At 72.3% G+C, this 57671-nt stretch carries 47 protein-coding genes (1 of these 47 running past the window's edge); 39 read left to right on the top strand and 8 right to left on the bottom strand.

What is annotated here, in order from left to right; all coding sequences use genetic code 11:
• The 9 genes from ACIQGQ_RS34160 to ACIQGQ_RS34120 all read left to right on the top strand — a co-directional run.
• Positions 1 to 59, top strand: the end of a protein-coding gene (locus tag ACIQGQ_RS34160) for an enhanced serine sensitivity protein SseB (protein WP_366299241.1). 712 nt of this gene lie to the left of the window's left edge; the window shows 59 of its 771 coding nt (coding positions 713-771); the start codon falls outside the window, past its left edge; it ends in the stop codon at positions 57 to 59.
• A gap of 167 nt (positions 60 to 226) precedes the next feature.
• Positions 227 to 1006: an enhanced serine sensitivity protein SseB C-terminal domain-containing protein gene (locus tag ACIQGQ_RS34155; RefSeq protein WP_366299240.1), complete on the top strand. Its 780-nt coding sequence runs from the start codon at positions 227 to 229 to the stop codon at positions 1004 to 1006.
• A gap of 516 nt (positions 1007 to 1522) precedes the next feature.
• Entirely contained in the window at positions 1523 to 2536 is a 1014-nt protein-coding gene (locus ACIQGQ_RS34150; protein ID WP_352280720.1) for an ABC transporter permease, read from the top strand.
• Between the two features lie 95 nt (positions 2537 to 2631).
• The gene (locus ACIQGQ_RS34145; protein ID WP_402403578.1) at positions 2632 to 4401 is read left to right on the top strand and encodes an ABC transporter substrate-binding protein; all 1770 of its coding nucleotides are present in this window, start codon (positions 2632 to 2634) and stop codon (positions 4399 to 4401) included.
• Between the two features lie 144 nt (positions 4402 to 4545).
• The gene (locus ACIQGQ_RS34140; RefSeq protein WP_402403612.1) at positions 4546 to 5547 is read left to right on the top strand and encodes an ABC transporter permease; all 1002 of its coding nucleotides are present in this window, start codon (positions 4546 to 4548) and stop codon (positions 5545 to 5547) included.
• Positions 5544 to 6644 carry an ABC transporter ATP-binding protein gene (locus tag ACIQGQ_RS34135; RefSeq protein ID WP_402403575.1) on the top strand — a complete coding sequence of 367 codons (1101 nt, stop codon included), beginning with the start codon at positions 5544 to 5546 and terminating at the stop codon, positions 6642 to 6644. The genes ACIQGQ_RS34140 and ACIQGQ_RS34135 overlap by 4 nt, the downstream gene beginning before the upstream one ends.
• 41 nt (positions 6645 to 6685) lie before the next feature.
• Positions 6686 to 7783, top strand: coding sequence for an ABC transporter ATP-binding protein (locus ACIQGQ_RS34130; RefSeq protein ID WP_402403609.1), 1098 nt, complete (start codon positions 6686 to 6688; stop codon positions 7781 to 7783).
• Between the two features lie 18 nt (positions 7784 to 7801).
• Positions 7802 to 8473, top strand: a complete 672-nt coding sequence (locus tag ACIQGQ_RS34125; RefSeq protein WP_402403572.1) for a trimeric intracellular cation channel family protein — start codon at positions 7802 to 7804, stop codon at positions 8471 to 8473.
• Between the two features lie 78 nt (positions 8474 to 8551).
• Positions 8552 to 9436 (top strand): thioesterase family protein, encoded by an 885-nt coding sequence (locus ACIQGQ_RS34120; protein WP_402403569.1) that lies wholly within the window; start codon positions 8552 to 8554, stop codon positions 9434 to 9436.
• Positions 9437 to 9735: 299 nt separating this feature from the next.
• Here the strand turns inward: ACIQGQ_RS34120 and ACIQGQ_RS34115 are convergent, their stop codons facing one another.
• A complete protein-coding gene (locus tag ACIQGQ_RS34115; protein ID WP_402403567.1) occupies positions 9736 to 10365 on the bottom strand; it encodes a TetR family transcriptional regulator in 630 nt (209 codons plus the stop codon).
• Positions 10366 to 10481: 116 nt separating this feature from the next.
• Here ACIQGQ_RS34115 and ACIQGQ_RS34110 point away from each other — a divergent pair, with 116 nt between their 5' ends.
• The 3 genes from ACIQGQ_RS34110 (at position 10482) to ACIQGQ_RS34100 (ending at position 12135) form a co-directional block, all read left to right on the top strand.
• A complete protein-coding gene (locus ACIQGQ_RS34110; RefSeq protein WP_402403565.1) occupies positions 10482 to 10643 on the top strand; it encodes a hypothetical protein in 162 nt (53 codons plus the stop codon).
• 43 nt (positions 10644 to 10686) lie between these two features.
• Positions 10687 to 10983, top strand: a complete 297-nt coding sequence (locus ACIQGQ_RS34105) for a DUF4190 domain-containing protein (protein WP_402403562.1) — start codon at positions 10687 to 10689, stop codon at positions 10981 to 10983.
• Between the two features lie 141 nt (positions 10984 to 11124).
• A complete protein-coding gene (locus ACIQGQ_RS34100; protein ID WP_402403560.1) occupies positions 11125 to 12135 on the top strand; it encodes a helix-turn-helix domain-containing protein in 1011 nt (336 codons plus the stop codon).
• A 58-nt stretch (positions 12136 to 12193) separates the two neighbouring features.
• On the opposite strand, the gene ACIQGQ_RS34095 is transcribed toward ACIQGQ_RS34100, so the two are convergent.
• Positions 12194 to 16018 (bottom strand): S8 family peptidase, encoded by a 3825-nt coding sequence (locus tag ACIQGQ_RS34095; RefSeq protein WP_402403557.1) that lies wholly within the window; start codon positions 16016 to 16018, stop codon positions 12194 to 12196.
• A 358-nt stretch (positions 16019 to 16376) separates the two neighbouring features.
• On the opposite strand from ACIQGQ_RS34095, the gene ACIQGQ_RS34090 reads away from it, so the two are divergent.
• The gene (locus ACIQGQ_RS34090) at positions 16377 to 17546 is read left to right on the top strand and encodes a cysteine desulfurase family protein (RefSeq protein ID WP_402403554.1); all 1170 of its coding nucleotides are present in this window, start codon (positions 16377 to 16379) and stop codon (positions 17544 to 17546) included.
• A gap of 3 nt (positions 17547 to 17549) precedes the next feature.
• On the opposite strand, the gene ACIQGQ_RS34085 is transcribed toward ACIQGQ_RS34090, so the two are convergent.
• Positions 17550 to 18215, bottom strand: coding sequence for an N-acetylmuramoyl-L-alanine amidase (locus tag ACIQGQ_RS34085; RefSeq protein WP_402403551.1), 666 nt, complete (start codon positions 18213 to 18215; stop codon positions 17550 to 17552).
• 61 nt (positions 18216 to 18276) lie between these two features.
• Here ACIQGQ_RS34085 and mnmA point away from each other — a divergent pair, with 61 nt between their 5' ends.
• Entirely contained in the window at positions 18277 to 19401 is a 1125-nt protein-coding gene (gene mnmA / locus ACIQGQ_RS34080; protein WP_402403549.1) for a tRNA 2-thiouridine(34) synthase MnmA, read from the top strand.
• A gap of 236 nt (positions 19402 to 19637) precedes the next feature.
• Here the strand turns inward: mnmA and ACIQGQ_RS34075 are convergent, their stop codons facing one another.
• Positions 19638 to 20441, bottom strand: coding sequence for an alpha/beta fold hydrolase (locus tag ACIQGQ_RS34075; RefSeq protein WP_402403546.1), 804 nt, complete (start codon positions 20439 to 20441; stop codon positions 19638 to 19640).
• Positions 20442 to 20599: 158 nt separating this feature from the next.
• Between ACIQGQ_RS34075 and ACIQGQ_RS34070 the strand changes: the two genes are divergently transcribed.
• From ACIQGQ_RS34070 to ACIQGQ_RS34005, 14 genes are all read left to right on the top strand, one after another.
• A complete protein-coding gene (locus tag ACIQGQ_RS34070; RefSeq protein WP_402403543.1) occupies positions 20600 to 21139 on the top strand; it encodes a TIGR00730 family Rossman fold protein in 540 nt (179 codons plus the stop codon).
• 29 nt (positions 21140 to 21168) lie between these two features.
• Complete coding sequence (locus ACIQGQ_RS34065) at positions 21169 to 21858, top strand: SDR family oxidoreductase (RefSeq protein ID WP_402403541.1); 690 nt, start codon at positions 21169 to 21171, stop codon at positions 21856 to 21858.
• A 119-nt stretch (positions 21859 to 21977) separates the two neighbouring features.
• Positions 21978 to 23003: a methionine synthase gene (locus ACIQGQ_RS34060; protein ID WP_402403538.1), complete on the top strand. Its 1026-nt coding sequence runs from the start codon at positions 21978 to 21980 to the stop codon at positions 23001 to 23003.
• 30 nt (positions 23004 to 23033) lie between these two features.
• Positions 23034 to 25235, top strand: coding sequence for an NAD-dependent DNA ligase LigA (gene ligA / locus ACIQGQ_RS34055; protein WP_402403535.1), 2202 nt, complete (start codon positions 23034 to 23036; stop codon positions 25233 to 25235).
• A 398-nt stretch (positions 25236 to 25633) separates the two neighbouring features.
• Positions 25634 to 27817 carry a putative bifunctional diguanylate cyclase/phosphodiesterase gene (locus ACIQGQ_RS34050; protein WP_402403532.1) on the top strand — a complete coding sequence of 728 codons (2184 nt, stop codon included), beginning with the start codon at positions 25634 to 25636 and terminating at the stop codon, positions 27815 to 27817.
• 210 nt (positions 27818 to 28027) lie between these two features.
• Entirely contained in the window at positions 28028 to 28324 is a 297-nt protein-coding gene (gene gatC / locus ACIQGQ_RS34045) for an Asp-tRNA(Asn)/Glu-tRNA(Gln) amidotransferase subunit GatC (RefSeq protein WP_007266718.1), read from the top strand.
• Between the two features lie 6 nt (positions 28325 to 28330).
• Positions 28331 to 29833, top strand: coding sequence for an Asp-tRNA(Asn)/Glu-tRNA(Gln) amidotransferase subunit GatA (gene gatA / locus ACIQGQ_RS34040; RefSeq protein ID WP_402403529.1), 1503 nt, complete (start codon positions 28331 to 28333; stop codon positions 29831 to 29833).
• Positions 29830 to 30069: a hypothetical protein gene (locus tag ACIQGQ_RS34035; RefSeq protein WP_402403526.1), complete on the top strand. Its 240-nt coding sequence runs from the start codon at positions 29830 to 29832 to the stop codon at positions 30067 to 30069. The genes gatA and ACIQGQ_RS34035 overlap by 4 nt, the downstream gene beginning before the upstream one ends.
• Before the next feature lie 15 nt (positions 30070 to 30084).
• Complete coding sequence (gene gatB / locus ACIQGQ_RS34030; RefSeq protein ID WP_402403523.1) at positions 30085 to 31593, top strand: Asp-tRNA(Asn)/Glu-tRNA(Gln) amidotransferase subunit GatB; 1509 nt, start codon at positions 30085 to 30087, stop codon at positions 31591 to 31593.
• 36 nt (positions 31594 to 31629) lie between these two features.
• Positions 31630 to 32922 (top strand): SLC13 family permease, encoded by a 1293-nt coding sequence (locus ACIQGQ_RS34025; protein WP_402403520.1) that lies wholly within the window; start codon positions 31630 to 31632, stop codon positions 32920 to 32922.
• Positions 32923 to 33055: 133 nt separating this feature from the next.
• A complete protein-coding gene (locus ACIQGQ_RS34020; RefSeq protein ID WP_402403517.1) occupies positions 33056 to 35173 on the top strand; it encodes a phosphocholine-specific phospholipase C in 2118 nt (705 codons plus the stop codon).
• Positions 35174 to 35252: 79 nt separating this feature from the next.
• Positions 35253 to 36728 carry a hypothetical protein gene (locus tag ACIQGQ_RS34015; RefSeq protein WP_402403514.1) on the top strand — a complete coding sequence of 492 codons (1476 nt, stop codon included), beginning with the start codon at positions 35253 to 35255 and terminating at the stop codon, positions 36726 to 36728.
• A gap of 186 nt (positions 36729 to 36914) precedes the next feature.
• Entirely contained in the window at positions 36915 to 39119 is a 2205-nt protein-coding gene (locus tag ACIQGQ_RS34010; RefSeq protein WP_402403512.1) for an MMPL family transporter, read from the top strand.
• Complete coding sequence (locus ACIQGQ_RS34005; RefSeq protein ID WP_402403606.1) at positions 39119 to 39673, top strand: GNAT family N-acetyltransferase; 555 nt, start codon at positions 39119 to 39121, stop codon at positions 39671 to 39673. The genes ACIQGQ_RS34010 and ACIQGQ_RS34005 overlap by 1 nt, the downstream gene beginning before the upstream one ends.
• Here ACIQGQ_RS34005 and ACIQGQ_RS34000 read toward each other — a convergent pair.
• Entirely contained in the window at positions 39664 to 42105 is a 2442-nt protein-coding gene (locus ACIQGQ_RS34000; RefSeq protein ID WP_402403509.1) for a helix-turn-helix domain-containing protein, read from the bottom strand. The genes ACIQGQ_RS34005 and ACIQGQ_RS34000 overlap by 10 nt on opposite strands.
• A 260-nt stretch (positions 42106 to 42365) precedes the next feature.
• Here ACIQGQ_RS34000 and ACIQGQ_RS33995 point away from each other — a divergent pair, with 260 nt between their 5' ends.
• The 6 genes from ACIQGQ_RS33995 (at position 42366) to ACIQGQ_RS33970 (ending at position 48034) form a co-directional block, all read left to right on the top strand.
• A complete protein-coding gene (locus tag ACIQGQ_RS33995) occupies positions 42366 to 42593 on the top strand; it encodes a hypothetical protein (RefSeq protein ID WP_402403506.1) in 228 nt (75 codons plus the stop codon).
• Positions 42594 to 42658: 65 nt separating this feature from the next.
• Positions 42659 to 43828 (top strand): serine hydrolase domain-containing protein, encoded by a 1170-nt coding sequence (locus tag ACIQGQ_RS33990; protein ID WP_402403503.1) that lies wholly within the window; start codon positions 42659 to 42661, stop codon positions 43826 to 43828.
• 61 nt (positions 43829 to 43889) lie between these two features.
• Positions 43890 to 44978, top strand: a complete 1089-nt coding sequence (locus tag ACIQGQ_RS33985; RefSeq protein ID WP_402403500.1) for an alpha/beta hydrolase — start codon at positions 43890 to 43892, stop codon at positions 44976 to 44978.
• Positions 44979 to 45067: 89 nt separating this feature from the next.
• Positions 45068 to 46798: a hypothetical protein gene (locus ACIQGQ_RS33980; protein ID WP_402403497.1), complete on the top strand. Its 1731-nt coding sequence runs from the start codon at positions 45068 to 45070 to the stop codon at positions 46796 to 46798.
• Positions 46795 to 47379, top strand: a complete 585-nt coding sequence (locus ACIQGQ_RS33975) for a hypothetical protein (protein WP_402403494.1) — start codon at positions 46795 to 46797, stop codon at positions 47377 to 47379. Before ACIQGQ_RS33980 ends, ACIQGQ_RS33975 begins: the two co-directional genes overlap by 4 nt.
• Before the next feature lie 13 nt (positions 47380 to 47392).
• Positions 47393 to 48034, top strand: coding sequence for a hypothetical protein (locus ACIQGQ_RS33970; RefSeq protein ID WP_402403492.1), 642 nt, complete (start codon positions 47393 to 47395; stop codon positions 48032 to 48034).
• Between the two features lie 27 nt (positions 48035 to 48061).
• Here the strand turns inward: ACIQGQ_RS33970 and ACIQGQ_RS33965 are convergent, their stop codons facing one another.
• The 3 genes from ACIQGQ_RS33965 to ACIQGQ_RS33955 all read right to left on the bottom strand — a co-directional run bounded on the left by ACIQGQ_RS33965 (position 48062) and on the right by ACIQGQ_RS33955 (position 50578).
• The gene (locus ACIQGQ_RS33965) at positions 48062 to 48277 is read right to left on the bottom strand and encodes a DUF6191 domain-containing protein (RefSeq protein WP_402403490.1); all 216 of its coding nucleotides are present in this window, start codon (positions 48275 to 48277) and stop codon (positions 48062 to 48064) included.
• A 32-nt stretch (positions 48278 to 48309) separates the two neighbouring features.
• Positions 48310 to 49527: a PQQ-dependent sugar dehydrogenase gene (locus ACIQGQ_RS33960; protein ID WP_402403487.1), complete on the bottom strand. Its 1218-nt coding sequence runs from the start codon at positions 49525 to 49527 to the stop codon at positions 48310 to 48312.
• 94 nt (positions 49528 to 49621) lie between these two features.
• Positions 49622 to 50578 (bottom strand): aldo/keto reductase, encoded by a 957-nt coding sequence (locus ACIQGQ_RS33955; RefSeq protein ID WP_402403603.1) that lies wholly within the window; start codon positions 50576 to 50578, stop codon positions 49622 to 49624.
• Positions 50579 to 50765: 187 nt separating this feature from the next.
• Here ACIQGQ_RS33955 and ACIQGQ_RS33950 point away from each other — a divergent pair, with 187 nt between their 5' ends.
• The 5 genes from ACIQGQ_RS33950 to ACIQGQ_RS33930 form a co-directional block, all read left to right on the top strand.
• Positions 50766 to 51743 (top strand): 2-hydroxyacid dehydrogenase, encoded by a 978-nt coding sequence (locus ACIQGQ_RS33950; RefSeq protein ID WP_402403484.1) that lies wholly within the window; start codon positions 50766 to 50768, stop codon positions 51741 to 51743.
• Positions 51744 to 52005: 262 nt separating this feature from the next.
• A complete protein-coding gene (locus ACIQGQ_RS33945) occupies positions 52006 to 54843 on the top strand; it encodes a putative bifunctional diguanylate cyclase/phosphodiesterase (protein ID WP_402403600.1) in 2838 nt (945 codons plus the stop codon).
• 217 nt (positions 54844 to 55060) lie between these two features.
• The gene (locus ACIQGQ_RS33940) at positions 55061 to 56914 is read left to right on the top strand and encodes an acetolactate synthase large subunit (protein ID WP_402403482.1); all 1854 of its coding nucleotides are present in this window, start codon (positions 55061 to 55063) and stop codon (positions 56912 to 56914) included.
• 22 nt (positions 56915 to 56936) lie between these two features.
• Positions 56937 to 57464, top strand: a complete 528-nt coding sequence (ilvN, locus tag ACIQGQ_RS33935) for an acetolactate synthase small subunit (protein ID WP_352280798.1) — start codon at positions 56937 to 56939, stop codon at positions 57462 to 57464.
• A 109-nt stretch (positions 57465 to 57573) separates the two neighbouring features.
• Positions 57574 to 57671: hypothetical protein (locus ACIQGQ_RS33930; RefSeq protein ID WP_318273256.1), on the top strand; the 98-nt coding region annotated here is incomplete at its 3' end.

The following is a 57671-nucleotide window of genomic DNA, read 5'->3' as shown; positions in this document are numbered from 1 at the left end:
CGGTCGGCGACTGGATGCGGGAGAAGGTCCGGCCGTTCTACCAGCGCGCGGGCCAGTAGTACCTTTCCGGCCGCGCCGGACCCGGACACCGGCGCGCCCCCTGGCGTCAAGTCGGTGTCATGACCGGCGCATAAGCTGGTTTCATGGCGGGTGCCTCGGCACCGGCCGCGCCCGTGTGCCCGGGAGCGGCCGGGCGGCACAGTGGATCGAAGAGGGGCGGGACCAGGTGAGTGCGTCAGGCACCGCGGCGGCCGGGCAGGTCGAGCACATGCTGCGCCAAGTGACGCCCGGGCGCTACGACGCGTACGAGGCGCTGCTCCAGGCACTCGCCCACGGCCGGATCTGGATGCTCCTGTGGCAGGGCCAGGCCGGATCGCCCGACGCCCAGTACGGGAACATGGAGGTGGACGGCCTCGGCTACGCCCCCTGTGTGACCTCCGCGCAGGAGCTCTCCGCCAGCGGCTGGAACCGCGCCCACGAGCTGGTCGACGGCGTGGACATCGCCCGCGCCCTCTTCCCCGACCGCTGGGGCATCTGGCTCAACCCGCACGCCCCCGGCGGCGGCGTCGGCATCCCCTGGCTGGACCTGCGCCGGATCGCCACCGGCCTCGACCGGATGCCCGCCGGCCCGCTCCGGCTCACCGAGCCCGCCATCGAGATCCCGCAGTTCTACGCCCTGCTCACGCAGACCGCCCACCGCACCCCCGCGGTCCGCTCGCTGCGCCGCGCCTGGGTGCAGCCCGCGCTCGGCGCCCCGTACCTCACCATCGGGCTCGACCTCTACGACACCTCCCCGTCCTCGGTGGACGCGGCGCGCACGATGATGCAGCAGTCGATCTCCGCCGTCCCGGACGGGCTGCCCGTCTCCACCGTCGCGATGTCCGACGAGTACGACCCGGTCGCGATGTGGCTGCGCGCCAACGCCCGCCCGTTCTACGACCGCGAGGCGCACGCCCCGGCGGCCCCCGCCACGGGATACGGCTACCCGCCGCAGTCCGCGTACTGATACCGGCCTGCCCCCGCCCAGGGAGCGGTGGGGCCCGTCCCCGCGTCGGCCGGCGCCGGTCCACGTACCGGCGGCAAAGCCCCGAAGCGCACCGGAAGCCCCGAAAAGCGGAATGTGACATTACGCTTCCACTCCTTCGTAACGTGCGCATATGCCACCAACCCCTCCCGTCCCGGAGGGTGTTCACCCCGTTCCGGACCCATCACGCCTTCAATGTCCGGGATTTGAGTGCCGCGCACCCCTGGTGGTGATTGCGCGCCGATTCTGCGGGACTGCCCCCTTGTTCCTCAACTGACCCGCGTTCGACGGTCGTTAGGCGGCGTCCGGATAACGGAACACCCAGGACCGCATCACGGTTAGGCATCCATTCGCCTGCCGGTATGGCTACCTGTAGTGACGGCAATGAAGACTCCCGCAGCAAGGGCGTCTTGCCGCTCGCGTACGACTGACTGATCCGCGCCGCCACTGCGGCCAGTTCGGCCCGGCCACCGCCGGTTGAGAGGGGTCCTTGCCACGATGACGGCACCACTGCACGAGCCGACCAGGGAAGCGGATCCGGACGCGGTCGGCGGCCCCGCGGTCGACTCCGTCGACTCCGGGGCGAAGAAGGTAGAGGGGCGGTCGCTCAAGCAGATCGCCTGGAGCCGTCTGAAGCAGGACAAGGTCGCACTGGCCGGCGGCATCACCGTTCTCGTCCTCGTTCTGGTGGCGGTCTTCGCGCCGCTGATCGTCAGCCTGCTGGGGCACCCGCCGAACGACTTCCACCAGGACAAGCTCGACCCGCTGACCAACCTCCCCCAGGGCAGCCTGGGCGGGATGAGCGGCGACTTCCTCTTCGGCGTCGAACCCAACAAGGGCCGCGACATCTTCAGCCGCATCGTCTACGGCGCCCGGATCTCCCTGCTGGTGGCGTTCCTGGCGGCCCTGGTCGCCGTCGCGCTCGGCACCCTGTTCGGGATCATCGCCGGGTACTTCGGCGGCTGGATCGACTCGGTGATCAGCCGGATCATGGACGTGCTGCTCTCCTTCCCGCAGCTGCTCTTCATCATCTCCCTGGTGTCGGTCCTCCCCGACGACCTGCTCGGCCTCACCGGCAGCGGCGTGCGCATCGCCGTTCTCGTGGCCGTCATCGGCTTCTTCGGCTGGCCCTACGTGGGCCGCATCGTCCGGGGCCAGACGCTCTCGCTGCGGGAACGCGAGTACGTGGAGGCGGCCCGCAGCCTCGGCGGCGGACGGACCCACATCCTCTTCCGCGAGCTCCTGCCGAACCTGGTGGCGCCGATCACCGTCTACGCGACGCTGATGATCCCCACCAACATCCTCACCGAGGCCGCGCTCAGCTTCCTCGGCGCCGGTGTCCGCCCGCCCACCGCCTCCTGGGGCGGCATGCTCCGGGACGCGCTGGAAACGTACGAGCACGACCCGATGTTCATGGTCTTCCCCGGCGTGACGATCTTCATCACCGTGCTGGCCTTCAACCTCTTCGGGGACGGGCTGCGCGATGCTCTGGACCCCAAGGGAACCCGATAGCCCACGACCTGCCCCTGCCGCATCGTCAGGTGGCTCTTTCCATGGTTCTTTGGCAAGCAACTGCCTGGGACCGCGATCTCGGAGGTTGCGAGAAAATGTCCACAGTCACCTCGAAACGACGGCTCACCGCGGGTGCGGCCCTCGTGGTCGCGGCGCTGATGACCACCACGGCGTGCGGCGGCGGCGACGGCGAGGACGGCGGCAGTGCGAAGGGCGCCGGATACAACGCGGCGTTCAACAAGGTCGCCAACCCGTCCACCAAGAAGGGCGGGACGCTGAAGTTCGTCGGCAAGCAGGACCTCGACTCCGCCGACCCCCAGCGCGCCTACTACGGCATGGCCTGGGACTTCATGCGCTTCTACACCCGCCAGCTGGTGACCTACGACACCAAGCCGGGTCAGGCCTCCACCAAGCTGGTCGGCGACCTCGCCACCGGCCCCGGTGAGATCACGGACGGCGGCAAGACCTACACGTACAAGCTGCGTGACGGTCTGACCTGGGAGGACGGCTCGAAGCTGACCTCCAAGGACGTCAAGTACGGCATCGAGCGCATCTGGGCGACGGACACCATCACCGGTGGCCCGCAGTACCTCATGCAGACGCTGGACCCCAAGGGCGAGTACAAGGGCCCCTACAAGGACAAGGCCGCGGACAAGCTCGGCCTGAAGGCGATCGAGACGCCGGACGACAACACCATCGTCTTCAAGCTGCCCAAGCCCAACGGTGACTTCGAGCAGTTCCTCGCCATGCCGTCCGGCTCGCCCGTGAAGGCCGACAAGGACACCGGGACGAAGTACACCCAGCGCCCGTTCTCCAACGGCCCGTACAAGTTCGAGTCGTACAAGCCGGGCAAGAGCATCGTGCTCGTCCGCAACGACAAGTGGCAGAAGTCCTCGGACCCGGTGCGCGCCGCCCTCCCGGACAAGATCACGGTGACGATCTCCGCCAACCTGGAGGAGAACGACAAGAAGCTGATGGCGGGCGACTACGACGTCGACCTCAACGGCACCGGCATGACCCAGTCCGGCCGCGTCACCGCCGTCCAGAAGCACAAGGACAGCGTCGACAACATGCAGACGTCCTTCGTCCGCTACGTCGCCCTGGTCCACACGGCGAAGCCGTTCGACAACGTCCACTGCCGCAAGGCCGTCTTCTACGCGACGGACTTCGCCGGTCTCCAGCAGACCCGCGGTGGCGAGCTCGCCGGCGGTGCGATCGCCAACAGCACGCTGCCGGCCTCCATCAAGGGCCACAGCGACTACGACCCGTACGGCGTCCTCGCCCGCAAGGGCAAGCCGGACCTGGCCAAGGCCAAGGACGAGCTGAAGCAGTGCAACCAGCCGAGCGGCTTCTCCACCAAGCTCAGCGCCCGTAACAACAACCCGGGCGAGGTCGACACCGCCGAGGCGCTCCAGGAGCAGCTCGGCAAGGTCGGCATCAAGGTCGAGGTGGACCCGATCGACGGCGCCGAGGCGTCCAGCATCACCGGCTCGCCGTCCGTCGTGAAGAAGCGCGGCTACGGCATGACCATGAGCGGCTGGGGCCCGGACTTCCCGTCCGGCCAGGGCTTCGGCCAGCCGCTGTGGGACAGCCGCTTCCTCTCGGAGACCGGCAACTACAACGAGTCGCAGCTGAACGACCCGAAGATCGACGGCCTCTTCGACAAGGCGATCGCGGAGACCGACCCGGTCAAGGCCGGTGAGGTCTACGCGGAGCTCGACAAGCGGATCCTCGACCAGGCCGACTGGATGCCCTTCATCTACGAGAAGAACATCACCTGGCGCGGCAGCCGTCTGACCAACGCCTACATGTCCGACGCCTACAACGGCCGCTACGACTACGCCTCGCTCGGCGTCGTCAAGTAGTCGCTCCGGTCGACAGCATTCGCAGTCAACCCCGTTGACTGCCCCTCCGCCGCCGAAACCCGCCAGTCCGAAGGGCAGGTGATGGCCGGGGCGGTGGCCGGGAACCCCGCGCAGGGGTTCCCGGCCACCGCCGGGCCGCGCACAGTGCTTGCTTATCTCATCCGGCGCCTGTTCGCCGTAGTCATCATGGTGCTCGTCGTACTGCTCGCGACGTTCACCATCTTCTTCATGCTGCCCAAGTGGGCGGGTCAGGACGTCGCAGTCCTCTTCGCCGGCAAGGCCTCCGGTGCCGAGCAGCTCCAGGGCATCCGGATCAAACTGGGTCTCGACGACCCCCTCCTCGTCCAGTTCTGGGATTTCGTCAAGGGCATCCCGATGGGGCGCGACTACGCGAACGGTGCCGACGTCACCCACTGCGCCGCGCCCTGCTTCGGGTACTCCTTCCGTACCGAGGTCCCGGTGTGGACCACCCTGAAGGACGCGCTGCCCGTCACCGGCGCGCTCGCCGCGGGCGCCTGCGTCCTGTGGCTCCTCGGCGGTGTCGCCACCGGTGTGGTCTCGGCGCTGCGCCGCGGCACCATCTGGGACCGGGCCGCGATGACCACGGCCCTCGCCGGTGTCTCGCTGCCGATCTTCTTCACCGGCATGGTCGCCATGGGCCTGTTCGTGCACACCCTCGGCTGGGTGCGGATCGCCGACAACCTCTCCACCGACGACAACATCGGCGTCTGGTTCCAGTCGCTGATCCTGCCGTGGATCGTGCTCGCCTTCCTCAACGCCGCGATGTACGCCCGGCTCACCCGGGCCACCATGCTCGAAGTGCTCGGCGAGGACTACATCCGTACCGCCCGCGCCAAGGGCCTCGGCGAGAGCACCGTCATCACCCGGCACGCCCTGCGTTCCGCGATGACGCCGATCCTCACCGTCTTCGGCCTCGACATCGGCGTGCTCCTCGGGGGCGCCGTGCTCACCGAGTCCACGTTCAACCTGCCCGGTCTCGGGCTCGCCGCGGTCCAGGCGATCAGCAGCAAGGACCTTCCGGTGATTCTCGGCGTCACCCTGTTCGCAGCACTCGCGATCGCGGTCGCCAACCTCGTCGTCGACATCATGTACGCCGTCATCGACCCGCGAGTGAGGCTGGGATGACCGAACCGAACAAGACCGGTGCCGCGCTGGGCGAGCCCACGAGCTCCGGCTCGCCCGCCCCCACCGCCTTCCTGGAGGTCCGCGACCTCAGGGTGCACTTCCCGACCGACGACGGCCTGGTCAAGTCCGTCGACGGGCTCAGCTTCCAGCTGGAGAAGGGCAAGACCCTCGGCGTCGTCGGCGAGTCCGGCTCCGGCAAGTCCGTCACCTCGCTCGGCATCATGGGCCTGCACACCACCGGCCAGTACGGCAAGCGCAAGCCCCGCGTCTCCGGCGAGATCTGGCTGGACGGCAAGGAACTGCTCTCTGCCGACCCGGACGAGGTGCGCAGGCTGCGCGGCCGCGACATGGCCATGATCTTCCAGGACCCGCTGTCCGCGCTGCACCCGTACTACACGATCGGCAAGCAGATCGTGGAGGCGTACCGGGTCCACCACGACGTCGACAAGAAGACCGCCCGCAAGCGGGCGATCGAGATGCTCGACCGGGTCGGCATCCCGCAGCCCGACAAGCGCGTCGACAGCTACCCGCACGAGTTCTCCGGCGGTATGCGCCAGCGCGCGATGATCGCCATGTCGCTGGTCAACAACCCCGAACTGCTGATCGCCGACGAGCCGACGACCGCGCTCGACGTGACCGTCCAGGCGCAGATCCTCGACCTGATCCGGGACCTGCAGAAGGAGTTCGGCTCCGCGGTCATCATCATCACCCACGACCTGGGCGTCGTCGCCGAGCTGGCCGACGACCTCCTGGTGATGTACGGCGGACGCTGCGTCGAGCGCGGCCCGGCCGAGAAGGTGTTCTACGAGCCCCGCCACCCCTACACCTGGGGTCTGCTGGGCTCCATGCCGCGCCTCGACCGCGAGCAGACCGACCGGCTCATCCCGGTCAAGGGTTCCCCGCCGTCACTCATCAACATCCCGTCCGGCTGCGCCTTCAACCCGCGCTGCCCGTACGCGGACGTGCCCAAGGACGACGTCACCCGCACCGTACGGCCCGAGCTCCAGGAGGTCGGCAGCCGGCACTGGGCGGCCTGCCACATGTCGCAGGAGCAGCGGGAGCGTATCTGGACCGAAGAGATTGCGCCCAAGCTGTGAGCGAGGACAAGGCCGTGACGAGCGAGGACAAGGGCGCGGACGTGCCCGAGCAGAGGTCGGCCGCGCCCGAAGCCCCGGCCGGCGGCACCCCTTCCGGCGAGGTGCTGCTCCGGGTGACCGGGCTGCAGAAGCACTTCCCGATCAAGAAGGGGCTGCTCCAGCGCACCACCGGCGCCGTGAAGGCGGTCGACGGGATCGACTTCGAGGTGCGCTCGGGCGAGACCCTGGGCGTCGTCGGGGAGTCCGGCTGCGGCAAGTCGACGATGGGCCGCCTGATCACCCGGCTGCTCGAACCCACTGCGGGGAGCGTCGAGTTCGAGGGCAGGGACATCACGCACCTCGGCGTGGGCGGCATGCGCCCGATGCGCCGGGACATGCAGATGATCTTCCAGGACCCGTACTCCTCGCTGAACCCGCGGCACACGATCGGCACGATCGTCGGCGCCCCCTTCAAGCTCCAGGGCGTCACGCCCGAGGGCGGCGTCAAGAAGGAGGTGCAGCGGCTGCTGGAGGTCGTGGGCCTCAACCCCGAGCACTACAACCGCTACCCGCACGAGTTCTCCGGCGGCCAGCGCCAGCGCATCGGGATCGCCCGCGCGCTCGCGCTCAAGCCCAAGCTGGTCGTGGCGGACGAGCCGGTCTCCGCGCTCGACGTGTCGATCCAGGCGCAGGTGGTCAACCTGCTCGACGACCTCCAGGCCGAGCTGGGCCTCACCTACGTGATCATCGCCCACGACCTGTCGGTGGTCCGGCACGTCTCGGACCGGATCGCGGTGATGTACCTCGGCAAGATCGTGGAGATGGCCGACCGCGAGTCGCTCTACCGGGCGCCGATGCACCCGTACACCAAGGCGCTGCTCTCGGCGGTCCCGATCCCGGACCCGAAGCGCCGCTCGGCCAAGAGCGAGCGCATCCTGCTCAAGGGCGACGTCCCCTCGCCGATCTCGCCGCCCAGCGGCTGCCGTTTCCACACCCGGTGCTGGAAGGCCACGGAGGTCTGCAAGACGCAGGAACCGCCGATGGTCGCGCTGCGGACCGGCCATCAGGTGGCCTGCCACCATCCGGAGAACCAGCAGGCGGACGGTCCGGCCGTCCCGGCCGCGACCTCCGATACGCCGAAGGACAGCGCAGAGGGGTAGTACCGGCACAATTGCCCGGTGCTCACCGAACTGTTCACGCCCTCCGTCCAGCATGCGCTCGACATCGTCGGAATCTTCGTCTTCGCGATCTCCGGCGCTCTGCTCGCCGTACGCAAGAACTTCGATGTCTTCGGCATCGCGGTGCTCGCCGAGGTGACCGCGCTGGGCGGGGGGCTGTTCCGTGACATCGTCATCGGAGCGGTCCCGCCCGCCGCCTTCACCGACCTCGGCTACTTCACCACCCCGCTGCTCGCCGCCGTGCTGGTGTTCTTCCTCCACCCCCAGGTCGAGCGCATCCAGGTGGCCGTCAACGTCTTCGACGCGGCGGGCCTCGGGCTGTTCTGCGTCACGGGCACGGTCAAGGCGTACGACTACGGGCTCGGCCTCACCGCCTCGGCGGCGCTCGGGCTCGCCACCGCGGCCGGCGGCGGCGTGCTGCGCGACGTCCTGGCCAACGAGGTGCCCTCGCTGCTGCGCTGGGACCGCGACCTGTACGCGGTGCCCGCCGTCGTCGGCGCCGCCATGACCGTCCTGTGCATCCGCTTCGGCATGCTGAACGCCCTCACCAGCGGCGCCGCCGTGATCGTGGCCTTCGTGCTCCGGCTGATGGCGATGCGCTACCACTGGCGGGCCCCGCGCGCCTTCAACCGGAAGTCCGCGGCGGCCGAGGAGGGCGCCGCGGCCACCTGAGCCGCCCGCCGCGGTCCGCGCTGTGATCCGCCTCAAAAAGCTACCGCTCAGTAATACAATCGGTGTACGGTGCGTCGCATGGCACAGGCAGCAGAGCAGGCGGCGCAGACCGGACCGGCGACCATCGGGTCCCCGGCGACCATCGGTGACAGCGAGTTCGACCGCGACACCGCGGTCACCCTTCGCGAGGAGGGCGTCTACGACGCCGAGCTCTCCGCGGGCTGGACGATCATCCACGCCGTCAACGGCGGCTATCTGCTCGCCATGCTCGGCCGCGCACTGGGGCAGGCCCTGCCGCACCCGGACCCCTTCTCGGTCTCCGCGCACTACCTCACCGCGTCCGTCCCCGGCCCCGCGGTGATCCGGACCCAGACCGTCCGCACCGGCCGCACCCTCTCCACCGGCCAGGCCTCGCTCTTCCAGTACGCGGAGGACGGCTCCGAGGTCGAGCGCATCCGGGTCATCGCCACCTACGGCGACCTGGACGCGCTGTCCGACGAGGTCCGCACGGCGGTGAAGCCGCCCGCCATCCCGCCGCTGGAGCAGTGCCTCGGCGCCAACGACGGCCCGGCCCCGATCCCCGGCAGCTCCGCCATCACCGGCCGGCTCGACATCCGGCTCGACCCGGCGACGGTCGGCTGGGCCGTGGGCGCGCCCTCGGGCAAGGGCGAGATGCGCGGCTGGTTCGGCCTCGCGGACGGCCGCGACGCCGACGCGCTCTCGCTGCTGCTCACCGTGGACGCGCTGCCGCCCACCTCCTTCGAGCTGGGCCTCAAGGGCTGGACGCCCACCGTCGAGCTCACCACCCACATCCGCTGCCGCCCGGCCCCGGGCCCGCTCCGGGTCTCCATCACCACCCGCAACCTCGCGGGCGGCTTCCTGGAGGAGGACGCGGAGGTCTGGGACAGTGCCGACCGCCTCGTGGCCCAGTCCCGCCAACTCGCCCGCGCCCCGCGCCCCTGACCCTCCGGCCCTGCCCCCGGCGCGCCCCGTGTGGCGTGACGGGGGCGGGGTGCTGGCCGAAGGCCGGTGCGAGTCCGGGGCAACCGAATGAAATCGGCTGCTCCGCTCGGTAAACTCCCGGCTCACGAAGCGTTGTCCCCGCGTGTGCGGGGGTGATCCGTACACGCTCTACCAGGGCACCACCAGCAAGGGGTCGTCCCCGCGCGTGCGGGGGTGGTCCGGGCGCCATCAATGGCGTGATCGAGCTTCTGAACGTCGTCCCCGCATGTGCGGGGGTACCCGGTTGGCCCCCGTGCGGGTTACGCGGCCCCGTCGTCCAGCCAGTGCGCCCGGCCGAGGGTGACCAGTCGGAGTCGGCGGCGGGCCGTTTCGGCCACCTCGTGTTCGCCCTCCGGGCCCGCGTCCAGCAGGGCCGACGCGGTGATCACCATGTGGTCGACGTAGAAGCCGCCCAGCATCAGCAGGTCCCCGTCGCTCCAGCCCCGGGACTCGGGCTCCTCGGCGAGCGACGCCGCCACCTCCTCGGCGAACCGCCGCAGTTCGGCCGCGATGGCCTCCCGCACCGGACCCACCCCGCCGTGCTGCTCGCGCGCGATGAAGCGGAAGTGCGCGGGCTGCTCGGCGACATGGCGCAGTATCAGTCCGATGCCGCGCCCGAGCCGCTCCTCGCTGTCCCCGGTCTCGGCGAGGATCGCGCCGATCACGCCGTGCAGGCTCCCCAGTGCCTCCTCGACGAGTGCCACGCCGAGCGCCGCCGTGTCGTCGAAGTGCCGGTAGAAGGCGGTGGGCGCGACCCCGGCGGCGCGGGTCACCTCCCGCAGCCCGAGGCTGCTGAGGCTCTGGTGCTCCAGAAGCGCGAGCGCCGCGTCCAGCAGCGCCTGACGCGTCCTCATCTTCTGGGCCAGCCGGGTGCCGGCGGTGTGACTCATGCCATTCAGTAAACAACTGTTCTCCGGAGCGGGGAAGCCGTGCGTGCGATTAGACTGATGAGTCAGTGAACAGTCGTACTCTCAAATGCTCGTGAGGGTCCGGGGAAAGGCTGAACATGGTCGTCCTTGTCGCCGTACTGCTTCTGTTCGGGGTCGTGCTCGGGGCGGTGGCCCAGATCCCGTTGCCGTTGAGCTTCGCGCTCGCCGGCCTGATCGGATGCTGGCTGCTGGTCTTCGCCGTACGCGAGCGCGCCGGCGCGCAGCGACGTCCCCGCTGACCCCGCCCACCCCCCCACCGCAGCCTTGAAGGAGCCCGCACCCATGACACTCATCGCGCCGGCCCGCCACCCCGATGCGGAGGGCGTGCGCGCCGGCCGTTCCACCCGGGACGCCGACGGACTGGCCGTCGCCTCCTTCGTGCTCGGGCTCGTCGGCCTGCTGGTGATGAACATCCTGCTCGGCCCGGCCGCCATCGTGATGGCGGTCCTCGCCCTCGTCCGGTCCACCACCCGTCGCGGCCGCGCCTGGCTCGGGCTCGCCCTCGGCGTCGCCGACCTCGTGGTCCTCGCCCTCCTCGTCACCGGAAACGGCGCCGCCGCCTGGAGTTTCGGCGGCTGAACCCGGCACGGCGGCAGCGGCGGGCGCCAGGGAAACCGTGGTGTCTTCTTGATCGCCCGGCGGGGGCGACCGCATCCTGTTCGATCATGGACGGCACAGTGGGCGTCCGCTCGGGGTGGGCTGCGGGGAGGGAGAAGGCGCGTGCTGGAGATAGCCGGGATCGGGGCGGCGGAGGAACGGCTCTACCGACACTTGGTGGAGGTGCGGGGTGCGGGCGTGGACGAGATCGTCCAACAGCTCCACATCCAGGAACACGAGGCGGCGTCGCTCCTGTCCTCCCTGCATGACAAAGGCATGGTCGGGCGGCTGCCGGGCGACGGCGGCATGCGGTACGTACCCGTCCCGCCGGACGTGGCGCTGCAGCCTCTGCTGGCGCGCGGCCAGGAAGCGCTGGAGTGGGCGCGGCGCGGGGTGGAGCAGCTGGCCGAGGAGTACCGGGCGGGCGGCCGGCGCCATGACGCCGGGCAGCTGGTCGAGGTGATCACCGGGGCCGGTGCCATCCGCCAGCAGCTGCGCCAGCTCGCCTACGGGGCCCGCAGCGACCTGCGGTGGTTCTGCAAGGCCAATCCCGTGGCGCTGCGCGCCCAGGACAACGACGAGGAGTTCGAGCTGCTCGCCCGGGGCATCCGCTACGAGGCGATCTACGAACGGGCCTGCCTGGAGGCGCCCGGCATGGTCGACAACGTCGCCCAGGGCATCCGCGCCGGTGAAGTGGCCCGCGCCACCAGCACGATCCCCGTGCGCATGGTCATCGTCGACAGCTCCGTCGCCGTCTGCCCGCTGATGCCGAGCAGCACGACCGGAGCCCGGGGCGAGCCGACCGCCGCGATCATCCGCAGCAGCACTCTCCTGGACGCCCTCGTCGCCCTGTTCGACATCCAGTGGGCGGCGGGGACCCCGCTGCACGTCACGGAGACGGGCGAACTGGCCGACTTCGCCGGGGGCATGAGCCCGGGCGGCAGCCTCACCGGCGACGAGCGCTATCTGCTCTCCCTGGTCGTCGCGGGTGTGGCGGACAAGGCGATCGCGACCCAGCTGGGTGTCAGCCACCGCACGGTGCAGCGCCGGATCACCGCGCTGATGCAGCGGGCGGGCGCGAAGACGCGTACCCAACTGGTCTGGCAGGCGGCGCGGCGCGACTGGCTGTCGTAGGACGCGCGGAAGCCGCGACCGGGTCGGCCGCGGCTTCCGGATCAGGCCGTACGTCCTCCTACCTCAGCGCGTACGCCCGCTCGATCCGCTGGGTCACCTCGTTGCCCGCGTCGTCCCAGGCGCGGACCCGCAGCGTGACGTACCCGCTGGTGCGGGCGGTCGAGGGGTGGGCGACCCGGACGCGGTAGGCGCCGTCACCCCGGGCGGACGTCTTCGCGGCCTGCCAGTGCCCGCCGTCGTCGTACGAGACGGACATCTCCATGCCCTTCACGGAACGGCCCGTCAGACCGTCCGGGTAGCGGGCGCTCACTCCGAAGGCGAAGGCCCCGGAGTCGGGGGCGGCGCCCCGGAGGTCGGTGGCCACGTCGTAGTCGAGCTGGAGGAGGGGGAGCAGGGACTCCTCGCCCTCGGCCGGGCGGGGGGCGGTGAACGACCAGCTGGTGCTGGTGGCCCGCGAGAGGGTGCCCTCGGGGCTGCTGCGCTTCACGTCCAGGTCCAGTTGGTAGCGGCCGTCGTCCCGGCCCGCCGGGAAGACGCCCCACGCCCGGGGGCCCTTGGCGAGGACCTCGCCGTCGCGACGCAGTACGGCGCTGGTCTCGTCGGGGTACGGGGTGTCGGCCTTGGTGCCGGGCAGGGCGAAGCCGTAGTGGCCGGCGGTGCTGTCGGCGAACTCGGGGACGCCGATGGTCAGCTGGTCGCCCTTGCGGAACGCGAGCCCGTCGACGCCCCGGGGGATCGCCGGGCGCACCACGGCCCCGTTCCAGCTCTCCGTGACGCGTTCACCGGGCCGGTAGGTGCGCTGGGGGCCGAACATGCCGGTCCCCACGGCCTGGAGCGCCCAGGCGGTACGGGGGTTGACCCAGTGCAGCCACCGCGTGTCGGCGGGGCCGCTCAGGTACTCCGTACGCACCTGCCCGGTGCGGACGTACCGGGACCGGATGGAGAGGACCCCGTTGTCCCCCTCCCACGGCCGCCAGGACGGCCGGTCCTCCGTGACGTAGCGGACTCCGTTCGTGTCCGGGTAGCGCGAGACCACGGTGGCGGTGTTCCCCGGTTCGACGGTGTGGACGACGCGCTCGGGGACGCGCTGCCGCGAGGACTGCACGACGTCGTAGACGTACGGGCTGTCCGGGGTGCCCTTCAGCTCCAGCACGGTGCCCGGCTTGCGCAGCCGCTCCGCGGTGGCGTGGGAGGCGTACAGCCCGATCGCCGGCAGCCGGGCGCCCACCGGCTGCCAGGACGCGGACGAGTACAGGTTGCCCTCGGCGGTGGTGAGGGCGGCCGCGGCTCCGGCGCGGGCGGCCTCGGCCACCGCCTCGTCGTACTCGAGTCCCTCCAGCGCGACGAGCACCGCCGCGCCGCGGACGTCCGTGCCGCGGGCGCGCAGCGCCGCGTAGTCCTCGGGGCGTCCGTGACCGGCGTCCACCACCCGTAGGCGCCGCGTGCTCTCGACGGCGGGGGAGTTGTGCAGCAGACGGAGGGGGACACCGGCGGTGGCGGTGCGGGAGACGGTGCGTGCGGTGAGCAGCGGCGCGGCGAGCTGCCAGCGGGAGGAGAACTCGAACTCCCCCTCGGTGTACTTCTTGGTGGGGGTGACGTAGAGGCGGTATCCGCCGCTGTGCCCGCTGGTGAAGAAGCTGATGAAGTCCCGGTTCGCGGTCGACCAGTGGGTGGAGAAGACCACCGTGCCCCGGTGTTCGGCCGGTTTGGGGGTCCGGATGTCCACGGGGACCGCCTTGCGCGCGTCGAGCACCACGTCCGTGGCGCCGTCCACCCGCAGCTGGGGGTCGACCACCAGGCTGCTGGTCGCGTTCTCCTCCGTGTACTGCGAGATGACGCCGTGCAGGTAGTACGTGCCCGAGGGCACCTCCACCGCCGCGGTCTCCCCGGCCGGTACCGACCCGATGATGTCGAAGCGGCCCACGGGGCCCAGCAGGATCAGCGGGGAGATGTCCGCCGGCTGCCCGGCGCGGTCGATGCCGCGCAGGGTGACCTTGTGCTTGGCCGGGTCCTTCGACGCGGAGAGGACGGTGTGCGTGACGGTCTTGCCGTCGGCCGAGGTCGCGGTGAGACGGCCGCCGTAGACGCCCTGCGACAGCGCGGACGCGTCGAGGGTCACGGTCACGTCGGACGTGCCGTGGGCGGCCACGGTGACCTGCTCGGGGGCGCTGATCGCACCGGTCGGGGCCGGGGAGTCGAACATCCCGTCGAAGGTGGTGTCCAGGGCGAGGGTGACAGGCGCGTCACCGTCGTTGGTGTAGGTGACGTGCACCTGCTGCTGGCCCGAGTCGGGGGTCAGGGAGCCGAATCCGGTGGTGCCGGTGGCGCGTACCTGCTGGCGCACCGAGCGGGCCACGTCCACCCGGCCGGTGCCCTGCTCGTAGACCGTCCGGTCCGGGGTGGTCCGCGTCGTGCTCATCAACGCGTCCTTGAGCTGCTCCGCGTTCCAGTCCGGGTGCTGACCGGCCAGGATCGCCGCCGCGCCCGCCACGTGCGGGGTCGCCATGGACGTACCCGACGCGGCGGTGTACGACGCGTCCACCGGGCTGCCCATGGACGTGCCGGCCGCGCGTGCGGCGACGATGCCGACGCCGGGAGCCGTGAGGTCGGGCTTGGCGCCGTTGTCCCCGACGCGCGGGCCGCGGCTGGAGAAGGAGGCCAGCTGGTCGTCGCGGTCGACGGCGCCCACGGTCAGCGCGCGGGCCGCGGCGCCCGGGGAGCCCACCTGGTAGTCCGCGCCCGTGTTGCCCGCCGCCACGACGAAGAGGGCGCCGGTGTCCTCGGTGAGCTGGTCGAGGGCGATGCTCAGGATGTCGGTGCCGTCGGTGGGCTCGCCGCCCAGGCTCATGCTGATGACGTCGGCGCCCGCGTTGGCGGCCCACTCCATCCCGCCGAGGATGGCGGAGTACGGTCCGGAGCCGGTGTTGTCCAGCACCTTCCCGATCATCAGCCGCGCCCCCGGTGCCACGCCCTTGCGCGAGCCGCCCGAGGCGCTGCCGCTGCCGGCGATGGTCGAGGCGACATGGGTGCCGTGGCCGTGGCCGTCGTTCGCGCTGGGGTCCCCGGTGAAGTTGCGTACCTCGCCGAGCCTTCCGGCCAGGTCGGGGTGGGTGGCGTCGACCCCGGTGTCCAGGACGGCGACGGTCGCGCCCTTTCCGTCGTAACCGGCCTGCCACGCCTCGGGCGCACCGATCTGCGCGGTGCTGCGGTCGAGGGAGACATGCGCCTTCGCGTCCAGCCACAGCTTCTCGACGCCGTCCTCGAAGGCCGCGTTCTTGAAGGCGGAGCCCCTGGAGGCGCTCTTCGCGCCGCTCCCGGCGAGGCTCTTGGCGAGCGCGTCGTCGTCGATGGCCTTCCAGAACCGCCGGGCCTGCTTCTTGTCCGCCTTCAGCGCCGAGCCGCGCAGGCTCTTGAGGACCAGGCCCTTGCGCGAACCGGTGGGCGCCCCCTTGGCCGTGGGGTTCGTCCCGCCGGTGTAGCGGGCGATCAGCGGGATGGCGGAGGTGTGGGCGTCGTCGTAGCCCTGCTCGATCAGGGCGGTGATGTTGAACAGCTGCCGGTCCAGCTTCCCGGAGGAGATGTACGGGAGCGCGGCGCGGGGCAGCACGTACGTCTGCTTGTCGATCTCCAGCTGGGTGAAGTCGGCCTGCGTGGCGCCCGGGGCCGGGTCGACGGAGACGGCCTTCCGGCCGCCGGGGAAGGTCTCCAGCCGCACCCGGTCACCGGTCACGAGTGTGACGGAGGCGACCTCGGGGCGGCCTGCGGGGTCCGCTCCGACGGAGGCGGGTGCCGGAGCGGCGTTCGCGCCGGAGGCGACGGGGGACAGAGTGGCTATGAGGACGCCCGCCGCCAGAACGGCGGCAGAGCGATGCCGTATGTGCATCGGAACCTTTCCAGGGGGCAAGGAAACGGACACGCGGTGCGGCTCAAGACTGGGGCCCCCACTGATCGCCGCACCAGACCTCTCCGGTGCCGTGCTTGCGACATGTCGCCAAGACGACACGGTGGCTCCACCGCGCGGACCGGCAGGGCCACCGGGACGGGGCGCTCTTCCGCGCCGCCGGCAACGGCCTCGCCGCCCGGGGTCCCACCGGCCGGACCGGGCGCGGGACCCGACGCCCCCACCTGCCCGGACGTCCCCCGGAACGGGGCGGGAAGGGCCACATCCGGCCGTGCGCGGGTGCCGGGGCGCGATGCGCCCGCCGTACGCCCCGCCCCCGCCTCGTAGAATCGGGCCCACCATGGCTTACCTCGACCACGCCGCGACCACGCCGATGCTTCCGGAAGCGATCGAGGCGATGACCGCCCAGCTCGCCCTCACCGGCAACGCGTCCTCCCTGCACGCCGCCGGGCGCCGGGCCCGCCGTACCGTCGAGGAGTCGCGGGAGACCCTCGCCGAAGCCCTCGGCGCACGCCCCAGCGAGGTGGTCTTCACCTCCGGCGGGACCGAGGCCGACAACCTCGCCGTGAAGGGGCTGTACTGGTCCCGCCGCGCCGCCGACCCGCGCCGCACGCGGGTGCTGGCCAGCCCGGTCGAGCACCACGCGGTGCTGGACGCCGTCGACTGGCTCGCCCGGCACGAGGGCGCGAACGTCGAGTACCTCCCCGTCGACCGGTACGGGCGCGTCCACCCGGACGCGCTGCGCGAGGCGGTCCTCCGCGACCCCTCCGACGTCGCGCTGATCACCGTGATGTGGGCCAACAACGAGATCGGCACCATCCTCCCGGTCCGCGAACTCACCGCGGTGGCCCAGGAGTTCGAGATCCCCATGCACGCGGACGCGGTGCAGGCCGTCGGGCAGCTGGCGGTCGACTTCGCCGCGTCCGGGCTGGCCGCCATGACCGTCAGCGCGCACAAGATCGGCGGCCCGTTCGGCATCGGCGCGCTGCTGCTGGGCCGCGAGCACACCCCCGTGCCCGTGCTCCACGGCGGCGGCCAGGAGCGGCACGTCCGCTCCGGCACGCTCGACGTGCCCGCCATCGCCTCCTTCGCCGTCGCCGGACGGCTGGCCACCGAGCGGCGGGAGGACTTCGCCCGCGAGATCGGCGGACTCCGCGACGACCTGGCGGCGGCCGTGCTGGACGCCGTGCCCGACGCCGTCCTCGGCGGCGACCCGGCCCCCGGCGGCCGGCTCCCCGCCAACGCCCACTTCACCTTCCCCGGCTGCGAGGGCGACTCCCTGCTCCTGCTGCTGGACGCCCAGGGCATCGAGTGCTCCACCGGCTCCGCCTGCACCGCCGGGATCGCCCAGCCGAGCCACGTGCTCCTGGCCACCGGCACCGATCCCGACCTGGCCCGCGGCACCCTGCGCTTCTCGCTCGGCCACACCTCCACCAAGGAGGACGTCGCGGAAGTGGCCCGCGCGATCGGACCGGCGGTGGAGCGGGCCCGTACGGCCGGGCTCAGCTGACCGTCAGCGGTTGCCCGCCGCCCGGACCAGCTTCAGATAGCGGTCCCAGTCCCAGTGCCGGCCCGGGTCCGTGTGGTCGGCGCCGGGCACCTCGGCGTGCCCGATGATGTGCTTCCGGTCCACCGGTATCCCGTACCGCTCGCAGACCGCCGCCGTGAGCCGGGCCGAGGCCCCGTACATCCGTGCCGTGAAATCCTGCGGGCGGTCCACGAAGCCCTCGTGCTCTATCCCCACACTGCGTTCGTTGTACGCGCGGTTGCCCGCGTGGAACGCCACGTCCAGCTCGCGGATCATCTGCGTCACCCGGCCGTCCTCGCGCACCACGTAGTGCGCCGCCGCCCCGTGCGCCGGGTCCTGGAAGGCCCGCACGGCGCCCGCGTAGCCGCCCTGGGTCACATGGACGACGACCCGGTCGATCACGTAGTCGTCGGGGCGGTCGGCCCGCCGGTAGTTCGCCGGGGACGCCTCGATCCAGCGGGCCCCGGCGTAATCCACCTCGCCGGGCCTGCGGGGCTTCTCCACCCCGGGCAGCCGCCACCAGGCGCGCCGCAGATCGTCCCGCGCCAGCGCCGCGGCGCCCGCGGCCGTGACGGCGGCGCCGATCAGCAGCCCGCGCCGGCCGATGCCGCGCCCGGACCCCTCGCCGCCCGACGTCCCCTTGCTCCCCATGTGATCCACAACGCATATCGAGGAGCGTTCGGTTCCCGGCGCCCCGTACTCTGGTGAGGCTATGACTGAGACTTCCCAGCGCCCCCTCCGCGTGCTCGCCGCCATGTCGGGCGGTGTCGACTCCGCCGTCGCCGCGGCCCGCGCCGCCGAGGCCGGCCACGACGTGACGGGTGTGCACCTCGCCCTCTCCGCCAACCCCCAGTCCTTCCGTACCGGGGCGCGCGGCTGTTGCACGATCGAGGACTCCCGCGACGCCCGCCGCGCCGCGGACGTGATCGGCATCCCGTTCTACGTCTGGGACCTGGCGGAACGGTTCCGCGAGGACGTCGTGGACGACTTCGTCGCCGAGTACGAGGCCGGCCGCACGCCCAACCCCTGCCTGCGCTGCAACGAGAAGATCAAGTTCGCCGCGCTCCTCGACAAGGCCCTCGCCCTCGGCTTCGACGCCGTCTGCACCGGCCACTACGCCACGGTCGTGCGCAACGCGGACGGCGGCCGGGAGCTGCACCGGGCCTCGGACATGGCCAAGGACCAGTCGTACGTCCTCGGGGTGCTGGACGAGAAGCAGCTCGCCCACGCGATGTTCCCGCTCGGCGACACCCTCACCACCAAGGACGAGATCCGCGCCGAGGCCGAACGCCGCGGCCTCGCCGTCGCCAAGAAGCCCGACAGCCACGACATCTGCTTCATCGCCGACGGCGACACCCAGGGCTTCCTGGCGAGCCGGCTCGGCACCGCCGAGGGCGACATCGTCGACGAGTCGGGCACCAGGGTCGGCACCCACGAGGGCGCGTACGGCTTCACCATCGGCCAGCGCAAGGGCCTGCGCATCGGCCACCCCGCCCCCGACGGCAAGCCGCGCTACGTCCTGGACATCTCCCCGGTGGACAACACCGTGACGGTCGGCCCGGCCGAGGCCCTCGACGTCACCGCGCTCACCGCCATCAGGCCCCGCTGGTGCGGCACCGCCCCGGCCGGCCCCGGCACGTACACCGCGCAGCTGCGCGCCCACGGCGGCGAGACCGAGGTCACCGCCGAACTCGTCGACGGCACCCTGCACGTCGCCTTCACCGAGCCGGTCCGCGGCGTGGCCCCCGGCCAGGCCGTCGTGCTCTACGACGGCACCCGCGTCGTCGGCTCGGCGACGATCGCCACGACGGCCCGCCGCCAGGTCACCACCGCCTGAGAGCCCGTCGGGCGACCTCCGACCGGGCTGCCACGTCCTGGCACGCGCGCCTCCGGCGGTGCCGGAACGCCCGAGCAGCTCCGCTACAAGGGCATCCGGCGCCTCGGGATCGCCCGCACCGGACCGCCGTCCGCCCATCGATCGAAGGTCACCCGACAGGCTCTGAGCGGCCCCGCCCCCGCGCGTCCGCGTCCGACCCCCGTACGGGCGGGGACGCGCGGGGCGGAGCCGCCGTCTCAGGACGCCCGGCGGAGGTCCAGGCCGTCCTGGGCGAAGAACTCCGAGAGGACCGGCGCCACCGCCTGCGGCGCCAGGTCCCGGGTCTGCCCGGTCAGGATGCGGTGCCGGGCGCGGGGCAGGGCGTCCGCCAGGGCGCGGGCGGACAGCCGCGCCGGGGTGGGGCTGGCGCCGCCGCAGACCACCAGCGTGCGCGTGGTGACGGCGGCGAACCGCTCGGCGGGGATCGAGCCGTCCCCGAGCAGCGCGTCGTCGTACGCCAGGGTGTGGGCCATCGCCACCAGGCCGCTCCACAGCGGGGCCCGGCGCATCCGGGCGATCAGGTCGGACGGCACCCCGGTCACCGACAGGTACAGCTCCACGGCGCCCGCCCGGTCCCCGCAGCCCAGCAGCCGGCGCAGCCGGTCCGTACAGCACGCCTTGTAGCGCAGCCCGGCGGCGCCAGGGGTGTACGGCGGCTCGTACACCGCCACCAGGTCCAGGGGCACCCCGGCGGCCCGCGCCTCCAGGGCGAGCGCGCCACCGGCGCCCACACCGAACACCGAGGCCGCGCCGCCGACCGACCCGACGAGCGCCGCCAGGTCCTCGATCTCGCGCTCGCGCGCGTAGGGGCCGCCGTCACCACTGGCGCCCCGGCCGCGCCGGTCGTACGTCACGACACGGAAGCGCGGCGCCAGCAGGCGCGCGAGCGGCGCCCCCGTCTCCGCCGTGTCCAGCGAGCCGCCGACCAGGACCACCGGCGGGCCCTCGCCCCGGTGCCGGTACGCGATCGAGGTGCCGTCGCGGGAGAGAATCTTGTCCATGCGAGGGTGGACCGCCGACCCCGGAGAAACTCATCGCTCCGGACCAAGATTTTTTGAGATTCCATGAAATCGCAGGTCAGGGCGGTAGAACTGGTTCTGGTGACCGGTTCGGGACGGTGGGCGCACCGGCTGTCGGCGGCGGCGCCTACGGTGGTCGCATGAAGATCTGTGTCTTTCTCTCCGCCGCCGACCTCGACGACCGCTACACCCGGCCCGCCCGTGAATTCGCCGAACTCCTCGGCAGAGGGGGCCACACCCTTGTCTGGGGCGGCTCCGAGAGCGGGCTGATGAAGGTCGTCGCCGACGGGGTCCAGGGAGCGGGCGGGCGGCTGGTCGGGGTCTCCGTCGACTTCCTCGCCGCGAAGGCGCGCACCAACGCCGACGAGATGGTGATCGCCCGCGACCTCGCCGAGCGCAAGGCGCTCCTCCTGGAGAAGGCGGACGCGGTCGTGGTCATGGTCGGCGGCACCGGGACGCTCGACGAGGCGACCGAGATCCTGGAGCTGAAGAAGCACGGCAAGCACGACAAGCCGGTCGTCCTGCTCAACACGGCCGGCTTCTACGACGGGCTGCGCCAGCAGTTCCAGCGCATGGAGGACGAGGGCTTCCTGCCCCTGCCCCTCACCGACCTGGTGTTCTTCGCCAAGGACGGGGTGGGCGCCCTGGCCTATCTTGAGGAGTGGTCCGGGCTGCGGTGACGGGGCGGCGGGGTGCGATCATGAAGGGCATGTCCACTCATGTCATCACCGGCGCCGGATCCGGCATCGGAGCCGCCGTCACCCGTCGTCTGCTGGAGCGCGGGGACGAGACCGTGCTGATCGCCCGGGACGCGGGCCGGGCGCGGGAGCTCGCCGAGCTCCACCCCGGCGCGCGCACGCTCGTCGGCGACCTCTCCAACCCGGACCGGCTCTCCTGGGCGCTCGCCCACCAGAGGATGCCCGAGCGGGTCGACTCGCTGCTGCACGTCGCGGGCATCGTGGAGCTCGGGCCGGTCGGTGAGCTGACGCCCAAGGCCTGGCACCTCCAGCTCAACGCCAACCTGGTCGCCCCCGCCGAGCTGACCCGGCTCCTCCTGCCGCAACTGCGCGTCGCCCAGGGCCACGTGGTCTTCGTCAACTCCGGCGCCGGCCTCGCCGCGCACGCCGAGTGGAGCGCGTACGCCGCGAGCAAGCACGGGCTGAAGGCGCTCGCCGACTCGCTGCGCCACGAGGAGCACGGCAACGGGGTCCGGGTGACCTCCGTCTACCCCGGCCGCACCGCCACCCCCATGCAGGCCAAGGTCCACCGCCAGGAGGGCAAGGAGTACGACGCCGCCCGCTGGATCGACCCCGAGTCGGTGGCCACCACGATCCTGATGGCCCTCGACCTGCCCCGCGACGCCGAGGTCAACGACCTGACGGTCCGCCCGGGCCGCTGAACAGGCCCTGAGGGCCGTCCCGTGATCAGTGGCGGGCGTCCCTCCGCCTCGCGAGGCACCCCATCCGACGCCGCCCGCCGATCCGCCAGGGACCACGGGGCAGCCCTTAGTCTTTCCGGGTGAGCGAGAAGAGCGGGTTCAGCGGTTGTCCGGCCACCGGAATCGGGTCCATGCCCGGGGGAGACGCGCGGGAGGCGGCGAAGACCGTCACCGGCTCCTTCGCGGGCGGTGAGGGGCTGCCGTACCTGGCGGAGCTGCCCGCCCGCGGGCCCGGCGCGGACATGGTCGGACGGACGATCGGACTCCTCGTCGACCTGTACGGGCACGTCGAGCCGAGCGGCTGGCGGATCAGCGACCGGCCCGGCCGCGACACCCGCCGGGCCCGGTCCTGGCTCGGCGAGGACCTCGACGCCCTGGAGGAGTTCACCCAGGGGTACGAAGGGCCGCTCAAGGTCCAGGCCGTCGGGCCGTGGACGCTGGCCGCCGCGCTGGAACTCCGGGGCGGCGAGGCCGCGCTCGGCGACCCCGGGGCCTGCCGCGACCTGGCGGGCTCGCTGGCGGAAGGGGTGCGCGCCCACCTCGCGGAGGTACGGCGCAGGGTGCCCGGTGCCCGGGTCGTCCTGCAGCTCGACGAACCGTCGCTCACCGCCGTACTGCGCGGGCGGATCCGGACGGCCAGCGGCTACCGCACCCACCGCGCCGTGGACCGCCAGATCGTGGAGGGCACGCTGCGCGACGTTCTCGCGGCCGCCGGGGACGGGCCGACGACGGTGCACACCTGCGCCCCCGAGGTGCCGTTCGCGCTGCTGCGCCGGGCCGGGGCCGGCGGGATCTCCTTCGACTTCTCGCTGCTCACCGAACGTGAGGAGGAGGCGATCGGGGAAGCCGTCGAGGGCGGCACCCACCTCTTCCTCGGCGTGGTGCCGAGCACCGACCCGGCCTCGGGCGGATTGTCGGACCCGGGCGGTAGCGTCATGGGTGTCAGGACGCTGTGGCGCAGGCTGGGGCTGAATCCGGGGACTCTGTCGGAGTCCGTGGCCATCACCCCGTCGTGCGGGCTGGCGGGTGCCTCGCCCGCCTACGCGCGCGCCGCGCTCGCCCACTGCGTCCGGGCCGCGAGATCGCTCGCGGACAACCCTGAGTAACGGGGCAACGGGTAACGGGAGGACGAGACGATGGCCGGCGAACAGCAGACGGCGGTGCCCGCACAGGCCCAGGAGCGGCACATGCTCCTCGCCGAGCAGATCGAGGAGCACCGCTTCCGCTATTACGTGAACGACCAGCCGATCGTGAGCGACGCCGAGTTCGACCGGCTGCTGCGCGAACTGGAGGCGCTGGAGGAGACGTACACCTCGCTGCGCACACCGGACTCGCCGACCCAGAAGGTCGCCGGGCCGTACCGCACGGAGTTCACCTCCGTCGAGCACCGCGAGCGGATGCTCTCGCTGGACAACGCCTTCGACGACGAGGAGCTGGCCGCCTGGGCCGAGCGGGTCGCCAGGGACGTCGGCACCACCGACCACCACTTCCTGTGCGAGCTGAAGGTCGACGGCCTGGCGGTCAACCTCACCTACGAGCACGGACGGCTGACCCGGGCCGCCACCCGGGGCGACGGCCGCACCGGCGAGGACATCACGCCCAACGTCCGGACGATCGCCGAGATCCCGCACCGGCTGAAGGGCGACCGGGTGCCGGAGCTGGTCGAGATCCGCGGCGAGGTCTTCTTCCCGATGGACGCCTTCGAGGAGCTGAACGCCCGGCTCGTCGAGGCCGACGACAAGCCGTTCGCCAACCCGCGCAACGCGGCGGCCGGCTCCCTGCGCCAGAAGGACCCGAAGGTCACCGCCACCCGCCCGCTGCACATGGTGGTGCACGGCATCGGCGCCCGCGAGGGCTTCGACATCGACCGCCTCTCGCACGCCTACGAGCTGCTCCACGAGTGGGGGCTGCCCACCGCCAAGTACAACAAGGTGGTCGGCTCCCTGGCCGAGGTACGGGAGTTCATCGCGTACTTCGGGGAGAACCGGCACTCGGTGGAGCACGAGATCGACGGGGTGGTCGTCAAGCTCGACGAGATCCCGCTCCAGGGCCGGCTCGGCTCCACCTCGCGCGCGCCGCGCTGGGCGATCGCCTGGAAGTACGCCCCGGAGGAGGTCAACACCAAGCTGGTCAACATCCGCGTCGGCGTCGGCCGGACCGGCCGGGTCACGCCGTACGCCCAGGTCGAGCCGGTGGAAGTGGCGGGCTCCGAGGTCGAGTTCGCCACCCTGCACAACCAGAACGTGGTGAAGGCGAAGGGCGTCCTCATCGGGGACACGGTGGTGCTCCGCAAGGCCGGTGACGTCATCCCGGAGATCCTCGGCCCGGTCGTCGACCTGCGCGACGGCACCGAGCGGGCGTTCGTGATGCCCTCGCACTGCCCCGAGTGCGGTACGGAGCTGCGGCCCATGAAGGAGGGCGACATCGACCTCCGCTGCCCCAACGCCCGCTCCTGCCCCGCCCAGTTGCGCGAGCGCGTGGCCTATCTCGCGGGGCGCAAGTGCCTCGACATCGACCACTTCGGCTATGTCGCCGCCGCGGCGCTGACCCGGCCGCTGGAGCCCGCCGAGCCGCCGCTGCGCGACGAGGGCGACCTGTTCGGGCTGACCGTCGAGGAGCTGCTGCCGATCCGGGCCTACGTCCTGGACCAGGACAGCGGGCTGCCCAAGCGCGATCCGAAGACCGGTGAGGAGAAGATCGCCCGGGTCTTCGCCAACCAGCAGGGCGAGCCGAGGAAGAACGCCCTGGCGATGCTCGACGCCATCGAGGCGGCGAAGAACGCCCCGCTGGCCCGCATCCTGACCGGGCTGTCCATCCGCCATGTGGGCCCGGTCGCCGCCGCGGAGCTGGCCCGTCAGTTCCGTTCCATGGACCGGATCGACGAGGCCACCGAGCAGGAGCTGATCGACGCGGACGGGGTCGGTTCGATCATCGCCGCCTCGGTGAAGCAGTGGCTCGCCGAGGACTGGCACCGGGAGATCCTGCGCAAGTGGCGCGAGGCCGGGGTCCGGATGGAGGACGAGGCGGGAGCGGAGGACGAGGGGCCGCGCCCGCTCGAAGGACTCACCGTCGTCGTCACGGGCACGCTGGCGGACCACACCAGGGATGGCGCGAAAGAGGCGCTCCAGAGCCGTGGTGCGAAGGTGACGGGTTCCGTTTCGAAGAAGACCTCCTTCGTGGTCGTCGGGGACAACCCCGGTTCCAAGTACGAGAAGGCCATGCAGCTGAAGGTTCCGGTACTGGACGAGAGCGGCTTCGCCGTCCTGCTCGAACAGGGCCCGGACGCGGCGCGGGAGGCGGCGGTGCCGGCCGGGGAAGCGGCGGAGCACGGCGGATGACCGGAGGAACGGGGGGCGGAACGCCGCCGCCGGGCGGCACGGGGCGGACGCGGGGGTCCCACCGGGTGCCGGCGGCGGTGGCCGCCCGTCCGGGACCGGCGACGGGCGGGCGCCTCGCGGGCCGGGGGCGAATCGGCGGATCGGGGGCGCCACCGGACGGAACGGGGCGAGTGTTCCGGTGGGTGTCCGGTTCACCCGATCGGTGCATAGCAGATGCTGACGGACGGTCGGTTCGCATTCGGGCAAGAGCGTCCGAGCGCTGCCCGTAAGCACCTTCCGCGGCCTACTGTTGAGACGTGCACCCGCCGTGCCCGGCCGCGGGGTGGGAGACCGGGCCGTGCCGGCGGGGAGCGGAACCAACAGGTGACATCGGCATCGCCGGCTGTGAGAGGGACGGAATGAAACCGACCGAGAGCGCCGCACCGGTGTCGCGGCTGCAAGGTTTCGTCGGCCTCGCACCAAGCGTGGGGGTCGTTCTCATCGCGATCGCGGCCGTTCAGATCGCGACCGGTTTCTACCGCACGGTGAGCGCGAGCGAAGCGCTCTTCCCCGACGGCCGGGTCGGCTGGGCCCTCGCCGTCCTGACCGGGATCATCGTCGGCCATCTCGTCGCGCTCGGCCGCGACCGCTGGTGGGGAGGGACCGGTTCCGGCGCCTCCCTGACCCTGGCCGTGCTGCTGCTCTACGGCTGGGTCTCCGCCGGGCTGGTCAGCCTGGTGGTGGTCGTCCTCGTCGGCGTCGCCCGCCGGCACCGCTGGTACCAGGGGCTGCTGCACGGCGCGGTGGACATCCTGGGCATCGGCGCGGCGGGCCTGGTGCTCGTGGCGTTCGGCGAGACGCACACCGTCGCCTCGCCCTGGCACCCACTCGACTGGGGCATCGGCGCCGTCCCGGAAGTCCTCCTGGCCGCCTCCACCTACCTCCTCGTCACCCGGGTCCTGCTGTGGTACGCGCGGACCCCGCAGGGCGGCGGACTGCCGACCATCGCCCGGACCGCCCTGCTGCGGCAGGGGATGGTCGCGCTCGGCCTGGTCGCCATCGCGCCGCTGATCTGCGTCGTCGCGATGACCACCCCGGTCCTCCTGCCGCTCTTCGCCGTCCCGCTGATCGCCCTGGACTCCGCCCTCTGGATCGCCCGGGCCCGCGCCGAGGAGCAACTGCGCGACCCGCTGACCGGGCTGCCCAACCGGCAGTGGCTGCTGGAGCGCACCTGGACGGCGCTGGAGGAGGCCGAGTCCGTCGGGGCCAGGGCCGCGCTGGTCCTGATCGATCTGGACCGCTTCCGCGCGGTCAACGACACCCTGGGCCATCTCGCCGGGGACCGGCTGCTGCTCCAGATAGCGGACCGGCTCCGGCTCGCGCTGCCCCGGGGCGCGGAGGTCGCGCGGCTCGGCGGCGACGAGTTCGCGGTGCTGCTGCCGACCGCCGACTCCACCACCAGCGCCCAGCGGGTCGCCCGCCACCTGGTCGCCGAGCTCTCCTCCCCGCTGGACCTCGACGGGCTGACCCTGGTGCTGGAGGCGAGCGCCGGGGTCGCCGTCCATCCCGATCACGCGCTGGACGCCGAAGGGCTGCTCCGGCGCGCGGACGTGGCGATGTACCAGGCCAAGCGGGACCGTACGGGCGTCGAGGTCTACGAGTCGAAGCGGGACAGCAACACCCCGGACCGGCTGGGACTGCTGGGCGATCTGCGCCGCGCGCTCGACGCCGGCGAGGTCGAGCTGCACTACCAGCCGAAGGTCCGTTTCGACGGGCAGGTCGCCGGGCTCGAAGCGCTGGTGCGCTGGGTGCACCCGGAGCGCGGGCGGGTCCCCCCGGACGAGTTCATCGCGATCGCCGAGTCGTCCGGCCTGATGCCGCACCTCACGGAGTACGTGCTGGAGACGGCGCTGGCCCAGGTCGCCCGGTGGCGGGCCCAGGGCCTGTTCGTCCCGGTCGCGGTGAACGTCTCCCCGCGCGACGTCCACACCCCGGGGTTCGCGGGCGGCGTCGCGGCCCGGCTCGCCCGGCACGGCGTCCCGGCCGGGGCCCTCCAGCTGGAGATCACCGAGCATGTGCTGCTGGAGGACCCGCAGCGGGCCGCCGACACGCTCGCCGGGCTGACCGGGCACGGTGTGAAGATGTCCCTCGACGACTTCGGCACCGGGTACTCCTCCCTCGTCCACCTGCGGCGGCTGCCGGTCAGCGAGCTGAAGATCGACCGCTCGTTCGTGGCCCGGCTCGCCGTGGACAACGAGGACGCGGAGATCGTCCGCTGCACGATCGACCTGGCCCACTCGCTCGGCCTGCTGGTCGTCGCCGAGGGCGTCGAGGACGACGAGACCTGGGAGCGGCTGCGCGATCTGCGCTGCGACGCGGTGCAGGGCTGGCTGGTGGCCGCCGCGATGCCGCCGCAGGAGACCACGGCCTGGCTGCGGGCGCGCGGGCGGCACGGCTGGCGGCGTCCGGCCGAGCTGGCGGCGGCCGCCGCGGCGGCGGCAGCGGGGGGAGCGCCGGAGCTGGAGCAGCGCCCGGGCGCCCGGACGGCCGCGCCCCGCCCGGCCCCGCGCCCCGCGACCCCCCGGGGCCGCGCGGCGACCTGACCGGCCCGGGGCCCGGGGCCGGTGCCCGCTCCGCCCGGGCGAGGGCCGCCCGGGAATCCGTCCCGATACCGGAAATCCCGCTCCGGCCCGGACGATTGCCCAGGTGGCGGAAGACGCGGCGGGCGACCCCATAGGATTGGGGCCGGTGGCACATTTCCACCTGCCGCCGGCCCCGGCCGAAACCACACACCAACCCCTGAGGATCGCTGCATGCCTGGCATCACGCGCGAGGAGGTCGCCCACCTCGCCCGGCTGGCGCGTCTGGAGCTGAAGAGCGAAGAGCTCGATCACTTCGCCGGTCAGCTCGACGACATCATCGGCGCGGTCGCCCGCGTCTCCGAGGTCGCCGACCAAGACGTACCGCCGACCTCCCACCCGCTGCCGCTGACCAACGTCATGCGCGCGGACGAGGTCCGTCCGTCGCTCACCCCCGAGCAGGCGCTCTCCGGCGCCCCGGCCCAGGAGCAGCAGCGTTTCAAGGTGCCGCAGATCCTGGGGGAGGACTAAGAAGACATGACGGACAACAGCATCATCATCAAGCTCACCGCGGCCGAGATCGCCGGGAAGATCGCCTCCGGCGAGCTCACCGCCGTCCAGGTCACCGAGGCCCACCTCGCCCGGATCGACGCGGTCGACGAGAAGGTCCACGCCTTCCTGCACGTGGACCGCGAGGGTGCCCTCGCGCAGGCCCGCGCCGTCGACGCGAAGAAGGCCGCCGGCGAGAAGCTCGGCCCGCTGGCCGGTGTCCCGCTCGCGCTGAAGGACATCTTCACCACGAAGGACATGCCGACCACCGTCGGCTCCAAGATCCTCGAAGGCTGGGTCCCGCCGTACGACGCGACCCTCACCCAGCGGCTGAAGGCCGCCGACGTCGTCATCCTCGGCAAGACCAACATGGACGAGTTCGCCATGGGGTCGTCCACCGAGAACAGCGCCTACGGCCCGACCGGCAACCCCTGGGACCTCACCCGCATCCCCGGCGGCTCCGGCGGCGGCTCCTCGGCCGCCCTCGCGTCGTACGAGGCCCCGCTCGCCATCGGCACGGACACCGGCGGCTCCATCCGCCAGCCCGCCGCCGTCACCGGCACCGTCGGCGTCAAGCCCACCTACGGCGGCGTCTCCCGCTACGGCATGGTGGCCTTCTCCAGCTCCCTGGACCAGGGCGGCCCCTGCGCCCGTACCGTCCTCGACGCGGCCCTGCTGCACGAGGCGATCGGCGGCCACGACCCGATGGACTCCACGTCCATCGACGCCCCCGTCCCGCCGGTCGTCGAGGCGGCCCGCAACGGCAGCGTGGAGGGCATGCGCGTCGGCGTCGTCAAGCAGTTCTCCGGCGAGGGCTACCAGGCCGGTGTCGTCCAGCGCTTCAACGAGTCGGTCGAGCTGCTGAAGTCGCTCGGCGCCACGATCGTCGAGCTGGACTGCCCCTCCTTCGACCTGGCGCTCTCGGCGTACTACCTGATCGCCCCGTCCGAGTGCTCCTCCAACCTGGCCCGCTTCGACGCCATGCGCTACGGCCTGCGGGTCGGCGACGACGGCACGAGGTCCGCCGAGGACGTCACCGCGCTCACCCGCGAGGCCGGCTTCGGCGACGAGGTCAAGCGCCGCGTCATCCTCGGTACGTACGCGCTCAGCTCCGGCTACTACGACGCGTACTACGGCTCCGCGCAGAAGGTCCGCACACTCATCACGCAGGACTTCGAGAAGGCCTTCGAGCAGGTTGACGTCATCGTCTCCCCGACGACGCCCACCACCGCCTTCCCGATCGGCGAGCGCGCCGACGACCCGATGGCGATGTACCTCGCGGACCTGTGCACCATCCCGACCAACCTCGCGGGCAACGCCGCCATGTCGCTGCCGTGCGGCCTGGCTCCCGAGGACGGGCTGCCGGTCGGGCTGCAGATCATCGCCCCCGCCATGAAGGACGACCGGCTCTACAAGGTCGGAGCCGCCGTCGAGGCCGCCTTCGTGGAAAAGTGGGGTCACCCGCTGCTGGAGGAGGCTCCGTCGTTGTGAGCGCACTGACCAAGGCCAAGGGATTCAAGAAGTCCAAGGCCGGTACGTACCTGTCCATCGGCACCACCGCCTTCGGGGCGGTCGGCGTGTTCAAGCAGGCCAAGCAGGCGCGCTTCGAGCACGACACGCTCCGGCTGATCGACGCCGTCGTCTCCGCCGCCGCCATCGCCACCGGTGTCGCCCTGCTGCTGCGCGAGCTCAAGCGCCTCGGCGACGACGACGTACTGCTGGGCTGAGAGGGAAGTTTCACCGTGACTGTCACCGACCTGGTGCCGTACGAGGACGCGCTCGCGTCCTACGACCCCGTCATGGGCCTGGAGGTCCATGTCGAGCTCGGCACCAAGACCAAGATGTTCTGCGGCTGCTCCACCGAGCTCAAGCAGGACGCCAACTCCCAGACCTGCCCGGTCTGCCTCGGCCTGCCCGGCGCGCTGCCGGTCGTCAACGAGATCGGCGTCGAGTCCGCCATCAAGATCGGCCTCGCGCTGAACTGCGAGATCGCCGAGTGGTGCCGCTTCGCCCGGAAGAACTACTTCTATCCGGACATGCCGAAGAACTTCCAGACCTCCCAGTACGACGAGCCGATCGCCTACGACGGCTACCTCGACGTCCAGCTGGAGGACGGGGAGATCTTCCGCGTCCAGATCGAGCGCGCCCACATGGAGGAGGACACCGGCAAGTCGACCCACGTCGGCGGTGCCACCGGCCGTATCCACGGCGCGTCCCACTCCCTGCTCGACTACAACCGGGCCGGCATCCCGCTCATCGAGATCGTCACCAAGCCGATCGAGGGCGCGGGCGCCCGCGCCCCCGAGGTCGCCAAGGCGTACGTCGCCGAGCTCCGCGAGCTCATCAAGGCGCTCGGCGTCTCCGAGGCCCGCATGGAGATGGGCCAGATGCGCTGCGACGTCAACCTGTCGCTGCGCCCCAACGGCACCGAGACCTTCGGCACGCGCTCCGAGACGAAGAACGTGAACTCGCTGCGCTCCGTCGAGCGGGCCGCCCGCTTCGAGATCCAGCGCCACGCCGCGGTGCTGTCCTCCGGCGGCACGATCGTGCAGGAGACCCGGCACTTCCACGAGGAGGACGGCTCCACCACGGCCGGCCGCATCAAGGACAACGCCGAGGACTACCGCTACTTCCCCGAGCCCGACCTGGTGCCGGTCGCCCCGGCCCGTGACTGGGTCGAGGAGCTCCGCAAGGGCCTCCCCGAGCTGCCCCGGCTGCGCCGGGCCCGGCTCAAGGAGGAGTGGGGTGTCTCCGAGCACGACATGCAGTCCATCCTCAACGCCGGCGCGGTCGACCTGATCGTCGCCACGACGGACGCGGGCGCCCCCTCGGACCAGGCCCGCAAGTGGTGGATGGGCGAGCTGGCCCGCAACGCCAACGAGACCGGCCGCGGTCTCGACGAGCTGCCGATCACCCCGGCGCAGGTCGCCCGGGTCGCCGCGCTCGTCGCCTCCGGCGACCTCAACGACAAGCTGGCCCGCCAGGTCATCGAGGGCGTCCTCGCGGGCGAGGGCGACCCGGACACCGTCGTCGAGAAGCGCGGCCTGAAGGTCGTCTCGGACGAGGGCGCGCTCTCCGCGGCCGTCGACGAGGCCATCGCGGGCAACGCGGCCATCGCCGACAAGATCCGCGGCGGCAAGGTCGCGGCGGCGGGCGCGCTCGTCGGCGCGGTCATGAAGGCCACCCGCGGCCAGGCGGACGCGGCCCGGGTGCGCGAGCTGATCCTGGAGAAGCTCGGCGTCGAGGGCTGATCCGTACGTCCTTCGAGGGGCGGCGCACCCACTGGGGTGTGCCGCCCCTTCACCTGTCCGGAGGGTCCGCTGAACACCGTCACCGCCGAGATCGTCTCCGTCGCCCTTCTGCTCGGCGTGCTGGTCTTCGCGGTGGTGCGCCCGCGGGGGCTGCCCGAGGCCGCCGTCGCCGTACCCGCCGCCGTGCTGGTGACCGCCGTCGGCGCGGTCTCCTGGCCCGAGGCCCGCGCCCAGGTGGAGAGCCTGCTCCCGGTCGTCGGCTTCCTCGCGGCGATCCTGGTCCTGGCGAAACTCTGCGCGGACGAGGGGCTGTTCACGGCTGCCGGGGATCTGGTCGCCCGCGCCTGCCGGGGGCGGACCGGGCCGCTGCTCGGCGGGGTCTTCCTCGTCGCGGCCGTGATCACCGCCGTACTCAGCCTGGACGCCACGGTCGTCCTGCTGACCCCCGTCGTCCTCGCCACCGCGGCCCGGGTGGGCGCCCGGCCCCGGCCGTACGTCCACGCCTGCGCGCACCTCGCCAACTCGGCCTCCCTGCTGCTGCCGGTCTCCAACCTGACGAACCTGCTGGCGTTCACCGCGAGCGGCCTCTCCTTCACCCGGTTCGCCGCGCTGATGGCCCTGCCGTGGGCGGCCGCCGTCGCCGTGGAGTACGCCGTCTTCCGCCGGTTCTTCGCCGACGACCTGGCGGCCGGGGCACACCCGCCGGAGCCGGAGGCGGACCGCCGGCCCGTCCCCGTCTTCACCCTCGTCGTCCTCGCCCTCACCCTGGCCGGATTCGTCGCCACCTCGTTCGCGGGCGCCGAGCCGCTCTGGGCGGCGCTGGCGGGCGCCGCGGTGCTGGGGGGCCGGGCGCTGGCCCGCCGCGACACCACCGTCACGGGCATCATCCGCTCCGCCCACCCGCTGTTCTGCCTCTTCGTCCTCGCGCTGGGCGTCGTGGTCCGGGCCGTGGTGGACAACGGGCTCGGGGCGGGCATCGAGGCGTTCCTGCCGGACGGCTCCTCGCTGCCCGCGCTGCTGGCGGTGGCCGCGGTGGCGGCCGTACTCGCCAATCTGATCAACAACCTGCCCGCGATCCTCGCCCTGCTCCCGGTCGTCGCGGCGGCCGGTCCCGGACCGCTGCTCGCCGCCCTGATCGGCGTGAACCTCGGCCCGAACCTGACCTACGTCGGCTCGCTCGCCACCCTGCTCTGGCGCCGCATCCTGCACGCCCACGGCATCGCCCCCGAACTCGGCCACTTCACCCGGCTCGGGCTGCTGACCGTACCGGCCACCCTGGTCGCGTCCACGGTGGCGCTGTGGGGGTCGTTGCGGCTGATCGGGGTGTGAGACGGCCCGCGTACCCGGTTGGACTTCCCGGCCGACCTGTTGGACGTTCACCGCGCAGCCGTCCCGAGTCCTTCCGCCCGCCACCCGGCCGGATTAGCTTCCGGGCTGAACGACAGGACTCGGGAGGCCCCACTTGACCACGGACATCTCACGGCGTCGGCTCCTCGCGATCGGTGGTGGCGCGCTCGGCGCCGCGACAGCCGGGTCGCTGCTGCCGCCCTCGCTCCAGGCCGCGATCGCCGCACAGCCCGCCCACGCGGCCGGTGCGGGCGGCCGGGACGGGCTCGGCGCCATCAAGCACGTGGTGATCCTCATGCAGGAGAACCGGTCCTTCGACCACTACTTCGGCACGCTCCGCGGCGTACGCGGCTTCGGCGACCGCAACGCCGTCGAACTGCCCGGCGGGAAGCCGGTCTTCGAGCAGCCCGCACCGGCGGGCGCCTCCGTGCTGCCGTTCCCGGTGCGTGACGCCGCCGAGGCGCAGAAGAAGGACCTCCAGTACATCGGCGCGCTCGACCACTCCTGGAGCGGGGGCGGCAAGGCGTGGGCCGGTGGCTGGATGAACGGCTGGGTCTCCGCGAAGACCGCCGCCACCATGGCGTACTACGACCGCCGCGACATCCCGCTCCACTACGAGCTCGCCGACACCTTCACCGTCTGCGACGCCTACCACTCCTCCATCCACTCCTCCACCAGCCCCAACCGCAACCACCTCTGGAGCGGGAAGACCGGCAACGAGCCGAACGGCAAGCGGGCCGTCGGCAACGACGCGTACGACGAGGGCACCCATCCCGGCTACGACTGGGGCACCTACGCCGAGCGGCTGGAGAAGGCCGGGCACAGCTGGCGCACGTACACCGAGTGGGAGAACTTCACCGACAACCAGATCGAGTTCTTCGCCACCTTCAAGGCCGTCGCCCGCAAGGCGCTGGCGCGGACCGGCGGCCACACGTACATGGAGTCGTTCTACTCCGCGATACGCGACGCCGGCGACGCCGAGCGGCAGCGGCTGTTCGGGCTGCTGGAGGAGGGCGTCGCCACCCTGGACAAGGCCGAGCGCAGCCTCTTCGAGCGGGCGCTGCGCCGGGTGGAGACCGGGAAGCTGGCCGAGGAGTTCGCCAAGGACGTGGCGGCCGGGACGCTGCCCGAGGTCTCCTACCTGGTGCCCTCCGCCGTCGACTCCGAGCACCCGAGCGTCTCCTCGCCGGTGCACAGCGCCACGATCGTCTACAAGATCCTCGACGCCCTGGGCAAGCACCCCGACGTGTGGCGGCACACCGCGGTCTTCATCAACTACGACGAGAACGACGGCTTCTTCGACCACGTGCCGCCGCCGGTCGCCCCGGCCGAGGTGACCGAGGAGCAGTGGGAGGGCAAGCCCACCGGCCTCGGCGTCCGGGTCCCGATGCTGGTCGTCTCCCCGTGGACCGTCGGCGGCTACGTCTGCTCCGAGGTCTTCGACCACACCTCCGTGATCCGCTTCCTGGAGCGCTGGACCGGGGTGAAGGAGCCGAACATCGGCGCCTGGCGGCGCACCGTCACCGGCGACCTGACCTCCGCCTTCGACTTCACCCGCGCCCGGCGCCGCCCCGAGGTGGAGCGGCCCGGCGCCATCCCGCCGTTCAGCGGCCGCTGGGCGCCCAAGCCGCCCGCCGTGCAGCGGATGCCCGAGCAGGAGCCCGGCCGCCGCCCGGCCCGCCCGCTGCCCTACCAGCCGGACGCGCGGGCGAGCCTGGTCGACGGCGCGGTACGGGTGGTGCTCAGCAACACCGGCCGCTCCTCCGCCCACTTCGCCCTCTACCCGTACGCGGGCGAGTTCCCGGCCCCGGTCCACCGGGACGTGAAGGGCGAGGCGCGGTGGACGGTGCCCGTCGCCGGGGAGGCGTACCGCTTCACGGTCACCGGGCCGAACGGCTTCCGCCGCGAGTTCGCCGGAGCGGCGCGGAACGGCACGGCCGAGGTCGCCTCCCGGATCGACGCCCATGAGCGCGACATCCACCTCACCCTGCGCAACACCGGCCGCACCACGCTCACCTTCACCGTGCGCCCGCTCGGCTACGTCGAGGAGGCGGACCTGCGCGACTGGACCCGCACCGTCAAGGTGAAGCCGGGCCGCAGCCGCACGGTGGTGCACTCCGCGGCCGACGCGCACGGCTGGTACGACCTGGCCGTCACCGTCGACGGGGACGACGTCTTCCGCCGCCGGCTGATGGGGCACATCGAGAACGGCCGCGCGAGCGTCTCGGGCTGACGGTCCGCCCGGCGGGCCGTCCGCAGGGGAGTCCGGTGCCCGCCGGAACCACGGCGGCGCGGCCCACGTGTCCCTGATCATGAACGAACTGATCGAGAAGTGGGACGGAGTCACGGCGGGCGCCGCCCCCGAGGAGGCGGATCCCGTCGTCCTGGAGTGCGCCCGCCTGCTCGCCGCCGAACCGGACGGCGAGCAGGCGGTCCTGCTGGCCTTCGGGCTGGTGAGCATGGCGCCGTACATCCTCGGGCGACGCGGCGCGGCCGTCGAGCGGGCCGTGGTGGACGCGCTGGGCGCCGCCGCCGAGGCCCTGGACGAGCGGGGCCTCCGGGCCGGCGGGTGCGGGCACGCGGACCATCCGTACACCGACAGCCTGGAGGAGTGGGACACGGACGTGGACGGACTGTCCTACGCGCCGGACGTCGAGGTTCCGTTCGACGAGTGGGACGGGGCCGACTCCTGCCCCCGCAATGCCGCCGGATGGGCGCGGACGGCCGCCGACGTGATCCTGCCGGGCAGCGCGGACGGCATCCCCCGGATCGTCCCCGAGGACCATCAGAGGTACATCCGCAGCCTGGGCAGTGTGCTCAACGACTATCCGAACGGTGAACCGCTCTGGGACCTGGAGATCCACGCCGTACCGCCCGGCGACCTCTCCCGGGCCTCTCTCGCCGGCTATGTCGTCGTCGCCCACGCGAACTGCTGGTACGCGGGGTCGGGCCGGATCAGACAGCGGTCGCTGCTCGACGACATGATCGAGGGCCTGGAGTCCGTACTGCCGCTGCTGCCGGACGGGGCCTGCGCGCACGGGGACGGCGAGCACCCGGCACTGGGCTCCGGCCGCGACCAGCAGGCCGCCGAGGGCATCCACCTGCAGAGCCCCGGCGGCCGTGCCGTCCTGCGCCAGGAGCACGCGGACGGATACGGGGCCCCGCTGGAGGCATGGACGTGCCCCACCTTCCTGCGCGCCCTCGCCGTCGAGGCCCGGGACCATCTGCGCGAAGCGGTCGACCGGCTCTTCGGCACCCGGGAGACGGCACATCTGGACCGGGTGTACCTGCGCCCCGACGGCCGGCTCGACATCGAGTCGCTGAGCGCGCGGCACGCCCCGTTCCAGGACGAGACGGCCTCCGAGGAGGCGGCGCTCTGGGCGGCCCGGCGCTACGAGCGGCTCGGCCCGGACGGACCCGCCCCCGAGCGGACCGTCCTGCTGCTCCTGATGGGCACGGCGGCCGACTCCCTGGAGCTGTCGTACGGGATCGCCCGCGAGATCCTCGGCATCCTCCGTACCGCCGCCACCACCCTGCCCGGCGGCGCCTGCGACCACGCGGACGGCCATGCGCCCGGCGGTGAGTGCGCGTCCGACCGCCTGGCACGCATCGTGCGCCTCCACGCCCCCGGAATGTGCCCCGCCCCCGGCGCGGATTCCGGCCAGGGCTCCGGGAGCGAGCCGCTGACCTGCCCCGTCCATCTGGCGGAGGTCGTCAGGAAGGGCATCGCGGAGATCGAGGAGCAGTTCGAGGACGAACTGGAGGCGGAGGAACAACGAGCCGGGTGAGACGGCCGGACCGCCGTCGCGGAGGGGGCCGCGGCGCCCCCTCCGCGCCTGTTGTGAGTAAGGCCACGAAAGAGACAAAGGATCATATTCGGCTGCCAGAGTGACGGTTCTCAGGTCATGCGTCCTTCGCGGCAGATCCCTGTTCCATGCTGCCCGGGGACCACGAACCAGCAGGGAGCACGTCCGTTGGCTGCCATCGCCCGCTGGTGCATCAGGCACCGTCTCATCGCCGTTCTCCTCTGGCTGCTCGCCCTCGGCGGCACGGCCACCGCGGCGGTCCTCGCGGGTTCCGCGTACTCCAACGACTACGAGGTGCCCGGTACGGAGTCCGGCCGGGCCGCCGATCTCCTCAGGAACGGCTTCACGGACCTCGGCGGTGACACCGACACCATCGTCTGGCACACCTCCGACTCCACCGTGCGGGCCGACGACGTCCGCCAGACGATGACCCGGACCCTGCACGCCGTCGAGGAACTGCCCGGGGTCGGCGCGGTCACCGGCCCGTACGGGGCGTCCGGCACCGCGCAGATCAGCGGCGACGGACACACCGCCTACGCCGCGATCACCTTCGACCAGCGGGTCGAGGACATTCCGGCGCAGCAGGTCGGGGCCGTCGTCGACACCGCGCGGGCGGCCGCCGGGGACCATCTCCAGGTGGAGCTGGGCGGCCCCGCCGTCGCCCTCACCGAGGCGCCCTCCGCCCATCTCAGCGAGGTCGTCGGGGTCCTCGTCGCGGCGGTCGTCCTGTTCCTCGCATTCGGCTCGCTCGCCGCCAGCATGCTGCCCATCGCCACGGCACTGGTCTCCGTCGGCACCGCCTACGCGGGCACCGTGCTGCTCGGCCATCTGATGACGGTCGCCGACTTCGCCCCCATGCTGGGCATGCTGATCGGGCTCGGCGTCGGCATCGACTACGCCCTGTTCATCGTCACCCGGCACCGCAGAGGGCTGCGCAGGGGCCTCTCCGTCACCGAGGCCGCGCAGAACGCCGTCGCGACGACCGGCCGCGCGGTGGTCTTCGCCGGGGCCACCGTCTGCATCGCGCTGCTCGGCATGCTGATCCTGCGGCTCGGGTTCCTCAACGGGGTGGCGATCGCCGCCTCGCTCACCGTCGTCCTGACCGTGGCCGCCTCGGTGACCCTGCTCCCGGCCCTGCTGTCGTTCATCGGCACCCGGGCGCTGAGCGGGCGCGAGCGCCGGCGGCTCGCCGAGCACGGCCCGCGGCCCGAGGTGCCCACCGGTTTCGCCGCCCGCTGGTCCGCCTTCGTCGAACGCCACCCCAAACTGCTCGGGGCGCTGGCCGCCGTGGTGATGCTGGTACTGGCGCTGCCCGCCTTCTCCCTGCACCTGGGCACCTCCGACCAGGGCAACAACCCCGCCACATCGACCACCAGGAAGGCGTACGACCTGCTGGCGGACGGATTCGGCCCCGGCGTCAACGGGCCGCTGACGATCGCCGCGCAGCTGGACGGCGCGGACGACCGGCTCGCCATGGACGGACTGCCCGCCGCGCTGCGGACCACCCCGGGCGTGGCCTCGGTGGGCCCGGTCACGTACAACAGCGGCGGCGACACCGCCTTCGTCACCGTCGTACCGGCCTCGCCGCCGCAGTCCCGGGAGACCAGCGACCTCGTGGACCGGCTGCGCACCGACGTCCTGCCGCGCACCGCCGAGAACACCTCGCTCCAGGCCCATGTCGGGGGCGTGACGGCGAGCTACGACGACTTCGCCCGGATCATCGTCGGCAAACTCCCGCTCTTCGTCGGCGTGGTCGTGGGCCTGGGCTGCCTCCTTCTGCTGCTGGCCTTCCGGTCGGTCGCCGTCCCGCTGAAGGCCGCCGTGATGAACGTGGCGGCGGTCGCCGCCTCCTTCGGGGTCGTCGTCGCGGTCTTCCAGTGGGGGTGGGGCAGCGAGGCGCTGGGGCTCGGCAGCTCCGGCCCGATCGAACCCTTCCTGCCGGTGATCATGGTCTCGGTGCTCTTCGGGCTCTCGATGGACTACCAGGTGTTCCTGGTGGGTCGGATGTACGAGGAGTGGCTGGAGACCGGCGACAACCGGCGGGCGGTCCGGGTGGGCCTCGCCGAGACCGGCCGGGTGATCAACTCCGCCGCCGTGATCATGATCGCGGTCTTCCTCGCCTTCGTCCTCAGCGGCGACCGGGTCATCGCGATGTTCGGCATCGCCCTCGCCGCGGCCGTCGCGCTCGACGCCTTCGTCCTGCGGACGCTGCTGGTCCCGGCGCTGATGCACCTGCTGGGCGGGGCGAACTGGTGGCTGCCGCGCCGGCTGGACCGGCTGCTGCCCCGGATCAGCATCGAAACCCCCGACGCGCGGGAACCCGGCCGTGCGAAGATCCCGCAGACACCACACACCGTACGAGAAGGAGCATGATGTTCGCGGTATCCCTGGGGGACGACGGGGCGGAGCTGCGCCCGCTGGAGATCTGGCAGGCACAGGAGTTCCTCGACCACGTGGACCGGGCCCGGGAACTCGTCGACCCGTGGATCCCGTTCGCCTCCTTCGCCACCGACCTCGCCTCGGCCCGCGACCTGCTGCGGCGGTACGCGGAGAAGCAGGCGTCCGACACCGGGCGGCTCTACGGCATCTGGCTGGACGGCACCCTCGTCGGCGGCGTGCTGTTCCGGGTCTTCGACGCCGAGTCCGGCAACTGCGAGATCGGCTGCTGGCTGGAGCCGGCGGGCCAGGGCCGCGGCCTGGTGACCCGCGCCTCCCGCAAGCTGATCGACTGGGCGGTGTACGAGCGCGGCATGCACCGGGTGGAGTGGATCGCCTCGGCCGCGAACACCGCCAGCACCGACGTCGCCCGCCGGCTCGGCATGACGCGCGACGGGGTGCTCCGGGAGAGCTACCTGTACCGGGGCGAGCGGCACGACTCGGAGATCTGGGCGGTGCTCGCCCCGGAGTGGCGCTCGCGTCAGGACTGACGGGAGGGCGGCGCGGCGTCGAAGCGGGCCGGTGCGTATCCCCTGCGGTGCTCGCGGTACGAGCGGGCCAGATGGTGCTGGAGCCGGATGTGCCGGAACTGGTACACCGCACCGCTCTGCCGCAGCACGCCCCGGCGGTACGCGTCGTCCAGGAAGGCCATCGGGTCCCGGGGCAGCCGGCCGGTCAGCGGCAGCCACACCCGCGACAGCACCAGCCAGCGCCCCCAGGCGGTGAACGAGAGCGCGTACGCTAAGGCGCCGCCGAGCCCGCCGACGGCCCCGATGAACACCGCGTCCGCCAAGGGCCAGTACAGCGGCCCGAGGACGCCGTCGAGCAGCCCGGCGAACAGGCGGCCGCCCACCGCGATGGCCAGGGTCAGCATCGGGGCCAGGACGAGCACCTGACGGACCACCGTCGCCCGGTTCGAGGCCAGCAGCCCGGCCGGAGTGGCCGCCGAGGCGACGTCCAGCGGCGCCTCCAGCGCGGCCACGACCCCGAAGACCAGTCCGGCGCCCGTCCCGAAGATCAGCCCGAAGACCAGCATGTTGACGAGGGTGCCCTCGATCACCGCCTTGTCGGTGAGCGGGACCCCGTAGAACACCCGGCGCTGGAGGGCCAGGGCCAGCGCGCAGCCGACGCCCATCACGAACCCGCCCGGCAGCACGGCACCGAACCGTACGGCGAAGGTGCGCACCGCTCCGCGGCCGACCCCGGTACCCGCCCCGGGCAGCCGCAGTCGCAGCCGCACATGGGCGGGCTCGAAGGCCGTCCCGCCGAGGCGGACCAGGACCGCGTGGACGCACCCGAAGGCGAGACCGGCGACCGCCCCCATCGAACCGCCCACCAGGAGGACCTCGCCGTTCGGATACGGCAGACGGAACAGGTTGACCACCCCGTAGGCGAGCGCGACGCAGAGCGCCGAGGCAGCCACCACCGCCAGCAGCCGGACGGACAGCCGCAGCGAATCGCCGATCCGCCACCACGCCAGGTCCTGCTGGTCGCGGTCGGAGCGGGCGAGGTGGTGGGCGAGATGGCCGAGCCAGAGCTCGGCCCGCTCCGGGTCCGGGTGGCGCCCGCGGTGGCCGGCGGCGCCGCGTTCGGCGACGCGGCGCCGGTAGACCGTCGGCACGAACCCCGCCAGCAGATGCTCCTCCAGGGCGTTCTCGTCGGGGAACAGCCCGGTGTCCAGCAGGTCCGCGGGGTCGCGGTCGGGGGAGTCGCTGTACATCGTCCGCGCCAGCACGATCATCAGCGGGGTGCTCAGCACCCGGGCCAGCGGAGGCGCCGCCCCGGCCGCCGGGGCGCGCAGCCGGTCCAGTACGGAGGTCCAGACCGCCGGGCTCGCGCCGTCCTCGCGGGGGACCGGCCGGGCCGTCCGGGGCAGGTAGTCGGCGAGGTCGTCGAGGGTGAGATCGGTCAGCTCGATCCCGGCGGCCCAGACCAGCGGGGCCCGGACCTTCTCGACGGCCTCGGCGAACTCGCCGCGCCGACTGGTCAGGACGAGCGGGACCGAGGTGGCGTTGAGCACCTCCAGGGCCGTACCGCGCAGCCCCTCCGCGATCTCGTCGAACCCGTCCAGGACCGGCAGGACGAGATCCGCGTCGACCAGCGCGGCGGCCAGTGTCGACCCGCCGGGGGCGTGGCGGGTGAGATGCGGGTGGTCGCGCAGCAGCCGGTCGATCAGCCAGTCCCGCAGCGCCACGGCGGTGGGGTCCCAGGAGCCGACGCTGAAGAGCACCGGCACCCGTTCCCGCGGCCGCCGGTCCGCCAGCCGGTCCAGCACGAACCGGATCGTCAGCACCGACTTGCCGGAACCGGCCCGGCCCAGCACCACCAGCCGCCCGGACAGGACGCGCCGGTAGACCTCGGCCACACCGCCCAGCTCGCCGCTGAGATCCATCCGGTCCGGGGCCGCCCCCGGCGGCAGCCGCTGAATGTTCTCCGAGAAGTCGGTCAGCGATTCGGGGGCGTCCCGCCAGCGCACCGGGAGCGGAAAGGGATCGTGCACCCGGCGGTGCTCCTCCTCGCGCTGCCAACGCCGCCGGATCTCCCGCGCCAATTCATCGGCCGCGGTGGCGATGTCGCGATGAACGGATTCGGCCGCGGGGGAATTCAGGGCCGCCGGAACGGGTGACGGACCGGATTCCTTCTCCTCGTCCGTACCGGAATTCCGGGCGGCAACGGGGGAGGGTGCCGGAGCCTCGACGGCCGGTCCCGCGAGCGTGGCCACCAGCCGCCGCCGGTCCTCGGCCCCCGCCTCCAGCGCGTCCGCCAGCGACTCCACCGTCCCCAGCCGGTAGTCGCCGGATCCACCGGTCTCCAGTCTGCGGATCGTGCGCACGCTCACCCCGGACCGCTCGGCCAACTGCTCCTGCGTCAGCCCCGCTCCATGACGCAGCCGACGCAACAACGTGCCCAGCCGGTCCGCCACTTCGACTCCCCTCCCACCACCGTGCGCGGTCGCGAAGACCCTACCGGCGGCGACCGGCCATATATGGCCGGTCGCATGTCCTGTACGCCGATCGGCGTGAACGCGACGATCGGTGGTGCCCGGCGGAGGAGCGCCGACACGGGGCGGCGCTCCCGTCGGGACCCCGGGTGCGAACGGCACCCGGGGGTCACGGACCGGCCCGGCGCCGGACCCGGCCGCCTCCCGTGGCTCTCTCCTTCCGCGACTCATGAGGAATTGACATGGCCTTCCGGTTCTGGTGCGGCGAATGCGGATTCAAGACGGCGTGGCTCGCCGAATCCGAGGGCGCCCAGAGGCAATTGGAGCACTACGCCAAACATCACCCGGGAATTCCCGCGGGCGGCCATGTGGAGACCAACCGGAAGAACCCGGAGAGGAATTCCGGCTGTCTCCGGGCCGTGGGCGTTCTCGTCCTTCTGCTGATCCTCACGGCCGCGTACCGGTACTGAGGAACGGCCGGACCGCGCGGGGCGGTCGCGGAACGCCCGACCAACCGAAAGGGACAGGAAAGAAGATGACGAACCTCGACGGACCCCTGCCGCGCCGCCACCGCCGGTGGCTGCTGCCGGCGGCCACCGCCGCCTGCCTGCTCGCCACCGGCGTCGGCCCGGCCGCCGCCGCCCCGGCCGCCGCCGGGCAGACCCCGGCCGACATCCTCCAGGCGGGGGCCCAGCAGGGCGTCGCCGACGGCTACCCGGGCGTGACCGGCATGGTCAGGAAGGGCGACACCGCCCAGTACGTGCACGCCGGCTACGGCAACGTCGCCGACAAGGTCCCCGCCGACCCGAAGGCCCAGTACCGGATCGGCAGCAACACCAAGGCGTTCGTCTCCACCGTCCTGCTCCAACTGGAGAGCGAGGGCAGGCTCTCGCTGGACGACACCGTCGACCACTGGCTGCCGGGCGCGGTCGCCGCCAACGGCTACGACGGCACGAGGATCACGATCCGTCAGCTGCTGAACCACACCTCCGGCCTGCCCGACTACCTCGGCTCCCTCCAGATCAGCACGCCGTACTTCCTCAACATCAACCAGCGGCAGGCCTACCCGCCGCAGACCCTGGTCGACGTCGCCCTCGGCCTGCACGCGCCGACGAGCGGTCCGGGCGAGAAATTCGGCTACTCCAACACCAACTACGCGCTCGCCGGCATGGTCATCAAGGCCGTCACCGGTGCCGGACCGGCCGAGGAGATCCAGCGCCGGATCATCGCCCCGCTCGGTCTGGACGACACGAGCTTCCCCACCTCCGACCCCGCCCTCCACGGCAACCACCTGCACGGCTACGTGCTCCGGGCGGTCTTCGTCAACGACGACACCGTCTCCAACGTGCAGGTCTCCGGCAGCGCCGGGGCGATGGTGTCGACCCTGGACGACCTGGCCACGTTCTCCCGCGCGCTGATGACCGGAAAACTCCTGAAGCCCCAGCAGATGACCGAGCTGAAGACTACGGTTCCTGTGACCACCGACGTCGGCTACGGGCTGGGCATCGAGCACGAGAAGCTGCCCTGCGGGAAGTGGGCCTGGGGCCACAACGGCGCGGTGCTCGGCTACTTCAACAACTGGCTGAGCAGCGAGGACGGCACCGAACAGGCGCTGAACGTCAACAACGAGTTCCACATGCAGGGCGGCACGCCGGGCCAGGCCCACACGGGCAAGGCCCTGACGGACGCGTTCTGCGCACTGTGACCCACTCCGCCGACGCCACCCGCGAGTGCCATCCACCCACCCTTCCCGGAGAGGACCCCCGATGAGAACGTCCCCGCCGACCACCTGGCGAGCCCGGACGAGAACGGCCGTGGCCGTCGCCGCGCTGACCACGGCCCTGGCCCTCACCACCCCGCTCGCCCACGCCGAGGGGCCCGCCGCCCCGCCGGTACTGACCGACGGATTCGGCCTGACCCAGGTCGCCGGAGGCAGCGAGGTCCACTCGGACACCGACTTCACCATCACCGTCACCACCCCGCAGCTCTCCGGGCAGCACAAGATCCGCATCTTCCTGCCCAGCGGCTACCGCACCCAGCCGGACAAGCGCTGGCCGGTGACGTACTTCCTGCACGGCGGGCCCGGAAACCCGGACGACGCCGCGGCCGCCCCCGCGCTGCGCTCGGACAAGATGATCACCGTCGTACCGGACGGCGGACGCAAGGGCTGGTACGCGGACTGGGTCATGCAGAACACCGCCGAGGGCGCGGCGAACTGGGAGACCTTCCACCTGAAACAGGTCGTCCCCTTCATCGACGCCAATCTGCGCACCCTCGCCGACCGGGGCCACCGCGCCGTCACCGGACTGTCGATGGGCGGCTTCGGAGCCCTGCACTACGCCGAGGCCCGCCCCGACCTCTTCGGCCATGTCGCCGCACTCTCCGGCGGCATCGACTTCGGCATGGCGGAGGTGCGCGCGGTCGTCCTGGCCACGGAGCTCAACCTGCCCGGCGCCTGGTGCGCCCTGAGCACCTCCGGCACCGGCGACTGCACCGGCTACGGGCCCGTCGTCGACAGCGACGCGATCTTCGGCTCCCCGTACCCCGTGTTCGACGCCGACCGGATCTGGAAGGCGGTCGACCCGGCCGCCCCGGTCAACCTGGCCAAGCTCGACGGCACCGGCATCACCCTCTACACCGGCGACAACGACCTCATCGACCACTACACCGCGATCGCCTCCCGGAACGTCAAGTCCCGGCTGGACGCGCTCGGTCTGAAGAGCCGGTTCGTCGACTACGGCGACGGCTCCTCGCTCTCGCCGCAGTGCAACGGTGGCCACAACTACGGCTGTTGGGCCGCCGCCTACGCCGACTACATACCCCGGCTCACGTCCGCCTTCGACGCCGCGGACTGACCCGGCACCAGCGGCAAGGGCCGTGCCCCGGCGCAACCCGCCGGGGCACGGTTCCCCCACATCGCGAGGACAACGGAGGAGAGCGCCACATGACGGAACAGCGACCCGGGCAACGCCCGGGGACGAGCGACGGGCGCAGCAGAGCCGGACGGCCGGCCTCCCACGACGGCAAGGCACGGCGCCCCGGCAACGCCCCGTACACAGGCAGACGCAGCGACGCCACCCGGCTCCTCTGCGCGGGGGTGCACCTCGACAGCGACTTCCGGCGACGCGTGATCCAGGAACTCGTCCTGCACGAGGAGCGCCCGGTCGCCCCCTCGCTCGGCGTCGACGCGCTGCCGGTCCTCGCGCACGCGCTGCGCGCCCGCCGCGCGGAGGTCCGGACCGCGCTGATGCTGCTGGCCCTGTGGGCCCTGTTCATCGGGCTCGGAATCGCCGGTGTCGGATCGCAGCCCCTGCTGCCCCTGCCCTGGTGGCTGGGGTACGCCCTGGTCTGCGTCCTCCTCGGCGGCGTACGCGTGGCGACCGGACTCGGCGTCGCGCTCTTCACCCTGGACCGGCGGATGGTCGAACAGGCCACCAGCGGCCGGCTGAAGATGCTGCTCCCGGTCCTGCCCGCCGTCGCGGCGCTCACGTACTGGGTGGCCGCGGTGTTCGCCCTGGTCAGCGGGACCGGCGCCTGGACGGCGGTGGTCCTCCCCCTGCTGCTGACGCTGCCGGTGTGGGCGTACCGCAGCCACGTCACCCGGGTCATGCGCACGGAGCTGGGCTCCAAGGACTTCCCCGGGATGGAGCGCGAGCCGCTCCCCGACACCACCCGCTACCGGCGCATCGCCGGGGCCATCGCCCGCGAGCAGTACGCGGCCCTCACGGTCTACGACCCGTTCCGCCCCTTCATCGGCGCCGGACGGCCCTACGAGGAGCCGTGGTCGCTGGTGATGGAGCTGAGGAAGCACGACGGCGGACGGGCGGACGGCCTGCCCGGCCCCCGCCCGGAGCCGGACACCTCCGCCGCGGCCGGCCCGCTCACCGGACGGGAGGTCATCGACCTCATCAAGCCGCAGCTGGAAGCCCTGCGCACCTCCGCCGCGGCCTCCGGAAGGGACCGTCTGCGGGCCCTGGAGGTCGAGGAGTTCGTCTACCTCCCGACCGGCGCGGCCCGCTGGGAGGTCGACTACGGACCGGCGGCCGTCGACCGGCACCTCGCCGAGGCGGTCGGCGAGGGCGCGGAGGGCCGCCGCCACTTCCTGCGCATCCGGGTCGGGGCATGGGACGAACAGATCGTGGTCTCGGTGCTCGTACGCGTCCACACCCAGGGCGGCATGCTCGTCCTGGAGGTCGTCCCGCATGTCCTCACCCCGGTGCGGCCGGAGTTCCAGGCCGTCGACGTGATCGAGGCCCGGGGCGAACCCGACCCCCTGCGCGACGCGGTCCGCGCCCTGCTCGCGACGCCCACCGCCAACTTCGCCGCGGGGACCTCCCTGGCGAACGCGGTCACGGCCGAGTTCCGCACCTGGCTGGCCAACCCGCGCCGCGCCTTCCCCGACGGACCGGTCACCTCCGTACGGGAGCTGGGCAGCACGGCCGAACTGTCGGTGTTCCAGGAGATGGACGTCAAGCGGTACGTACGGACGGTGCAGGACCGGATCGCGACCGGGGTGCGCGAGGCACTGCGGGCGAAGAACTACGAGACCGGCGACTTCGAACGCCAGGTCGTCACCGTCAGCGGGGGCGGGGTGTTCATCGGAACGATGCACGGCGGCGCGGTCGCCACGGGCGAGGGCGCCTCGGCGGCCCACGGGAAAGGAGACATCCGATGACGGGGAACGGCGACAGCACCCATGCCGGGGAACGCGGCGAGGACACGGACGGCCGGGAGGACCGGGGGAGCGGCGCCGGCCCGGCGGACCGGGCACCCGGCGGGATCTCCATCGGCCTGATGACCGGTGGCGCGGCGGCGACCGGTGCGCGCGCGCACGCCGAGGACCGGGGGGAGCGGGTGGCGGACTCCGCGACGGTGGAGCACCCGCCGGGCGCCGCGTCCGCCCCGCCGGTCGTCGCGGGCGGCATCGGCATCGGCACGATGACGGGCGGCGCGGTGGCGTCCGGCGACGACGCCCACGCGGTGGACTCCTCGCGGGAACTGGTCGCCGCCTCGCCCGAACTGCTCGCGGCCGTCACCGCCCTGCGCGGACACCTCGGGGTGCTCACCAGGACCGACGAGGTCGCGGAACTCGACGAGGGGCTCGCGGAGGTCGAGGGGGCGGCGGGCGGCGACGGCCGGGTGCGCCGGGACCGCCTGCGCTGGCTCCGGGACCGGCTGGACCTCGGCGCGACCGCGGCGGCGGGGCTCGCCTCGGCCGCCGCCGTGGTCCAGGCGATCGCCCAGCTGGGCGGATGAGGAGCGGATTCCGATGAGTCAGTGGGACGCGGAGGGACAGCGCTGGGTGCCGGGCTCCTCCCCGGCGACCGGCAGTGGGGAGCCGCCCCCCGACAGCGACCTGTCCCGCGTGCTGATCGTGGCGGCCCTCGTCGTCCTCCTGCTCGCCGTGGCGGGCGCGGCGGTCTGGGTGCGGTCGAGCGACGACGGTGCCGGGGGCGGGGGAACCGTCCTCACCACCCCGTCCGGCCCGCCCCCGACGAGCTTCGGCGACGACTTCCCCGGTACCGCGGACCCGTACGGGGGCGACACCTACGAGCCCGACCCGTACGGGAGCGACACGTACGGGTCCGACCCGCCGACCCAGGAGGAGGCCCCGCCCGCGCCCGACGGACCGGCGGACACGGTGCGGAGCTACTACGGGGCGATCAACAGCGGCGACTACGACACGGCCTGGGAACTCGGCGGCAAGAACCTCACCAAGAGCTTCTCCGCGTTCACCTCGGGCTTCGCGAACACGGCGAGCGACGACGTCCAGGTGACGGACACCGTGGGCGACACCGTCCACGTGGACATCACCGCGTATCAGACGGACGGCTCCCGGCAGACGTACACCGGCACCTACACGGTGCTCGACGGCACGATCACCTCGGCCCGCATCCGACGGACGGGCTGACCCGCGAGGGCCGGGCGGGAACCCCGCTCAGCCCTGGTCGTCGGGATCGCCCGGCGCCGCGTCCGGACCGGACTCCCGGTCCGCGCCGGGCGATCTGACGACCACCTTCCCGGAGGCCAGGTCTATCGGGCCGCGCCCCGGATCGCCGATGCCGAGATCCACCCGGGACAGCTCCAGCCGCTTCTGCTCGTCGTTGGTGTGCTTGCGGCCCGGCGCGAAGAGCTCCTCGAAGAAGTTGAACACCGGCCGCACGTCCTTTCCGCGCTGTCGCCCCGCTACCGCACGGTCAGCAGCAGGATCCTGTCGTCCTCCGGCCCGGGGGTGCCACGGGTGTCCGTATTGCTCGTGACCAGCCAGAGCTTGTCGCCGCCCGCGGCGAGCACGGTGCGCAGACGGCCGTACTTCCCTTCCAGGAACGACTGCGGCGCGGCGAAAGGTTCCCGCTCACCGCCGGAGAGCGGGATCCGCCAGAGCCTCTTGCCGCGCAGCCCCGCCATCCAGATCGACCCCTCGGCGAAGGCGATCCCGCTCGGGGACGCCTGGGACGTCTTCCACTGTGCCACGGGGTCCGCGAACCCCTTCTTCCCCGCCTTCCCCTCCGCCTGCGGCCAGCCGTAGTTCCCGTCCGGCACGATCCGGTTCAGCTCGTCCCAGGTGTCCTGGCCGAACTCGGACGCCCACAGCCGCCCCTGCCCGTCCCAGGCGAGCCCCTGCACATTGCGGTGACCGTACGAATACACCACGGAGTCGGCCGCCGGATTGCCGTGCACCGGCTGCCCGTCCGGGCTCATCCGGAGGATCTTGCCGGCCAGCGACTCCTTGTCCTGCGCGAGCCCGGTGTCCCCCGTCTCGCCGGTCCCGGCGTACAGCATCCGGTCCGGGCCGAAGGCGATCCGTCCGCCGTTGTGGAGCGACCCCTTCGGGATGCCGCGCAGGATCGTGTCCGGCGCACCGAGCAGCCGGCCCGGAGTGGTGCCGTCCTCGTCGTACTGCATCCGGGCGATGCGGTTGTCGGACTCGGTCGTGAAGTACGCGTACACCATGTGGTCCACGTCGTACGTGGGGGAGACGGCGATGCCCAGCAGCCCGCCCTCACCGGAGGGCGCCACCCCCGGCACCGAGCCCAGCAGGGTCTTCTTTCCGGTCGTGCCGTCGATCCGGGTGATCGTCCCCTTGTCGCGGGAGGAGACCAGCAGATCGCCGCCGGGCAGCGCCGCGAGCCCCCAGGGCGAGTCCAGGCCCCCGGTGAGCGTCGACACCACCGTCACCGAGCCCTTGGCGGGCGGCCGCGGCGAGGCCGCGGGGGAGGAGGACGCCGGAGCCGGGTGCGAGGAGGGCGGTGTGCTCGCGGTGCCCGCCGCGCCGGGGACCCCGCCCGAGGAACACCCCGCGGTCAGCACCAGCGCCCCGGCCGCCAGCGCGGCCGCCACCGGGCCCCGGCGCCCCCGCCGCCCGGCAGGGGGTCGTACAGATCCGAACAGAACACCGCGCACAGCACCGATCCCTTCGACGGACACCCGACCACCGTTCCTACCCCATGGACGCGGACCGGCCCCCGTTCCCGGGAGCCGCCACCGGGGCAGCGTCTCAGTCCCACGACCCCTGCGCACGGGGCAGCGCGGCGATCTCCGCCAGGTCCCGCGGGGTCAGCCGCAGCCCGGCCGCCCCCGCGTTCTCCACCGCCCACCGCTCCCGCTTGGTCCCCGGCACCGGCACCACGTGCGGCCCCTGCCGCAGCACCCAGGCCAGCGCCACCTGCGCGGCGCTCGCCCCGTGCCGCTCGGCGATCCTGCGCAGCCCCACGACCACCGGCTGGTTCGCCGCCATCATCTCCGCGGTGAACCGGGGGTGCCGGGCCCGCAGGTCCTCAGGCTCGAAGCCCTGACCCGGCGTCAGCGTGCCCGTCAGATAGCCGCTGCCCAGCGGCGTCGCGGCCAGCAGCCCCACCCCGCGCGCGGTGCACCACGGCAGCAGGGACTCCAGCGCCTCCGGCGACCAGACCGAGAGCTCCGCCTCCACCGCGCTCACCGGGAAGACCTGCTGCACCCGCTCCAGCTGACGGATCGTTTCGTCGTACGTGCGGGATCCGGACCGCCGCGAGGCCCGTGCGCCGACGGCGCAGAGCCCGAGCGCCCGCACCTTCCCGGCGGTCACTAGATCCGCCATCGCGCCCCAGGTCTCCTCGACGGGCACCTCGGGGTCGGCCCGGTGCAGCTGGTACAGATCGATCACATCGGTCTGCAGCCGGCGCAGCGAGGCGTCGCAGGCCCGCCGCACATAGCCGGGACGGCCGTTGGCCACGATGTGCTGATCACCCACCAGCAGACCGCACTTGGTGGAGACGAACGCCTCCGACCGGCGGCCCTTCAACGCCCGGCCGACCAGCAGCTCATTGGTGAACGGTCCGTACATGTCGGCCGTGTCGAGCAGTTGGACACCCGCGTCGAGCGCCGCGTGCACCGTACGCAACGCGCGGTCACCGCGCTGCTGCGAGGCGCTGTACGCCCAGCTCATCGGCATGCAGCCGAGACCGACCGCCCCCACGGCGAGCGCCGCCGCACCGAGACTCCTGCGCTCCAACTCCCCGATCCTCCCCGGGCCCACCGCCGAACCGGGCCCATGCCCCGCCGTGACGGGACCGCACCGCACACCCCAAAGTAACCTCTGCCGCCCACCGCACCGCGCACGGCCTCCGGCGATCACCCCTCCGGTGAGGATTAGCCTCCTGACCATGACTTCGACGAACATCCCCGACAGCCCCGCACCGGCGAAGACGTCCGAGGTGTGGCTGCCGTTCCCGGCCGGTGAGATCGACGGGCTCCCCGAGTCGCTCACGTACCGTCACTGGGACGGCGGGCCCGACTTCCCCGCGGACCCCGCCGACTGCGCCTTCTACGTCGTGCCGTACATGAAGGGGGCCGAGGTCTCGGTCCGGCCGCTCGCCGGGATGACGGGCGTCCGGGTCGTGCAGACGCTGACCGCGGGCATCGACCACGTCGAGCCGGGGCTCGGCGTCCTGCCCGCCGGGGTACGGCTCTGCAACGCCAAGGGGGTCCACGAGGCGTCCACCGCGGAGCTCGCCCTCACCCTGATCCTCTCCTCCCTGCGCGGCGTCCCCGGTTTCGTGCGCGGCCAGGACGCGGAGGAGTGGCGGTCCGGCTTCTACCCGGCGCTCGCCGACAGGTCCGTCCTGATCGTGGGGTACGGGTCGATCGGCGCCGCCATCGAGGACCGGCTCGCGCCCTTCGAGTGCGCGCGGGTGGTGCGCGTCGCGCGCTCCGCACGGACATCCGCGCGCGGTCCCGTGCACGCGCTCGACGAACTGCCCCGGCTGCTGCCCGAGGCCGACGTCGTCGTGCTGTCCACCCCGCTCAACCCGTCCAGCCAAGGGCTGGTCGACGCCGGGTTCCTGGCCGCGATGAAGGACGGGGCGCTGCTGGTGAACGTCGCGCGGGGCGGCGTCGTCGACACCGCCGCCCTGCTGGTCGAACTGGAGTCCGGCCGGCTCCGGGCCGCGCTCGACGTCACCGACCCGGAACCCCTGCCGCCGGGCCACCCGCTCTGGCATGCTCCCCACGTCCTGATCACCCCGCACGTGGGCGGCAGTTCCTCGGCCTTCCTCCCGCGCGCCAAGCGTCTGCTGGCCGCACAGCTGGGGCGGTTCGCCGCGGGCGAACCGGTGCGGAACGTGGTGTTCACCACCGGCTGACCACGCAGCGCGGGGGTGCCGTCGCGCACGGTACCGGACAACCTCCCAGGTCGTCACGGAGAGTAGAGGAACTATGTCCCTGTGTGACGAGTCTGGTGTATCGTCCCGAAAGGGGCGCTGAGCCGCGGAGTGGAGGGACGGCGCCGGGGAGGACGCGACACGCGAGGGGGCGACGGGTGATGCACGGGCGATGGGCGCACGATCCGACACCACCGGACAGCCGACGAGGGCCGGCGTACGCGGCGATTCCGGGGGCGCCCCGGTGAGCGCGCCGGCCGACGCCCTCGGGGCGCTGCTCTCCCGGAGGTCGGCCGCGGGCGGCGTGTCCCCGCTGCTCTGGCAGATCCTTCTCGGTGTCGTCTGGGCCGGATACGCCGTGGGCTCGGCCTTCGGCTGGGGCTCCTCGCAAGTCGCCCTGTTCATGGGTGACTTCGGTCTCAGTGCGGCGGCGCTGGTCGCCGCCGTCTCCTGCTACCGCTACGCGCGGGAGGGCAGCAGCCGGTTCCGGCCCGCCTGGATGCTCTTCGCGCTCTCCTCGTTCATGGCCGCCGCGGGCAACGCGGTCTGGGGCTGGTACGAGGTGGTGCTCGGGCGCCCGGTGCCCACCCCCTCCCTGGCCGACCTGCTGTTCCTCTGTTTCGCGCCGCCCGCCATCGTCGGACTGCTCGTCCTCGCCAAGCGTCCCGTCACCAGGGCCGGCTGGCTCTGCCTCGCACTGGACTCCTGGCTCATCGGCGGATCGCTCCTCACCCTCTCCTGGAGCCTCGCCCTCGCCCACACCGCGCATCTGGTGGACGCCGAGGGCGTGAGCGTGGCCCGGGTGGCGCTCGCGCTGGCCTATCCGCTCCTCGACATCGTGCTGGTCTCCATGGTGCTGGCGCTGCACTTCCGCCGCTCCAGCGTCAACCGCTCCGCGGTGAACACCGCCGTGGCCGCGCTCGCCCTGACCGTACTGTCCGACGCCCTGTTCACCTCACCGCTGCTGCGGCAGACCTATCATTCCGGCCAAATGCTGGACGCGGGCTGGTTCGCCGGATCCCTGCTCCTCGCCTACGCCCCCTGGGGGGCCGACCGGACGGCGGACTGCCCGGCCCTGCCGTCCCGCGGCGGGCAGCAGGCCAGCCGCCCCATCGCGGGCTCCCTGGCCGCCCTGACGCCCTATCTCGCCGCCGCCGTCTGCACGCTCGGCATCCTCTACAACGCCATCGAGGGCCGCCGGGTGGACCGTGTCGTGATCTTCACCGGCTGCACGGTGGTGCTCGCCCTGGTGGTCCGGCAGGGCATCATGCTCGTCGACAACATCGCCCTCACCCAGGAACTGGCCCAGAAGGAGAACCACTTCCGCTCCCTGGTGCAGGGCTCCAGCGACGTCATCATGATCGCCGCCCCCACCGGCGTCCTGCGCTACGTCAGCCCCGCCGCCGCCGGGGTGTACGGGCGGGAGGCCGAGGAACTGGTCGGGGCCGAGCTCTCCTCGATCATCCACCCCGAGGACCTGGGGCGGGTGATCCACGAAGTCCGCCGGTTCCTCGCCACCCCGCCGAGCGAGGAGCCCACCACCCGGATCGAGTGCCGCTTCAGATCCGGCACGGGCGACTGGCTCAACGTCGAATCCACGGTCAACCGCCACCAGGGCGGGCTGATCCTCAACAGCCGCGACGTGACCGAAAGAGTGCGCCTCCAGGCCCAGTTGCAGCACAACGCCGAGCACGACCCGCTCACCGACCTGCCCAACCGCGCCCTGTTCACCAAGCGGGTCCGCCAGGCCCTCGGCGGCCGCCGCTCCGGCGACCAGGGCACCGCCGTCCTCTTCATCGACCTCGACGGCTTCAAGGCGGTCAACGACCGCCACGGCCACCAGGCGGGCGACGAACTCCTCGTCCAGGCCGCCCGCCGCCTCCAGGAATCCGTCCGGGCCGGCGACACGGCGGCCCGCCTCGGCGGCGACGAGTTCGCCGCGATCATCCTCGGCGACGGCACCCGCGACCAGTCCGCCCGGGAGTGCCAGGTCCACGAGATCGCCGACCGGCTCCGCCTCACCCTCTCCCAGCCGTACCGGGTCGGCACCGGCGACGTCCGGGTGGCCGCGTCCATCGGAGTGGCCTTCGCCGAGCCGGGCATCAGCCCCAGCGACCTCATGCGCAACGCCGACCTCGCCATGTACCGCGCCAAGGCCGGCGGCAAGGACCGGGTCGAGCTGTACGCCCCGCAGATGCAGGCCGACGTCGTACGCCGCTCCGAGCTGGCGGCCCGGCTGCGCACCGCCCTGCGCGACGGTGAGTTCGCCCTGCTGCACCAGCCCGTGGTGAACCTCGCCAGCGGCACCGTCGCCGCCGTCTCCGCCCAGGCCCGCTGGCGCTCGACCCAGGGCATCCTGTTCACCCCGGCCGAGTTCCTCCGCGTCGCCGAGGACGGCGACCGCACCGCCGAGCTGGGCCGCTGGCTGCTCGAAGAGGCCATCGAGCAGGCCGCCGAGCGGGCCAGGGCCGGGCATCCGGCCTCCGTGGCCGTACGGCTCCCCGCCCGCCGCCTCCTCGACAAGGGGATGCCGTCCGGCTCCGTCGAGGCGCTGCTCACCCGGCACGGCCTGCCCTCCGGGGCGCTGATGATCGAGGTCGCCGACAGCGACCCCAGGATCTCCTTCGACGAGCTGGAACAGCGTCTCGTGGCCCTGCGCCGCATCGGGGTCCGTATCGCGCTCGACGGCTTCGGCAGCGGCTACGCGGCGATCAACGCCCTGCGCAGGCTCCCCATCGACGTGCTCAAGCTGGACCGGGAGCTGGTCGAGGGCGTGGTGGAGTCCGCCCGGCTGCACAAGATCACCAGCGGTCTGCTGCGCATCGCCTGCGATCTCGGCCTCCAGTCGGTGGCGGACGGGGTCGACCTGCCGGAGCAGGTCCTCGCGCTGCGCGCCATGGGCTGCACGCACGGCCAGGGCATGGCCTTCTCCGGCCCCCTCGACGAGTACCGGCTGCGGCGCACGCTGGCCCGCGGGGAGTTCCCGGTGCCCGGCGGGGGGCTGGCCCAGCCGGTCCTGACCGGTGGCTCCGTACCCCTCCTCAGTGGATCACATGCTGAGACGCCCGTCCCACCCACTTGACATCGCGAGTGCGTCGGAGAGAGGGTCAATGCCATGCGCACCCGAATTCTCGTACTTGGACAGCGCGTCGGCTGAAGCAGAGTCCCGCACGGCACTCCGCAGACCCACACCGACGCGCTCCCCTCGCTTGCCTCACGGCACGAGGGGTTTTTTGTTGCACTGGCACCACGCAAACTGTCGCAAAGCACCCGCAGAAACCCTCAGCTTCGAGAAGAGAATGCCGATGACCGAGCAGGCCACCGGGGCCCACCATCCCCAGCCGCGGGCCCGTAACGGCGGATCGTCCGCCACCGTTGAGCACGTCACGGGCGCGCAGTCCCTCATCCGCTCCCTCGAGGAGGTGGGGGCCGACACGGTATTCGGCATTCCCGGAGGCGCCATCCTCCCGGCGTACGACCCGATGATGGACTCCAGCCGGGTCCGCCACGTGCTGGTCCGCCACGAGCAGGGTGCCGGGCACGCGGCCACCGGTTACGCCCAGGCCACCGGCAAGGTCGGCGTCTGCATGGCCACCTCCGGCCCGGGCGCCACCAACCTGGTCACCCCGATCGGCGACGCCTACATGGACTCCGTCCCGATGGTCGCGATCACCGGCCAGGTCGTCTCCAAGGCGATCGGCACGGACGCCTTCCAGGAAGCCGACATCTGCGGCATCACCATGCCGATCACCAAGCACAACTTCCTGGTCACCAAGGCCGAGGACATCCCGCACACGATCGCCGAGGCCTTCCACATCGCCTCCACCGGCCGTCCGGGCCCGGTCCTGGTCGACATCGCCAAGGACGCCCTCCAGGCGCGGACCACCTTCAGCTGGCCGCCGACCCTGGACCTGCCCGGCTACCGTCCGGTCACCAAGCCGCACGCCAAGCAGATCCGCGAGGCCGCCAAGCTGATCACCCAGGCCAGGCGCCCGGTGCTGTACGTCGGCGGCGGTGTCATCAAGGCCGGCGCCACCGCCGAGCTGAAGGTTCTCGCCGAACTCACCGGAGCGCCCGTCACCACCACGCTGATGGCGCTCGGCGCATTCCCCGACAGCCACCCGCTGCACGTCGGAATGCCGGGCATGCACGGTGCGGTCACCGCCGTCACCGCGCTCCAGAAGGCCGACCTGATCGTCGCCGTCGGAGCCCGCTTCGACGACCGCGTCACCGGCAAGCTGGACAGCTTCGCCCCGTACGCCAAGGTCGTCCACGCCGACATCGACCCCGCCGAGATCGGCAAGAACCGCGCCGCCGACGTCCCGATCGTCGGGGACGCCCGCGAGGTCCTGGCCGATCTGGTCCAGGCCGTCCAGGCCGAGCACACCGAGGGCCACGTGGGCGACTACACGGCCTGGTGGAAGGACCTGAACCGCTGGCGCGAGACCTACCCGCTCGGCTACGACCTGCCCGAGGACGGCAGCCTCTCGCCGCAGCAGGTCATCGAGCGCATCGGCCGACTCGCCCCCGAGGGCACCATCTTCGCGGCGGGCGTCGGCCAGCACCAGATGTGGGCCTCGCACTTCATCCAGTACGAGCAGCCCGCCACCTGGCTGAACTCGGGCGGTGCCGGGACGATGGGGTACGCGGTCCCCGCCGCGATGGGCGCCAAGGCCGGCATGCCGGACCGCACGGTCTGGGCGATCGACGGCGACGGCTGCTTCCAGATGACCAACCAGGAACTCACCACCTGCGCGCTCAACAACATCCCGATCAAGGTCGCCATCATCAACAACGGCGCCCTCGGGATGGTCCGCCAGTGGCAGACCCTGTTCTACAACCAGCGCTACTCCAACACCGTGCTGCACTCCGGCGCGGACACCGAGGGCGCCCCGGCGAAGGGCACCCGGGTCCCGGACTTCGTCAAGCTCTCCGAGGCCATGGGCTGCCACGCCATCCGCTGCGAGGACCCGGCCGACCTGGACAAGGTCATCGAAGAGGCCAATGCGATCAACGACCGCCCCGTCGTGATCGACTTCATCGTGCACGAGGACGCCATGGTCTGGCCGATGGTCGCCGCCGGCACCTCCAACGACGAGGTCATGGCCGCCCGCGGGGTGCGCCCCGACTTCGGCGACAACGAAGACGACTGAGAGACAGAGAGAGACCGACGCCATGTCCACCAAGCACACGCTCTCCGTCCTGGTCGAGAACAAGCCCGGTGTCCTCGCCCGGATCACCGCCCTGTTCTCCCGCCGCGGCTTCAACATCGACTCGCTCGCGGTCGGCACCACCGAACACCCCGACATCTCCCGCATCACCATCGTGGTGAGTGTCGAGGACCTGCCCCTGGAGCAGGTGACCAAGCAGCTCAACAAGCTGGTCAACGTCCTGAAGATCGTCGAACTCGAGCACTCCGCTGCGATCCAGCGCGAACTCGTCCTGGTGAAGGTCCGGGCCGACAACGAGACCCGCTCCCAGATCGTCGAGATCGTCAAGCTGTTCCGCGCCAAGACCGTCGACGTCTCCCCGGAGGCCGTCACGATCGAGGCGACCGGCGGCACCGACAAACTGGAGGCCATGCTCAAGATGCTGGAGCAGTACGGCATCAAGGAGCTGGTCCAGTCGGGCACCATCGCCATAGGCCGTGGCGCGCGCTCGATCACCGACCGGTCGCTGCGCGCCCTCGACCGCACGGCGTAGCCCCCGAAGGGCCCCGCCGCTCGCCGCCCGTATGGCGAGACCCGAAAACGTATCTGACGCACCCCGCCGTACGGTGGGACGCAACACCTGCACACCAAGGAGAAACCCAGTGGCCGAGCTGTTCTACGACGACGACGCCGACCTGTCCATCATCCAGGGCCGTAAGGTCGCGGTCATCGGTTACGGGAGCCAGGGGCACGCGCACGC

Source organism: Streptomyces sp. NPDC092952 (assembly GCF_044754785.1).
Taxonomy (GTDB): Bacteria; Actinomycetota; Actinomycetes; order Streptomycetales; family Streptomycetaceae; genus Streptomyces.
Note: the sequence above shows the minus strand (reverse complement) of the source record. Positions and strands in the feature narration are given on the sequence as shown.

Coding starts and splice junctions, on each gene's coding strand:
- ACIQGQ_RS34075 (WP_402403546.1), bottom strand. CDS start 20,441: ATGGACAAGATTCTCTCCCGCGACGGCACCTCGATCGCGTACCGGCAC.
- gatC (WP_007266718.1), top strand. CDS start 28,028: ATGCCTGGCATCACGCGCGAGGAGGTCGCCCACCTCGCCCGGCTGGCG.
- ACIQGQ_RS34150 (WP_352280720.1), top strand. CDS start 1,523: ATGACGGCACCACTGCACGAGCCGACCAGGGAAGCGGATCCGGACGCG.
- ACIQGQ_RS34050 (WP_402403532.1), top strand. CDS start 25,634: ATGAAACCGACCGAGAGCGCCGCACCGGTGTCGCGGCTGCAAGGTTTC.
- ilvN (WP_352280798.1), top strand. CDS start 56,937: ATGTCCACCAAGCACACGCTCTCCGTCCTGGTCGAGAACAAGCCCGGT.
- ACIQGQ_RS34085 (WP_402403551.1), bottom strand. CDS start 18,215: ATGGGGAGCAAGGGGACGTCGGGCGGCGAGGGGTCCGGGCGCGGCATC.
- ACIQGQ_RS34015 (WP_402403514.1), top strand. CDS start 35,253: ATGAACGAACTGATCGAGAAGTGGGACGGAGTCACGGCGGGCGCCGCC.
- gatA (WP_402403529.1), top strand. CDS start 28,331: ATGACGGACAACAGCATCATCATCAAGCTCACCGCGGCCGAGATCGCC.
- ACIQGQ_RS34095 (WP_402403557.1), bottom strand. CDS start 16,018: ATGCACATACGGCATCGCTCTGCCGCCGTTCTGGCGGCGGGCGTCCTC.
- ACIQGQ_RS34105 (WP_402403562.1), top strand. CDS start 10,687: ATGACACTCATCGCGCCGGCCCGCCACCCCGATGCGGAGGGCGTGCGC.
- ACIQGQ_RS34005 (WP_402403606.1), top strand. CDS start 39,119: ATGTTCGCGGTATCCCTGGGGGACGACGGGGCGGAGCTGCGCCCGCTG.
- ACIQGQ_RS33950 (WP_402403484.1), top strand. CDS start 50,766: ATGACTTCGACGAACATCCCCGACAGCCCCGCACCGGCGAAGACGTCC.
- ACIQGQ_RS34070 (WP_402403543.1), top strand. CDS start 20,600: ATGAAGATCTGTGTCTTTCTCTCCGCCGCCGACCTCGACGACCGCTAC.
- ACIQGQ_RS33995 (WP_402403506.1), top strand. CDS start 42,366: ATGGCCTTCCGGTTCTGGTGCGGCGAATGCGGATTCAAGACGGCGTGG.
- ACIQGQ_RS33990 (WP_402403503.1), top strand. CDS start 42,659: ATGACGAACCTCGACGGACCCCTGCCGCGCCGCCACCGCCGGTGGCTG.
- ACIQGQ_RS33970 (WP_402403492.1), top strand. CDS start 47,393: ATGAGTCAGTGGGACGCGGAGGGACAGCGCTGGGTGCCGGGCTCCTCC.
- ACIQGQ_RS33975 (WP_402403494.1), top strand. CDS start 46,795: ATGACGGGGAACGGCGACAGCACCCATGCCGGGGAACGCGGCGAGGAC.
- ACIQGQ_RS34110 (WP_402403565.1), top strand. CDS start 10,482: ATGGTCGTCCTTGTCGCCGTACTGCTTCTGTTCGGGGTCGTGCTCGGG.
- ACIQGQ_RS34090 (WP_402403554.1), top strand. CDS start 16,377: ATGGCTTACCTCGACCACGCCGCGACCACGCCGATGCTTCCGGAAGCG.
- ACIQGQ_RS34145 (WP_402403578.1), top strand. CDS start 2,632: ATGTCCACAGTCACCTCGAAACGACGGCTCACCGCGGGTGCGGCCCTC.
- ACIQGQ_RS34115 (WP_402403567.1), bottom strand. CDS start 10,365: ATGAGTCACACCGCCGGCACCCGGCTGGCCCAGAAGATGAGGACGCGT.
- ACIQGQ_RS34135 (WP_402403575.1), top strand. CDS start 5,544: ATGACCGAACCGAACAAGACCGGTGCCGCGCTGGGCGAGCCCACGAGC.
- mnmA (WP_402403549.1), top strand. CDS start 18,277: ATGACTGAGACTTCCCAGCGCCCCCTCCGCGTGCTCGCCGCCATGTCG.
- ACIQGQ_RS34065 (WP_402403541.1), top strand. CDS start 21,169: ATGTCCACTCATGTCATCACCGGCGCCGGATCCGGCATCGGAGCCGCC.
- ligA (WP_402403535.1), top strand. CDS start 23,034: ATGGCCGGCGAACAGCAGACGGCGGTGCCCGCACAGGCCCAGGAGCGG.
- ACIQGQ_RS33985 (WP_402403500.1), top strand. CDS start 43,890: ATGAGAACGTCCCCGCCGACCACCTGGCGAGCCCGGACGAGAACGGCC.
- ACIQGQ_RS34120 (WP_402403569.1), top strand. CDS start 8,552: ATGGCACAGGCAGCAGAGCAGGCGGCGCAGACCGGACCGGCGACCATC.
- ACIQGQ_RS33940 (WP_402403482.1), top strand. CDS start 55,061: ATGCCGATGACCGAGCAGGCCACCGGGGCCCACCATCCCCAGCCGCGG.
- ACIQGQ_RS33980 (WP_402403497.1), top strand. CDS start 45,068: ATGACGGAACAGCGACCCGGGCAACGCCCGGGGACGAGCGACGGGCGC.